The 57,671-nt window shown below is 60.2% G+C and carries 54 protein-coding genes (1 of these 54 running past the window's edge); 19 read left to right on the forward strand and 35 right to left on the reverse strand.

Features of this window, described 5'->3' with window-relative positions; translation table 11 throughout:
- The 8 genes from OPU96_RS18795 to pdeM form a co-directional block, all read left to right on the forward strand.
- Positions 1 to 269: hypothetical protein (locus OPU96_RS18795; RefSeq protein ID WP_498559506.1), on the forward strand; the 269-nt coding region annotated here is incomplete at its 5' end.
- 50 nt (positions 270 to 319) lie between these two features.
- Complete coding sequence (locus tag OPU96_RS18800; RefSeq protein WP_017739082.1) at positions 320 to 1,099, forward strand: transporter substrate-binding domain-containing protein; 780 nt, start codon at positions 320 to 322, stop codon at positions 1,097 to 1,099.
- A 59-nt stretch (positions 1,100 to 1,158) separates the two neighbouring features.
- A complete protein-coding gene (locus tag OPU96_RS18805; RefSeq protein WP_498559507.1) occupies positions 1,159 to 1,887 on the forward strand; it encodes an ABC transporter permease in 729 nt (242 codons plus the stop codon).
- Positions 1,884 to 2,594, forward strand: coding sequence for an ABC transporter permease (locus OPU96_RS18810; RefSeq protein WP_192299326.1), 711 nt, complete (start codon positions 1,884 to 1,886; stop codon positions 2,592 to 2,594). Before OPU96_RS18805 ends, OPU96_RS18810 begins: the two co-directional genes overlap by 4 nt.
- A 9-nt stretch (positions 2,595 to 2,603) precedes the next feature.
- Entirely contained in the window at positions 2,604 to 3,722 is a 1,119-nt protein-coding gene (locus OPU96_RS18815; protein ID WP_305392196.1) for a succinylglutamate desuccinylase/aspartoacylase family protein, read from the forward strand.
- Between the two features lie 13 nt (positions 3,723 to 3,735).
- Complete coding sequence (locus OPU96_RS18820) at positions 3,736 to 4,500, forward strand: ABC transporter ATP-binding protein (protein WP_192299328.1); 765 nt, start codon at positions 3,736 to 3,738, stop codon at positions 4,498 to 4,500.
- 57 nt (positions 4,501 to 4,557) lie between these two features.
- Entirely contained in the window at positions 4,558 to 7,038 is a 2,481-nt protein-coding gene (locus OPU96_RS18825; RefSeq protein WP_305392195.1) for a ligase-associated DNA damage response DEXH box helicase, read from the forward strand.
- The gene (pdeM, locus tag OPU96_RS18830) at positions 7,038 to 7,688 is read left to right on the forward strand and encodes a ligase-associated DNA damage response endonuclease PdeM (RefSeq protein WP_226455859.1); all 651 of its coding nucleotides are present in this window, start codon (positions 7,038 to 7,040) and stop codon (positions 7,686 to 7,688) included. The genes OPU96_RS18825 and pdeM overlap by 1 nt, the downstream gene beginning before the upstream one ends.
- Positions 7,689 to 7,691: 3 nt before the next feature.
- Here the strand turns inward: pdeM and OPU96_RS18835 are convergent, their stop codons facing one another.
- Together OPU96_RS18835 and dcd are read right to left on the reverse strand one after the other, a co-directional pair.
- Positions 7,692 to 7,904, reverse strand: a complete 213-nt coding sequence (locus OPU96_RS18835) for a hypothetical protein (RefSeq protein ID WP_226455860.1) — start codon at positions 7,902 to 7,904, stop codon at positions 7,692 to 7,694.
- Positions 7,905 to 8,011: 107 nt separating this feature from the next.
- Positions 8,012 to 8,578, reverse strand: coding sequence for a dCTP deaminase (dcd, locus tag OPU96_RS18840; protein ID WP_010212421.1), 567 nt, complete (start codon positions 8,576 to 8,578; stop codon positions 8,012 to 8,014).
- A gap of 389 nt (positions 8,579 to 8,967) precedes the next feature.
- Here dcd and OPU96_RS18845 point away from each other — a divergent pair, with 389 nt between their 5' ends.
- The gene (locus OPU96_RS18845; RefSeq protein ID WP_002554837.1) at positions 8,968 to 9,177 is read left to right on the forward strand and encodes a cold-shock protein; all 210 of its coding nucleotides are present in this window, start codon (positions 8,968 to 8,970) and stop codon (positions 9,175 to 9,177) included.
- Between the two features lie 236 nt (positions 9,178 to 9,413).
- Here OPU96_RS18845 and rpoS read toward each other — a convergent pair whose 3' ends face one another.
- The 8 genes from rpoS to OPU96_RS18885 form a co-directional block, all read right to left on the reverse strand.
- On the reverse strand, positions 9,414 to 10,418 hold the full coding sequence (gene rpoS / locus OPU96_RS18850) for an RNA polymerase sigma factor RpoS (protein ID WP_192299332.1): 1,005 nt from the start codon (positions 10,416 to 10,418) through the stop codon (positions 9,414 to 9,416).
- A gap of 105 nt (positions 10,419 to 10,523) precedes the next feature.
- A complete protein-coding gene (locus tag OPU96_RS18855) occupies positions 10,524 to 11,360 on the reverse strand; it encodes a peptidoglycan DD-metalloendopeptidase family protein (RefSeq protein ID WP_192299333.1) in 837 nt (278 codons plus the stop codon).
- A 209-nt stretch (positions 11,361 to 11,569) separates the two neighbouring features.
- Positions 11,570 to 12,205, reverse strand: coding sequence for a protein-L-isoaspartate(D-aspartate) O-methyltransferase (locus tag OPU96_RS18860; protein WP_177325361.1), 636 nt, complete (start codon positions 12,203 to 12,205; stop codon positions 11,570 to 11,572).
- A 41-nt stretch (positions 12,206 to 12,246) separates the two neighbouring features.
- Complete coding sequence (gene surE, locus OPU96_RS18865; RefSeq protein WP_192299334.1) at positions 12,247 to 12,996, reverse strand: 5'/3'-nucleotidase SurE; 750 nt, start codon at positions 12,994 to 12,996, stop codon at positions 12,247 to 12,249.
- On the reverse strand, positions 12,984 to 14,042 hold the full coding sequence (truD, locus tag OPU96_RS18870) for a tRNA pseudouridine(13) synthase TruD (protein WP_192299335.1): 1,059 nt from the start codon (positions 14,040 to 14,042) through the stop codon (positions 12,984 to 12,986). The genes surE and truD overlap by 13 nt, the downstream gene beginning before the upstream one ends.
- Complete coding sequence (gene ispF, locus OPU96_RS18875; protein WP_058412401.1) at positions 14,039 to 14,512, reverse strand: 2-C-methyl-D-erythritol 2,4-cyclodiphosphate synthase; 474 nt, start codon at positions 14,510 to 14,512, stop codon at positions 14,039 to 14,041. Before ispF ends, truD begins: the two co-directional genes overlap by 4 nt.
- 54 nt (positions 14,513 to 14,566) lie before the next feature.
- Positions 14,567 to 15,412 (reverse strand): S-formylglutathione hydrolase, encoded by an 846-nt coding sequence (fghA, locus tag OPU96_RS18880; RefSeq protein ID WP_305392192.1) that lies wholly within the window; start codon positions 15,410 to 15,412, stop codon positions 14,567 to 14,569.
- Positions 15,413 to 15,420: 8 nt separating this feature from the next.
- Entirely contained in the window at positions 15,421 to 16,533 is a 1,113-nt protein-coding gene (locus OPU96_RS18885) for an S-(hydroxymethyl)glutathione dehydrogenase/class III alcohol dehydrogenase (protein WP_017137160.1), read from the reverse strand.
- A 109-nt stretch (positions 16,534 to 16,642) separates the two neighbouring features.
- On the opposite strand from OPU96_RS18885, the gene OPU96_RS18890 reads away from it, so the two are divergent.
- Positions 16,643 to 17,539 (forward strand): LysR substrate-binding domain-containing protein, encoded by an 897-nt coding sequence (locus OPU96_RS18890; protein ID WP_305392190.1) that lies wholly within the window; start codon positions 16,643 to 16,645, stop codon positions 17,537 to 17,539.
- 119 nt (positions 17,540 to 17,658) lie between these two features.
- Here OPU96_RS18890 and ispD read toward each other — a convergent pair whose 3' ends face one another.
- The 23 genes from ispD to rpsB all read right to left on the reverse strand — a co-directional run bounded on the left by ispD (position 17,659) and on the right by rpsB (position 43,798).
- Positions 17,659 to 18,366 (reverse strand): 2-C-methyl-D-erythritol 4-phosphate cytidylyltransferase, encoded by a 708-nt coding sequence (gene ispD, locus OPU96_RS18895; RefSeq protein WP_498559508.1) that lies wholly within the window; start codon positions 18,364 to 18,366, stop codon positions 17,659 to 17,661.
- Entirely contained in the window at positions 18,363 to 18,641 is a 279-nt protein-coding gene (gene ftsB / locus OPU96_RS18900) for a cell division protein FtsB (RefSeq protein ID WP_192299339.1), read from the reverse strand. The genes ispD and ftsB overlap by 4 nt, the downstream gene beginning before the upstream one ends.
- A gap of 170 nt (positions 18,642 to 18,811) precedes the next feature.
- The gene (gene eno, locus OPU96_RS18905; protein WP_003189193.1) at positions 18,812 to 20,101 is read right to left on the reverse strand and encodes a phosphopyruvate hydratase; all 1,290 of its coding nucleotides are present in this window, start codon (positions 20,099 to 20,101) and stop codon (positions 18,812 to 18,814) included.
- Positions 20,102 to 20,258: 157 nt separating this feature from the next.
- Positions 20,259 to 21,104: a 3-deoxy-8-phosphooctulonate synthase gene (gene kdsA, locus OPU96_RS18910; protein WP_010212442.1), complete on the reverse strand. Its 846-nt coding sequence runs from the start codon at positions 21,102 to 21,104 to the stop codon at positions 20,259 to 20,261.
- Between the two features lie 5 nt (positions 21,105 to 21,109).
- Entirely contained in the window at positions 21,110 to 22,741 is a 1,632-nt protein-coding gene (gene pyrG / locus OPU96_RS18915) for a CTP synthase (protein ID WP_498559509.1), read from the reverse strand.
- 273 nt (positions 22,742 to 23,014) lie between these two features.
- Positions 23,015 to 24,325, reverse strand: coding sequence for a tRNA lysidine(34) synthetase TilS (tilS, locus tag OPU96_RS18920; RefSeq protein ID WP_498559510.1), 1,311 nt, complete (start codon positions 24,323 to 24,325; stop codon positions 23,015 to 23,017).
- A gap of 161 nt (positions 24,326 to 24,486) precedes the next feature.
- Complete coding sequence (locus OPU96_RS18925) at positions 24,487 to 25,434, reverse strand: acetyl-CoA carboxylase carboxyltransferase subunit alpha (protein WP_192299342.1); 948 nt, start codon at positions 25,432 to 25,434, stop codon at positions 24,487 to 24,489.
- Between the two features lie 129 nt (positions 25,435 to 25,563).
- Positions 25,564 to 29,085: a DNA polymerase III subunit alpha gene (gene dnaE / locus OPU96_RS18930; protein ID WP_192299343.1), complete on the reverse strand. Its 3,522-nt coding sequence runs from the start codon at positions 29,083 to 29,085 to the stop codon at positions 25,564 to 25,566.
- A gap of 72 nt (positions 29,086 to 29,157) precedes the next feature.
- Positions 29,158 to 29,790, reverse strand: coding sequence for a ribonuclease HII (rnhB, locus tag OPU96_RS18935; RefSeq protein ID WP_226455868.1), 633 nt, complete (start codon positions 29,788 to 29,790; stop codon positions 29,158 to 29,160).
- Positions 29,787 to 30,926: a lipid-A-disaccharide synthase gene (gene lpxB / locus OPU96_RS18940; RefSeq protein ID WP_226455869.1), complete on the reverse strand. Its 1,140-nt coding sequence runs from the start codon at positions 30,924 to 30,926 to the stop codon at positions 29,787 to 29,789. Before lpxB ends, rnhB begins: the two co-directional genes overlap by 4 nt.
- Positions 30,927 to 30,928: 2 nt before the next feature.
- Positions 30,929 to 31,705, reverse strand: a complete 777-nt coding sequence (lpxA, locus tag OPU96_RS18945) for an acyl-ACP--UDP-N-acetylglucosamine O-acyltransferase (RefSeq protein WP_192299346.1) — start codon at positions 31,703 to 31,705, stop codon at positions 30,929 to 30,931.
- The gene (fabZ, locus tag OPU96_RS18950) at positions 31,702 to 32,142 is read right to left on the reverse strand and encodes a 3-hydroxyacyl-ACP dehydratase FabZ (protein ID WP_003172281.1); all 441 of its coding nucleotides are present in this window, start codon (positions 32,140 to 32,142) and stop codon (positions 31,702 to 31,704) included. The genes lpxA and fabZ overlap by 4 nt, the downstream gene beginning before the upstream one ends.
- Before the next feature lie 112 nt (positions 32,143 to 32,254).
- Positions 32,255 to 33,310: a UDP-3-O-(3-hydroxymyristoyl)glucosamine N-acyltransferase gene (lpxD, locus tag OPU96_RS18955; RefSeq protein WP_498559511.1), complete on the reverse strand. Its 1,056-nt coding sequence runs from the start codon at positions 33,308 to 33,310 to the stop codon at positions 32,255 to 32,257.
- A gap of 3 nt (positions 33,311 to 33,313) precedes the next feature.
- Positions 33,314 to 33,817 (reverse strand): OmpH/Skp family outer membrane protein, encoded by a 504-nt coding sequence (locus tag OPU96_RS18960; RefSeq protein ID WP_003172279.1) that lies wholly within the window; start codon positions 33,815 to 33,817, stop codon positions 33,314 to 33,316.
- Positions 33,818 to 33,862: 45 nt separating this feature from the next.
- Complete coding sequence (gene bamA / locus OPU96_RS18965; protein ID WP_226455871.1) at positions 33,863 to 36,250, reverse strand: outer membrane protein assembly factor BamA; 2,388 nt, start codon at positions 36,248 to 36,250, stop codon at positions 33,863 to 33,865.
- A 74-nt stretch (positions 36,251 to 36,324) separates the two neighbouring features.
- A complete protein-coding gene (gene rseP / locus OPU96_RS18970) occupies positions 36,325 to 37,677 on the reverse strand; it encodes a sigma E protease regulator RseP (protein ID WP_226455872.1) in 1,353 nt (450 codons plus the stop codon).
- Between the two features lie 53 nt (positions 37,678 to 37,730).
- Complete coding sequence (gene ispC, locus OPU96_RS18975) at positions 37,731 to 38,921, reverse strand: 1-deoxy-D-xylulose-5-phosphate reductoisomerase (protein ID WP_305392186.1); 1,191 nt, start codon at positions 38,919 to 38,921, stop codon at positions 37,731 to 37,733.
- The gene (locus tag OPU96_RS18980; RefSeq protein WP_226455874.1) at positions 38,918 to 39,724 is read right to left on the reverse strand and encodes a phosphatidate cytidylyltransferase; all 807 of its coding nucleotides are present in this window, start codon (positions 39,722 to 39,724) and stop codon (positions 38,918 to 38,920) included. Before OPU96_RS18980 ends, ispC begins: the two co-directional genes overlap by 4 nt.
- Positions 39,725 to 40,480, reverse strand: coding sequence for a polyprenyl diphosphate synthase (gene uppS / locus OPU96_RS18985; protein ID WP_226455875.1), 756 nt, complete (start codon positions 40,478 to 40,480; stop codon positions 39,725 to 39,727).
- 17 nt (positions 40,481 to 40,497) lie between these two features.
- Positions 40,498 to 41,055, reverse strand: a complete 558-nt coding sequence (frr, locus tag OPU96_RS18990; protein ID WP_192299353.1) for a ribosome recycling factor — start codon at positions 41,053 to 41,055, stop codon at positions 40,498 to 40,500.
- Entirely contained in the window at positions 41,052 to 41,795 is a 744-nt protein-coding gene (gene pyrH / locus OPU96_RS18995; RefSeq protein WP_003189161.1) for a UMP kinase, read from the reverse strand. The genes frr and pyrH overlap by 4 nt, the downstream gene beginning before the upstream one ends.
- 209 nt (positions 41,796 to 42,004) lie before the next feature.
- On the reverse strand, positions 42,005 to 42,868 hold the full coding sequence (gene tsf, locus OPU96_RS19000) for a translation elongation factor Ts (RefSeq protein ID WP_017739118.1): 864 nt from the start codon (positions 42,866 to 42,868) through the stop codon (positions 42,005 to 42,007).
- Between the two features lie 192 nt (positions 42,869 to 43,060).
- Positions 43,061 to 43,798, reverse strand: a complete 738-nt coding sequence (gene rpsB, locus OPU96_RS19005) for a 30S ribosomal protein S2 (protein ID WP_003189158.1) — start codon at positions 43,796 to 43,798, stop codon at positions 43,061 to 43,063.
- Between the two features lie 387 nt (positions 43,799 to 44,185).
- On the opposite strand from rpsB, the gene map reads away from it, so the two are divergent.
- The 4 genes from map to OPU96_RS19025 all read left to right on the forward strand — a co-directional run bounded on the left by map (position 44,186) and on the right by OPU96_RS19025 (position 49,995).
- Positions 44,186 to 44,974: a type I methionyl aminopeptidase gene (gene map / locus OPU96_RS19010; RefSeq protein ID WP_135287993.1), complete on the forward strand. Its 789-nt coding sequence runs from the start codon at positions 44,186 to 44,188 to the stop codon at positions 44,972 to 44,974.
- Between the two features lie 74 nt (positions 44,975 to 45,048).
- Positions 45,049 to 47,751 (forward strand): [protein-PII] uridylyltransferase, encoded by a 2,703-nt coding sequence (locus OPU96_RS19015; RefSeq protein WP_192299354.1) that lies wholly within the window; start codon positions 45,049 to 45,051, stop codon positions 47,749 to 47,751.
- Positions 47,752 to 47,894: 143 nt separating this feature from the next.
- On the forward strand, positions 47,895 to 49,094 hold the full coding sequence (gene dapC, locus OPU96_RS19020; protein ID WP_226455877.1) for a succinyldiaminopimelate transaminase: 1,200 nt from the start codon (positions 47,895 to 47,897) through the stop codon (positions 49,092 to 49,094).
- Between the two features lie 169 nt (positions 49,095 to 49,263).
- The gene (locus OPU96_RS19025) at positions 49,264 to 49,995 is read left to right on the forward strand and encodes a M12 family metallopeptidase (protein ID WP_305392185.1); all 732 of its coding nucleotides are present in this window, start codon (positions 49,264 to 49,266) and stop codon (positions 49,993 to 49,995) included.
- Between the two features lie 69 nt (positions 49,996 to 50,064).
- Here OPU96_RS19025 and OPU96_RS19030 read toward each other — a convergent pair whose 3' ends face one another.
- Entirely contained in the window at positions 50,065 to 51,708 is a 1,644-nt protein-coding gene (locus tag OPU96_RS19030) for a Na+/H+ antiporter (protein ID WP_305392184.1), read from the reverse strand.
- A gap of 215 nt (positions 51,709 to 51,923) precedes the next feature.
- On the opposite strand from OPU96_RS19030, the gene OPU96_RS19035 reads away from it, so the two are divergent.
- The 4 genes from OPU96_RS19035 (at position 51,924) to OPU96_RS19050 (ending at position 55,034) form a co-directional block, all read left to right on the forward strand.
- On the forward strand, positions 51,924 to 52,286 hold the full coding sequence (locus OPU96_RS19035; protein WP_065903097.1) for an ArsC family reductase: 363 nt from the start codon (positions 51,924 to 51,926) through the stop codon (positions 52,284 to 52,286).
- 33 nt (positions 52,287 to 52,319) lie between these two features.
- A complete protein-coding gene (gene dapD, locus OPU96_RS19040) occupies positions 52,320 to 53,354 on the forward strand; it encodes a 2,3,4,5-tetrahydropyridine-2,6-dicarboxylate N-succinyltransferase (protein ID WP_192299357.1) in 1,035 nt (344 codons plus the stop codon).
- Between the two features lie 64 nt (positions 53,355 to 53,418).
- Positions 53,419 to 54,624, forward strand: a complete 1,206-nt coding sequence (locus OPU96_RS19045; RefSeq protein WP_226455881.1) for an aminotransferase class V-fold PLP-dependent enzyme — start codon at positions 53,419 to 53,421, stop codon at positions 54,622 to 54,624.
- A complete protein-coding gene (locus OPU96_RS19050) occupies positions 54,621 to 55,034 on the forward strand; it encodes a SufE family protein (protein ID WP_305392182.1) in 414 nt (137 codons plus the stop codon). Before OPU96_RS19045 ends, OPU96_RS19050 begins: the two co-directional genes overlap by 4 nt.
- Positions 55,035 to 55,150: 116 nt before the next feature.
- On the opposite strand, the gene tcdA is transcribed toward OPU96_RS19050, so the two are convergent.
- The gene (gene tcdA, locus OPU96_RS19055) at positions 55,151 to 55,960 is read right to left on the reverse strand and encodes a tRNA cyclic N6-threonylcarbamoyladenosine(37) synthase TcdA (protein WP_498559512.1); all 810 of its coding nucleotides are present in this window, start codon (positions 55,958 to 55,960) and stop codon (positions 55,151 to 55,153) included.
- Between the two features lie 217 nt (positions 55,961 to 56,177).
- Here tcdA and OPU96_RS19060 point away from each other — a divergent pair, with 217 nt between their 5' ends.
- Positions 56,178 to 57,671, forward strand: the 5' portion of a protein-coding gene (locus OPU96_RS19060; protein WP_192299361.1) for a glycosyltransferase. Its footprint extends 1,098 nt past the window's final position; the window shows 1,494 of its 2,592 coding nt (coding positions 1-1,494); it begins with the start codon at positions 56,178 to 56,180; the stop codon falls past the right edge of the window.

Consider the following 57,671-nt stretch of genomic DNA (forward strand, 5'->3'; position numbering starts at 1 on the left):
GCCCCAAACGGTCCGCCGCGGTGTTTCAGGAAAACCGAGGCGCCTGGATTTGGGGCGGCTTCGCCACCCAGCGCGGGGCAAGCCCGCTCACTACAACAGCCCTCCGACATTTTCAGGTGCGCCCGACCCAAGACGGTGCGCTGATTTTCCAATGCCCAATTTCGGGCATCTCCTACACTCAGAAGTATTCCTTCGTACCTTTTAAAACGACTATTCGGAACTATGGTTCAGAAATTGCTACGGGTGTTGGGTCTGACACCGTTCAGTAACAGTCCTAAACGCGCCACAAGCGCTTATCTTGGTTTCAAGGGATTACATAATGAAAAAAGCATTGCTGACCCTTTCTGCACTGGCTCTGTGCATGGCCGCAGGTTCCGCCTTGGCCAAGGAATACAAGGAATTGCGTTTTGGTGTCGATCCGTCCTACGCGCCGTTCGAATCCAAAGCCGCCGACGGCAGCCTGGTGGGCTTCGACATCGACCTGGGCAATGCGATCTGCGCGGAGCTGAAGGTCAAGTGCAAGTGGGTCGAAAGTGATTTTGACGGCATGATTCCGGGCCTCAACGCCAACAAATTCGACGGTGTGATTTCGTCGATGACCGTGACCACCGCCCGTGAAAAGGCGATCGACTTCTCCAGCGAGCTGTTCTCCGGCCCGACATCCCTGGTGTTCAAGAAAGGCGCCGGCTTCTCCACCCCGGAGTCGCTCAAGGGCAAATCCGTGGGCTATGAGCAAGGCACCATCCAGGAGGCCTACGCCAAGGCCGTGCTGGACAAGGCCGGTGTTACCACCAAGGCCTACGCCAACCAGGACCAGGTGTACGCGGACCTGACCTCCGGCCGCCTCGACGCCTCGGTGCAGGACATGCTGCAAGCCGAACTGGGCTTCCTGAAGTCGCCGGCCGGTGCCGGTTATGAAGTCAGCGCGGCCATCGATGACCCACTGCTGCCGTCCAAAACTGCGATCGGTATCAAAAAAGGTAACAAAGACCTCAAGGCCTTGCTCGATAAAGGTATCAAAGCGTTACACGATGATGGCACCTACGCCACCATCCAGAAGAAACACTTCGGCGACCTGAACCTGTACAGCGGTAAATAACACCCTGGCGCCCACCCCTTTGCGGTGGGCGCTTTTTTATCGCCATAGGTCCTGAAGTCATGTTTGAAGATCTTTTACAAACCCTGGGGCTGGGTGCCTTCAGCTTGAAGGGGTTCGGCCCGCTGTTGCTGCAAGGCACATGGATGACCGTGAAGTTGTCGGTCGCTTCCCTGGCCGTCAGCGTCCTGCTTGGCCTGCTCGGCGCCAGCGCGAAGCTGTCCAGCCTGCGCCTGCTGCGTATCCCCGCCCAGCTCTACACCACCTTGATCCGCGGCGTACCCGACCTGGTGCTGATGCTGCTGATTTTCTACAGCCTGCAAATCTGGCTGACCGGTTTTACCGACTTTATGGAATGGGACTACATCGAGATCGACCCATTCAGCGCCGGGGTCATCACCCTGGGCTTTATCTACGGTGCTTACTTCACCGAAACCTTTCGCGGCGCGATCCTCGCCGTGCCCCGCGGCCAGCTGGAGGCGGCGACGGCCTACGGGCTAAAGCGCGGGCAGCGGTTCCGCTATGTCACCTTTCCGCAGATGATGCGCTTTGCCCTGCCGGGCATCGGCAACAACTGGATGGTGATGCTCAAGGCCACCGCGCTGGTGTCGATCATCGGCCTGGCAGACCTGGTCAAGGCGGCCCAGGATGCGGGCAAGAGCACCTATCAACTGTTCTATTTCCTGGTGGTCGCCGCGCTGATCTACCTGTTGATTACCAGCGTCTCCAACTTCGTGTTGCGCAGGCTTGAGCGGCGCTACTCCGCCGGGGCCCGGGAGGCCGTGCGATGATCGAACTCCTGCAGCAATACTGGCGGCCGTTCCTGTACAGCGACGGCCAGCACATCACCGGCCTGGCAATGACCATGTGGTTGCTCAGCGCCTCGCTGGTGATTGGTTTCCTCGTGTCGATCCCGCTGTCCATAGCACGCGTCTCGCGCAAGCGCCTGGTGCGCTGGCCGGTGCAGTTCTACACCTACCTGTTTCGTGGCACGCCGCTCTATATTCAGTTGCTGATCTGCTACACCGGCATCTACAGCATCGCCGCAGTGCGCGAACAACCGTTGCTGGATGCGTTCTTTCGCGATGCGATGAACTGCACCATCCTCGCCTTCGCCCTCAACACCTGTGCCTACACCACCGAGATCTTTGCCGGGGCGATCCGCAGCATGGCCCACGGCGAAGTCGAAGCGGCCAAGGCCTACGGTCTGAGCGGTTGGAAGCTTTATGCCTACGTGATCATGCCCTCGGCCCTACGCCGTTCGCTGCCGTACTACAGCAACGAAGTGATCCTGATGCTGCATTCGACCACGGTGGCATTTACCGCGACGGTGCCGGACATTCTCAAGGTGGCCCGGGACGCCAATTCGGCTACCTACATGACCTTTCAATCATTCGGCATCGCTGCGCTGATCTACCTTACCGTGACCTTCGCCCTGGTTGGTCTGTTTCGCCTGGCAGAGCGCCGCTGGCTGGCCTTTCTCGGGCCGAGCCACTAAGGAGTCGCAATGCGTCATCAGATTCATCAACTGATTGCGCCGGTGCCAGGTACGGCGCGGCAGATTCACAGTTTCCACTTCGGGCCCGCAGAGGCCGAGGGCAAAATCTATATCCAGGCGTCGCTGCATGCCGACGAACTGCCGGGCATGCTGGTGGCCTGGCACCTGAAGGTGCGCCTGGCCGAGTTGGCCGCGGCCGGGCGTCTGCGCAGTGAGATTGTGCTGGTGCCGGTGGCCAATCCGGTGGGCCTGGAACAGGTGCTGATGGATATTCCATTGGGCCGCTACGAGCTGGAGAGCGGGCAGAACTTCAATCGCCTGTTCGTCGACCTCAGTGAAGCCGTCGGTACTCAGGTCGAGGCGTTGCTCAGCGACGACCCGCAGCACAACGTGCGGGTGATCCGTGCTGCCCTGTGCGACGCGTTGGCGGCGCAGACTGCTGCGACCCAGTTGCAATCCCAACGCCTGGCATTGCAGCGCCTGGCTTGCGATGCCGACATAGTGCTGGACCTGCATTGCGACTTCGAAGCCGTGGCGCACCTGTACACCACGCCCGAAGCGTGGCCGCAAGTGGAGCCGTTGGCGCGCTATATCGGCTCGGAGGCCAACTTGCTCGCCACCGACTCCGGTGGGCAATCCTTCGATGAATGTTTCACCCTGGTCTGGTGGCAGTTGCAGCAACGCTTCGGCGAGCGCTTCCCGATACCCATGGGCAGCTTTTCGGTGACCGTCGAACTGCGCGGCCAGGGCGATGTGAACCACGGCCTGGCCAGCCTCGACTGCCAGGCGATCATCGACTACCTGATCCACTTCGGCGCCATTGCCGGCGATGTCGCCCCGCTGCCCGACCTGCCCTACCCGGCCACGCCGCTGGCCGGTGTCGAGCCGGTGGCTACGCCGGTTGGCGGCCTGCTGGTGTTCAGCGCCCTGCCCGGCGAATACCTGGAGGCCGGGCAACTGATCGCCGAAATCATCGACCCTATTACCGACCGCGTAACGCCCGTGCACTGCCAGAAGGCCGGCCTGCTTTACGCCCGCTCGCTACGCCGCATGGCCACTGCCGGGATGGTCATCGGCCATGTCGCAGGCACCGAGGCCTACCGCAGCGGCTATCTACTTTCGCCTTGAGGATGCACGCCCCATGTACAAATTGACCGTTGAAGGCCTGCATAAAAGCTATGGCGACAATGAGGTGCTCAAAGGTGTTTCGCTCAAGGCCAAGACCGGTGACGTGATCAGCCTGATCGGCGCCAGCGGCTCGGGTAAGAGTACCTTTCTGCGCTGCATCAACTTCCTGGAGACCCCCAACGACGGCGCCATGACCCTGGATGGCAAGCCCATCCGCATGGTCAGCGACCGCCACGGCATGCGCGTGGCCGACGACGCCGAGTTGCAGCGCCTGCGCACGCGCCTGGCGATGGTGTTCCAGCACTTCAACCTGTGGAGCCACATGAGCGTGCTGGAAAACATCACCATGGCCCCGCGCCGGGTTCTGGGCTGCAGCAAGAAGGACGCCGAGGAGCGCGCCCGTCGTTATCTGGACAAGGTCGGCCTGCCGGCACGGGTGGCCGATCAATACCCGGCGTTTCTCTCCGGCGGCCAGCAGCAACGGGTCGCCATCGCCCGCGCCCTGGCGATGGAACCTGAGGTGATGCTGTTCGACGAACCCACTTCGGCCCTCGACCCGGAGCTGGTGGGCGAAGTGTTGAAAGTGATCCAGGGCCTGGCCGAGGAAGGCCGCACCATGATCATGGTGACCCACGAGATGAGCTTTGCACGCAAGGTGTCGAGCCAGGTGCTGTTCCTGCACAAGGGCCTGGTGGAAGAGCAAGGCGCGCCGGCGGATGTGCTGGGCAATCCGCAGAGCGAGCGCTTGCAGCAGTTCTTGAGTGGCAACTTGAAGTAAACCTTTGCGCGCCCTGGAAGGTCTGTGCAATAGACCTTCCAGGGTGTCAGCGCGCCCATGGCAAAACCTACCGACTACGCCAAGCATTGGTTTGCCGCCAAGGGTTGGAAGCCGTTCGCTTTTCAAAAAGATGTGTGGGCGGCGGTCAGGAGCGGCCAGTCGGGGCTGCTGCACGCCAGCACTGGCGCCGGTAAGACCTACGCCCTGTGGTTTGCTGCCCTCAACCGCTTTGCCATCTCGCGCCCGCCCGCGACCGGCAAGCGTAAACCCCTTGCCGAACCGCTGAGCGTGCTGTGGATCACGCCGATGCGCGCCCTGGCCGCCGACACAGCCCGTGCCCTCGAAGCGCCGCTGGAGTCACTACAGATTCCGTGGAGCGTCGGCCTGCGCACCGGCGACACCAGCAGCAGCGAACGCGCACGCCAGACCCGGCGCCCGCCCACCGCACTGGTCACCACCCCGGAAAGCCTGACCCTGATGCTCGCCCGTGCCGACAGCGAAACGAGCCTGGCGCACCTGCGCATGGTCATAGTGGATGAATGGCATGAATTGATCGGCAACAAGCGCGGCGTCCAGTTGCAACTGGCGCTGGCACGGCTGCGACGCTGGCATCCCGAACTGATGGTGTGGGGGATTTCCGCCACGCTAGGCAATCAATCCCACGCCTTGGAAGTGTTGGTCCCACAGGGCGGCGGGATCAATGTGCAGGGGCAAACAGCCAAGCAGCTGAAGGTCGACACCTTGCTGCCAGCGCACGCCGAACGCTTTCCCTGGGCCGGGCATATCGGCCTGAAGATGTTGCCCCAGGTGCTGGCGGAAATAGACGCCAGCAGCAGTTGCCTGGTGTTTACCAATACGCGGGCGCAGTCGGAAATCTGGTTCCAGGCATTGCTGGATGCGCGTCCCGATTGGGCCGGGGTGATTGCACTGCACCATGGTTCACTGTCGCGGGAAACCCGAGACTGGGTAGAGCGGGCGTTGAAAGACGGCCAGCTCAAGGCGGTGGTCTGCACCTCCAGCCTGGACCTGGGGGTGGATTTTTTGCCGGTAGAGCGTGTGCTGCAGATTGGCTCGGCCAAAGGCGTCGCACGCCTGATGCAGCGCGCTGGGCGCTCGGGGCATGCGCCGGGTCGGCCGTCGCGAGTGACGCTGGTGCCGACCCACAGCCTGGAACTGGTGGAAGCGGCGGCGGCCCAGGATGCAATTGCCCAGCGGCGTATTGAAGCGCGGGAGTCGCCCTACAAGCCATTGGACGTGCTCGTACAACATTTGGTGAGCATGGCGTTGGGCGGCGGCTTCACGCCGGATGCGCTGCTGGAAGAGGTACGCGGCACCTGGGCTTATCGCGACCTCGGTAAAGAGGATTGGGGCTGGGCGCTGGGATTTGTGCGGCATGGCGGTCTGTCCCTGACCGCCTATCCCGATTACCGCCGGGTGGAACCCGATGAACAGGGCATCTGGCGTGTCCCTGATGCACGACTGGCGCGGCGTCACCGCATGAGTGTGGGCACAATCGTCAGCGACGCCAGCATCCAGCTGAAGTTCTGGAGCAAAGGCGGCGGGGGCAAGAACCTGGGCAGTGTCGAGGAAGGTTTTATTGCGCGGCTCAAGCCAGGTGATGGCTTCCTGTTTGCCGGACGCTTGCTCGAGCTGGTCCGCGTGGAAAACATGACCGCCTATGTACGCCGCAGCAGCGCGAAAAAAGCCGCCGTACCGCGCTGGAACGGCGGGCGCATGCCACTCTCCAACGAGCTGGCACAGGCCGTGGTGGCACGCTTTGACGCGGCGGCCCAGGGGCACTTTGACGGCCCTGAAATGCGCGCGGTGCAACCTTTGCTACAGACGCAGTTGCACTGGTCCGGCCTGCCGACGCGCACATGCTTACTGGCCGAAGCACTCAAATCCCGCGAGGGCTGGCACCTGTTCCTCTACCCGTTCGGCGGGCGCCAGGTGCACCAGGGGTTGGCCGGTTTACTGGCGTGGCGGGTCAGCCAGGGGCAACCCGTGACCTTCTCGATTGCGGTGAACGACTACGGGTTGGAGCTACTGAGTGCTACCGAGGTGGATTGGCCTGCATTGTTGAACAGCGCATTGCTGAGCCCCGAGAACCTGCGCCACGACGTGGCCGCCAGCCTGAATGCCGGTGAGTTGGCCTTGCGCCGCTTTCGTGAGATCGCGCGCATCGCCGGGCTGGTGTTTGCCGGTTACCCCGGCGCACCGAAAAGCACGCGGCAGGTGCAGGCGTCCAGCGGGCTGTTCTTCGAGGTGTTCAAGCAATATGACCCACAGAACCTGTTGCTGACCCAGGCGGGGGAAGAAGTCCTGCGTGACGAGCTGGATATGCGGCGGCTGGAAGAGACCTTGTGCCATCTGTCGACACTGAAGCTGGATTTGCACTTGATCGAACGCCCGACGCCACTGGCGTTCCCATTGCTGGTGGAGCGAATGCGCGAAAGCATGAGCTCGGAAAAGCTCTCGGCGCGCATCGCACGGATGGTCAAGGACCTGGAAAAGGTCGCGGATAACAGGAAGCGTTGATGGTTTGCAAGGTGCTGCTGGAAGGTGAATGGCTATGGTTGCTGGCGGACAAGGCGGTTTACTGGCCCGCGCGGCGGTGCCTGTTGATTGCCGATGCACATTTTGGCAAAGCCTCGGCCTATCGCAGCCTGGGGCAGCCAGTGCCCCAGGGGACGACAACAGCCAATCTGGCACGCCTGGATCGACTGTTGTCGGCGTATGCCTGTGAGCAGTTGATCTTTCTTGGCGACTTCTTGCACGGCCCTGGGTCACAGGCCAGTGGCACCCTGAACGCAATGAGGGCCTGGCGTGAGCGCAATGCTGCCCTGGAGATGACCTTGATTCGTGGCAATCACGATAAACGCGCAGGCGACCCACCCGCCGACTTGAGGATCGACGTGGTGACTGAGCCACTGCTGATGGGGCCTTTCGCCTTGCAACACGAACCGCACGCCCACCCCGTTCACCACGTGCTGGCAGGGCATGTGCATCCGGTGTATCGGCTGCGTGGCAAAGGGCGCCAGAGCCTGCGGCTGCCCTGCTTCCAGATCGGGGGGCGGATCAGTCTGTTGCCAGCGTTCGGCGCATTCACCGGGGGGCATGGGGTGGAGCAGGACAATGATCGCCGAATCTATGTGATTGGCGATCATGAAGTCTGGCCACTGGGCTAGATGTCAGACAACGGGAGCGGGAGGCGGCTCGTCCGGCAGGGTTGGAACACCGTTTTCATCGGGCTGCTCGGGTTGACCTGGGGCGGGGTCAGGATCCGGCTGCCCCGGCACTCCCCCATCGAAGGCTGGGTTTGCCATCAGGGACCAGGCCATGACACCAATCTGGTTGGGTTCAAGCCGGGCAAGTTCGGCGCTGATTCGCGGGTCGATCTTCATAAGGTACTCCTCAAGCGTGGCCCGGCGCGTTGTGCACGCGCCGAGGCAGTACACCCAATAGAGTGCCTACCCGCTGACAAATTCCCTTTACGTGTAAGACCTTTCGATCAAGCGCGTGGGAGGGTAACGCCGCGCTGGCCCTGGTACTTGCCTGCACGGTCTTTATAGGACACTTCACAAGCCTCGTCGGACTGCAGGAACAGCATCTGTGCCACACCTTCGTTGGCATAGATCTTCGCCGGCAACGTGGTGGTGTTGGAGAACTCCAGGGTCACGTGACCTTCCCACTCGGGCTCAAGCGGCGTCACGTTGACGATGATGCCGCAGCGCGCGTAGGTGCTCTTGCCCAGGCAGATGGTCAGCACGTCGCGGGGAATGCGGAAGAACTCCACGGTGCGCGCCAGGGCGAAGGAGTTTGGCGGAATGATGCACACGTCGCTCTTGACGTCGACGAAGCTCTTTTCGTCAAAGTTCTTCGGATCGACAATCGCCGAGTTGATGTTGGTGAACACCTTGAACTCATCGGCGCAGCGCACATCGTAGCCGTAGCTGGAAACACCGTAGGAAATCACCGGGGCATCGCCTTGACCACGGATCTGGCGCTCGACGAACGGTTCGATCATGCCGTGCTCTTGCGCCATGCGGCGAATCCACTTGTCCGATTTGATGCTCATGGCGGGTGTCCTGAATAGCGAGGTGGAAAAATTCTGTTGGGCATCTTACCGGGGCCGGCGTTGGGGTTCAAAGGGCGCCGGACTTTTCTTGACGATAGGCCTGCCTGCCGGAGGCCGCAGCCAGCGGGGCCGGGACCCGGCTCAGGGTGACCGATGGCAGTAAATACCACCGCCAGTCACGAAATTAGAGAAACCTTCGGAAATACCATTGGCACGTTCCGGAAAAAGGGTTAAGGTGGCGCCACTGTGCTGCTTGTGTCACTGAGAATCTCTACACGATATGTTGAATTTCGATCCAACCATCTCCAAGAATTTTTCCTGCTCTTTGCACTCAGTCTCGGCCAGGGCTTTTCCTGAGTCGCAGTTAACTTTGTCCAAGGAGATACACCATGTCTAATCGCCAAACTGGTACCGTTAAGTGGTTCAACGATGAAAAAGGCTTCGGCTTCATCACTCCACAATCCGGTGACGACCTGTTCGTTCACTTCAAAGCTATCCAATCCGACGGCTTCAAAAGCCTGAAAGAAGGCCAACAGGTTTCTTTCATCGCTACCCGCGGTCAGAAAGGCATGCAAGCTGAAGAAGTTCAAGTTATCTAACTTGTACTGACTTAGTCGAAAAGACCCCGCCCTTAAAAGCGGGGTTTTTTTATGCCTGGGATTTGGCATTGTCGCCGATGTAATGGCCAGGCAAAAAAATGTGGGAGCCAAACCTATGTGGGAGCTGGCTTGCCTGCAATAGCATCACCTTGGTGTCACTGACAAACCGAGGTACTGCTATCGCAGGCAAGCCAGCTCCCACACAAGCCTGGCTCCCACACTTTCAACGTGCGCCGTTATTGGAACAACGACTCACTCGACAAGCCATTCTTCTCCAGGATCTCACGCAAGCGCTTGAGGCCCTCCACCTGGATCTGACGCACCCGCTCACGGGTCAAGCCGATTTCCAGGCCGACATCCTCCAGGGTACTGCTCTCATGGCCGCGCAGGCCGAAGCGGCGAATCACCACCTCACGCTGCTTGTCCGTAAGCTCGGATAACCACTGGTCAATGCTTTGCGACAGATCATCGTCCTGCAACAGCTCGCAAGGATCTGTGGGACGATCATCGGTCAAGGTATCCAGCAGGGTTTTATCCGAATCCGGACCCAGCGAGACGTCGACCGAAGACACGCGCTCGTTCAAGCCGAGCATGCGCTTGACCTCACCCACCGGCTTCTCCAGCAGGTTGGCGATCTCTTCAGGCGACGGTTCGTGATCGAGTTTTTGCGTAAGCTCACGTGCCGCCCGCAGGTAGACGTTGAGCTCCTTGACCACATGGATCGGCAACCGGATCGTGCGGGTCTGATTCATGATCGCCCGTTCGATGGTCTGGCGAATCCACCAGGTAGCGTAGGTCGAAAAGCGGAAGCCCCGCTCCGGGTCAAACTTCTCCACCGCCCGGATCAAGCCGAGGTTGCCCTCCTCGATCAGGTCCAACAGGGATAGCCCACGATTGACATAGCGTCGGGCGATTTTCACCACCAGCCGCAGGTTGCTTTCAATCATGCGCTTGCGCCCAGCCGGATCGCCTTTTTGCGACAAGCGCGCAAAATGGACTTCTTCTTCGGGAGTGAGCAGAGGGGAAAAGCCGATTTCATTGAGGTACAACTGGGTCGCGTCGAGCGCCCGGGTGTAGTCAATGTACTTGTGTTGCTTTAACGCAGTGGAGTTCTTGGATTTGGTGCGAACTGAAGGTGTTGCAGGTCCCTCATTCGACATCGAATCCTCAGCGATACCGGTCTCCATAAGGAGGACCTCATCGTCGATGTCAAACTCCGGCGCTTCTTTACTGAGAGCCATTGTTATAGTCCTTTGGTGAGTTCGACCTCAAGCTCAAGCATCGCCTTTATCCTTGGCAACGCTGGAGCCTGTTCCTTCTACGTGAGGGAACAGGCTGGCAACACATCAACGACGGGGTAGGAATTGCAGTGGATCTACAGGCTTCCCTTGGCGGCGAATCTCAAAGTGCAGTTTCACCCGGTCTGTACCAGTTGACCCCATTTCGGCAATTGTTTGTCCGACTTTGACTTGCTGCCCCTCCCGAACCAACAGCCTGCGGTTGTGACCGTAAGCACTGACGTAGGTATCGCTGTGTTTGATGATGACCAGCTCGCCGTAGCCCCGTAAACCACTCCCGGCGTACACCACTGTCCCATCAGACGCAGCTAAAACAGGCTGTCCCAAATCCCCGGCAATATCAATGCCTTTATTCAAACTGCCGTTTGAAGAGAATTTTCCAATAAGCACTCCGTTTGAGGGCCATCCCCAACCGGTCGGTGCAGGCCCTGCCGGAGGCAGCGGCGCAGAGGTCGGCTTGCTCGCAACCGCAGGCGCAGCGGTGCCTGCAGGCCGGGTGATGATCGTGGTTTTGCTCGAAGACGACGGCGACGAAGTGCTGTTTGTGACAACCGCAGCAGGCGTTGAGCCGGTGCGCCCGTCAAAGCGAATCGTCTGACCCGGATGTATCGTGTAGGGCACCGGAATATTGTTACGTGCTGCAAGCGCCTTGTAATCCCAGCCATAACGGAAGGCGATCGAGAACATCGTGTCGCCCTTGCGTACCACATATTGCCCGGTGGTCACCGTCGGCTTTTGCGGAGCCGCGCTATTGCGGTCGACCACCCGTGCGCCGCTGCTTGGCGAGCTGGAGCACGCCACCAGGGAGGAACTCAAGACAAGGCCAAGCACCAGTCGCTGAAAGCTTGTTTTACTCATACGCTGCGCAAGACCTGTGAGACTCACCCGCCGCTCCCTTTGTGGTGGCTGAACATGAACGCCTGTATCAGGCTTGAAATATGACGCAAGTATAACTGGGCATTGGCTTTTTTCCGGCACACGACTGAAACGAAACATTCATCATGTTTAACCCGGACGGCCAATCATGTTGACTCAACAGGCCCCGGCGTAAGACACATCCCGGCCAACAGAATTCACTGCCGGTAGACAAATGATCAGGCCAGCGGACCATTGAGCAACGGGACGAAGCGTACGGCGCCCAGCACATGCCGTGAAAACCCTTCGTCCTCACGGATAATGAGCATCAATTGTTGCACTTCGCCGGAGCCCACCGGGATGACCAACCGCCCACCAGGGGCCAATTGATCAAGCAAGGCTTGCGGCACATCGGTGGCCACGGCGGTGACGATGATGCCGTTGTAAGGCGCCAACGCCGGCCAGCCTTCCCAGCCGTCGCCCCAGCGGAACACCACGTTGCGCAGGTTCAACTCTGCCAGGCGCTCCTTGGCGCGGTCCTGCAGGACCTTGATGCGCTCCACCGAAAACACCCGTTCCACCAACTGCGACAGCACCGCGGTCTGGTAGCCCGAGCCGGTGCCGATCTCCAGCACCTTGTCCAACGGCCCGGCCGCCAGCAGCAGCTCGCTCATGCGCGCGACCATGTACGGCTGGGAGATGGTCTGGTTGTGGCCGATGGGCAGCGCGGTGTCTTCATAGGCACGGTGCGCCAGGGCTTCATCGACAAACAGATGCCGTGGTGTACGGCGGATCACTTCCAGCACCTGGGCGTTGGACAAGCCCTCCTCGTACAGGCGCTGGATCAAACGCTCACGTGTGCGTTGGGAGGTCATCCCGATGCCGCGGCGCAGTAGGTCGTCTTGTTCACGGCCCATCAGTTCAGCGCCTCCAGCCAGCCATCGAGACTACTGAAGGCATCACTGAAGGTGCGATCAAGTTGCAACGGGGTAATCGATACATAACCTTGCATCACCGCGTGAAAGTCCGTGCCCGGGCCGCCATCTTCGGCATCGCCGGCGGCGGCGATCCAATAACCTTCCTTGCCGCGCGGATCGACCACCTTCAACGGCGCCGCCGCACGGGCACGATGGCCCAGGCGCGTCAGCTGGATGCCGCGGATATGGTCGAGGGGCAAATTGGGGATATTGACGTTGAGCACCGTTCGCGGCGGCAGGTCCAGGGAACCATGGGCCTCCACCAGCTTGCGCGCGAAATAGGCGGCAGTAGGCAGGTTGTCCAATTGGCGCGAAGCCAACGAGAAGGCAAACGAGGTCCGCCCCAGGAAGCGCCCTTCAAGGGCCGCCGCCACCGTGCCGGAATACAGCACGTCGTCACCCAGGTTGGCGCCGAGGTTGATGCCCGAAACCACCAGGTCCGGCTCGTGCTCCAAGAGGCTGTTGATCGCCAGGTGGACACAGTCGGTGGGGGTGCCGTTCACGCTGATAAAGCCGTTGGCCAGAACCTGCGGGTGCAGCGGACGGTCGAGCGTCAGCGAACTGCTGGCGCCGCTCTTGTCCTGGTCGGGGGCAACCACCATGCACTCGGCATAATCTTCCAGCGCAGCATAGAGCGCGGCAAGACCGGGTGCGGTGGCACCGTCATCGTTTGATATCAGAATACGCATGGGCTGTCCGTCTGCCCCACCGGCACCAGATCAACAAGCTCGCGCACCAAGACAGTGGCGAAGCATCCGGCCGGCAGGACGAATTCCAATTGCAGAATGTCAGGACCGGGATAATGCCACGTCAACCCGCCAATGGGCAGTCGCAGAATGCGACGCTCCTGGCTCATGCCGGCATTCACCAGCCAATCGCGCAGGTCGGCTTCGCCGGCGGCAATGGCCTGTTCCAGCGCATGGGTTGCGCCTGAGGCGGGCGAGTCGCCCTCGCCCCACTGCGGCCCGGTGGGGTGCAGGTCCAGAATTGCCAGGCGCGGGTCGCTGCATTCAGCTTCGCCCGCCGGGAAAAAGCTGCGGCTGTCGGTAAACGCCAACAGGTCGCCGACTTGGGCGCGCTGCCAGGAGCCGTCGGCAACACGCGCCGCCAGCACCTTGTTGAACAGGAAACTGCGGGCGGTGGACAACAGCCGCGAACGCACATTGCGCTGCTCCGGCAGGGCCTTGCGCGCAGCCCACTCGCGGGCGTCGACGACATTGCCGCCGTTGTGGCCAAAGCGCTGGGCGCCAAAATAATTGGGAATGCCGTGCTGGGCGATCAATTGCAAGCGCGCATCGATGGCGGCGGTGTCGCCAGCCAACTGGGTCAGGCGCAAGGTGAAGCCATTGGCCGAATGCGCACCGCGCTGCAGTTTGCGCTTGTGCCGTGCAGTCTTGAGGATCTTGAGGGTGTCGTTTTCTGCCGCGCTCATGTCCGGGTCGGCCTTGCCTGGCAGCTGCACGCTGAACCATTGGCGGGTCAGCGCCTGGCGATCCTTGAGCCCGGCATAACTGACGGTGCGCAACGGCACACCGGCGGCCTTGGCGATACGCCGCGCCGCTTCCTCAGTGTTCAGGCCGCGCTTTTCCACCCACAACCACAGGTGTTCGCCCTCGCCGGTCAGCGGGATGTCGAGTACCTCATCGACTTGAAAATCTTCCGCCGTCGCCTTCAGTACCGCGCTGCCCAAAGCCTCGCCATAGGCCCGCGGGCCCAACAGTTGCAGGTCGTTCATGCGCGCAGCAACAAGGCGACGGAGTGCACGGCGATGCCCTCTTCACGACCGGTAAACCCGAGCTTTTCGGTGGTGGTGGCTTTCACGTTCACTTGATCCAATTCTATTTGCAGATCCGCGGCGATCAGCGCGCGCATCGATTCGATATGGGGGGCCATTTTCGGCGCCTGGGCCACGATGGTGTTGTCGACGTTGGCGACCTTCCAGCCCTTGGCGTGGATCAGGCCGACCACATGCCGCAGCAGCACGCGACTGTCCGCACCCTTGAAGGTCGGGTCGGTGTCTGGAAAGTGTTTGCCGATGTCACCCAATGCCGCCGCGCCGAGCAAGGCATCGCTCAAGGCATGCAGCACGACATCGCCGTCGGAATGAGCCAGCAACCCGTGGTGATGCGCAATGCGCACGCCGCCCAGGGTGATGAAATCGCCTTCAGCGAAACGGTGCACATCGTAGCCGTGGCCAATACGCATAAAAAAACGCCCCGATTTAATTCAGGGCGTGATTCTACCTACTTTTGCCTCACATTAACCGAGCAAAGCACGGCCATGATGTCGCAAATGCTCTTCGATGAAGCTGGCGATAAAGAAGTAGCTGTGATCGTAGCCAGGCTGCAGGCGCAGTTCGAGCGGATGGTTGGCCGCTTTCGCAGCTTGCTGCAAGGCTTCGGGCTTGAGCTGCACCGCGAGGAAGTCGTCACGATCCCCCTGATCCACCAGCAACGGCAGCTTTTCCGAGGCTTCGCCGAGCAACACGCAGGCATCCCATTCGCGCCATTTGGAACGTTCTTCGCCGAGGTAGCGGGAGAAGGCTTTCTGGCCCCACGGGCAATCCATCGGGTTGTTGATCGGCGAAAACGCCGACACCGACAGATAACGCCCAGGGTTGCGCAAAGCACACACCAGCGCACCGTGGCCGCCCATGGAGTGGCCGCTGATACCGCGTTTATCCGAAGCCGGGAAATGCGCTTCGACCAAAGCCGGCAACTCCTGCACCACGTAGTCATGCATCCGATAGTGCTTGGCCCAGGGTTCCTGGGTAGCGTTCAGGTAAAAGCCCGCACCGAGGCCGAAATCCCACGCGTTATCCGGATCACCCGGCACACCTGGGCCGCGTGGACTGGTGTCCGGCGCGACGATGATCAGCCCCAGCTCGGCGGCCATGCGCTGGGCACCGGCCTTCTGCATGAAGTTCTCATCGGTGCAGGTCAAGCCGGACAGCCAGTACAGCACAGGCAACTTGCCGCCCTGCTCCGCTTGCGGCGGCAGGTAGACGGCGAAGGTCATGTCGCAACCGAGCACATCGGAATGATGCTTGTAGCGTTTATGCCAGCCGCCGAAGCTCTTCTGGCACGACAGGTTTTCCAGACTCATGGCCGACCTCAGAAGTGGATGACGGTGCGGATGCTCTTGCCTTCATGCATCAGGTCAAACGCTTTGTTGATGTCTTCCAGACCCATGGTGTGGGTGATGAAGGTGTCCAACGGGATCTCGCCGGTCTGGGCCATTTCCACGTAGCTTGGCAACTCGGTCCGACCGCGCACGCCGCCGAATGCCGAACCGCGCCAGACGCGACCGGTCACCAACTGGAATGGACGGGTGGAAATTTCCTGGCCGGCGCCGGCAACACCAATGATCACCGACTCGCCCCAGCCTTTGTGGCAGCACTCAAGGGCGGCGCGCATCAGTTGCACGTTGCCGATGCATTCGAAGGAAAAGTCCACACCGCCGTCGGTCAAATCGACAATCACGTCCTGAATTGGGCGGTCGTAGTCTTTCGGGTTGATGCAGTCGGTAGCCCCCAGTTGCTTGGCGATCTCGAACTTGGCCGGGTTGATGTCGATGGCAATGATGCGCCCGGCCTTGGCCTTGACCGCACCGATCACCGCCGACAGGCCGATACCGCCGAGGCCGAAGATGGCCACGGTATCGCCCGGCTTGACCTTGGCGGTGTTGATGACCGCGCCGATGCCGGTGGTGACGCCGCAACCCAGCAGGCAGACTTTCTCCAGCGGGGCTTCTTTGGGAATCTTGGCCACGGAAATTTCCGGCAGCACGGTGTACTCGGAGAAGGTCGAGGTCCCCATGTAGTGGAAAATCGGCTGGCCTTTGTAAGAGAAGCGCGTGGTGCCGTCCGGCATCAGGCCCTTGCCCTGGGTCGAGCGGATGGCTTGGCACAGGTTGGTCTTGCCCGACAGGCAGAATTTGCACTTGCCGCATTCCGGGGTGTACAGCGGGATCACGTGGTCGCCAACCGCCACCGACGTCACGCCCTCGCCAATCGCTTCAACCACCGCACCGCCTTCGTGGCCGAGGATCGACGGGAAGATGCCTTCCGGATCGGCACCGGACAGGGTGTACGCGTCGGTGTGGCAAACGCCGGACGCAACTACGCGCAACAGCACTTCACCCGCCTTGGGCATGGCGACATCCACTTCAACGATCTCAAGAGGCTTCTTGGCTTCGAAGGCTACGGCGGCGCGGGACTTGATCATCCGGGTTTCTCCATCGGGTTAAAAACTAAGGCACAGAGTGTAAAACATGGCTGACTGATGAATAATCCAGCCAAAAGCAAAACTTTATTGCTGTACAGGGATAATCATCATGTTGGAAAACCGCTGGGAAGGCATTGATGAATTCGTCGCGGTAGCCGAATGCAGCCAATTCACCGCGGCAGCCGAGCGCCTGGGCGTGTCCTCATCCCACATCAGCCGGCAGGTGGCACGCCTGGAAGAACGCTTGCAGACGCGCTTGCTCTATCGCAGTACGCGCAAGGTCACGCTGACCGAGGCCGGCCAGACCTTTCTGCAACATTGCCAACGTTTGCAGGACGGGCGCGAAGAAGCCCTGCGCGCGGTCGGCGACCTCACCAGCGAACCCAAGGGCATGTTGCGCATGACCTGCGCCGTGGCGTACGGCGAGCGATTCATCGTGCCGCTGGTGACGCGGTTCATGGCGTTGTACCCGCAGTTGCGCGTGGATATTGAGCTGAGCAACCGTCAACTGGACTTGGTGCACGAAGGCCTCGACCTGGCGATTCGCCTCGGGCGCCTGCAGGATTCGCGCATGGTCGCCAGCCGCCTGGCGCCGCGGCGCATGTACTTGTGTGCGTCGCCGTCCTACCTGGCACGGTATGGTCGGCCACACAGTTTGTCGGAATTGAGTCGGCACAACTGCCTGATCGGTAGCTCGGACATTTGGCAACTGGCCCAGGATGGGCGGGAATTTTCCCAGCGTGTACAGGGAAACTGGCGTTGTAACAGTGGGCAGGCGGTGCTGGATGCAGCGCTGCAAGGCGTCGGGCTGTGCCAGTTGCCGGATTATTACGTGCTGGAGCATCTGCACAGTGGTGCGCTGGTGTCGTTGCTGGAGGCGCATCAGCCGCCAAATACAGCGGTGTGGGCGTTGTATCCGCAGCAGCGGCATTTGTCGCCGAAGGTCAGGAAGTTGGTGGATTTCTTGAAGGCGGGGTTGGCTGAAAGGCCGGAGTACAGCAGCTGATTGTGGGGGTGTTTGTAATGGCCTCTTCGCGAGCAAGCCCGCTCCCACACTTGACTGCATTCACAAATCAAAATGTGGGAGCGGGCTTGCTCGCAAAGGGGTCGATGCGGTCTATCTGACTACCTACGGTTAGCCCACCGCAACCGCAACCACTCCAGATCTTCGGGCCGGGTCACCTTGATATTGTCCGAGCGCCCTTCAATCAAGCGCGGCGCCTGGCCGGACCATTCCATCGCCGAGGCTTCGTCAGTGATGACAGCATCCGCCACCAAGCTGTCGGCCAACGCACGATGCAAGCCCCCCAGGCGGAACATCTGCGGCGTATACGCCTGCCAGATCAGGCTACGGTCGACGGTCTCGACCACACGCCCGTGTTTGTCGACACGCTTGAGCGTATCGCGGGCCGGCACGGCCAGCAGGCCGCCGACCGGGTCATCCGCCAGTTCGCTTAATAACTTGTCGAGATCATCACGACTCAGGTTCGGCCGCGCAGCATCGTGCACCAGCACCCAATCGTCATCGCTGGCGCCGAGGGCATTCAGATGCAGCAGCGCATTGAGCACCGAGCCCGAACGCTCCGAACCACCGTCCGCACGCTGAATGCGCGGGTCGGCAGCACAAGCCAGGCTGGGCCAATAAGGATCATCGACAGCAAGACTGACCACCAACCCGTTGAGGCAAGGATGGTCGAGAAAACAGCCGAGGCTGTGTTCGAGAATTGTGCGCCCGCCCAACTGCAAATATTGCTTGGGACGGTCCGCAGCCATACGAGCACCAACGCCCGCGGCAGGAATCACGGCCCAGAAGGCCGGCAAACCATTACTCATTGGGCCAACTGGTAGAGGGTTTCGCCCTCCTTGACCATACCCAACTCATGGCGAGCCCGTTCTTCAACGGTCTCCGTACCTTTTTTCAGCTCAAGCACTTCGGCGTCGAGGACGCGGTTTCGCTCCAGCAGGCGTTCGTTTTCGGCGTGCTGGTCGGCAATTTGCTGGGTCAGATCCTTTACCTGCGCAAAGCTGCCATTACCCACCCATAGGCGGTACTGCAGGCCAGCCAGCAACAGGAGCAAGATGAGGAACAACCAATTGGGACTGCGCATCGAAATCCGGGTATCCAGTGAAAAAAGACAGCCATGTAAAACTTTTGCAGCAACTGATAGCACGAAGCCTGGAAGAACCAGGCTTGTGCTCGGTAGCCATGAGATTAGCGTCGAAATTCACTTCATCGTGAAATTTGCGACGCTATCAGACGACTTTTACCATTTAACCATCAGCCGCGAAACTCGCCGCGACCGTTGTACTTGGCCTTGCCTGCCAGTTGCTCTTCGATACGCAGCAATTGGTTGTACTTGGAAACGCGGTCCGAACGGCACAGGGAGCCGGTCTTGATCTGGCCAGCCGAAGTGCCCACGGCCAGGTCGGCAATGGTCGAATCTTCGGTTTCGCCGGAGCGGTGCGAGATCACGGCGGTGTAGCCCGCAGCCTTGGCCATCTGGATGGCTTCCAGGGTTTCGGTCAGGGTGCCGATCTGGTTGAACTTGATCAGGATCGAGTTGGCGATCTTTTTATCGATGCCTTCTTTCAGGATCTTGGTGTTGGTCACGAACAGGTCGTCGCCCACCAGTTGGATCTTCTCGCCGATCTTGTCGGTGAGGATTTTCCAACCGTCCCAGTCGGACTCGTCCAGGCCGTCTTCGATCGAGATGATCGGGTAGCGCTGGGTCAGGCCCTTCAGGTATTCAGCGAAACCTTCGGAGTTGAACACCTGGCCTTCGCCGGACAGGTTGTACTTGCCATCTTCGTAGAACTCGCTGGCCGCGCAGTCCAGTGCCAGGGTCACGTCGGTGCCCAGCTTGTAGCCAGCGTTGGCCACGGCTTCGGAGATCACTTTGAGTGCATCTTCGTTGGACGCCAGGTTCGGTGCGAAACCACCTTCGTCACCCACCGCAGTGCTCAGGCCACGGGCCTTCAGCACAGCCTTGAGGTGGTGGAAAATCTCGGTGCCCATGCGCAGGCCTTCGGAGAAGGACTTGGCGCCAACCGGCTGCACCATGAATTCCTGGATGTCGACGTTGTTATCAGCGTGCTCGCCACCGTTGATGATGTTCATCATCGGTACTGGCATCGAGTAGACACCCGGGGTGCCGTTCAGGTTGGCAATGTGCGCGTACAACGGCAGGTCCTGGTCCTGTGCAGCAGCCTTGGCGGCAGCCAGGGACACGGCGAGGATGGCGTTGGCGCCCAGGCTGCCTTTGTTTTCGGTGCCGTCGAGCTTGATCATCGCGTGGTCCAGGGCTTTCTGGTCCAGCGGGTCCTTGCCCAGCAACAGGTCACGGATCGGGCCGTTGATGTTGGCAACAGCTTTCAGTACACCCTTGCCCAGGTAACGGCTCTTGTCGCCATCACGCAGTTCCAGCGCTTCGCGCGAACCGGTAGAAGCACCGGACGGCGCGCAGGCGCTGCCGATGATGCCGTTATCGAGAAGCACGTCGGCTTCGACGGTGGGGTTGCCACGGGAGTCGAGAACTTCACGACCTTTGATGTCGACGATTTTTGCCATTGTTGTAAACACTCCAAAGTTGACGAAAACGACGCAGCTGAAGGAAAACTTTTGACCGACCGCAAGGGTGGAACAACGGGGCAGGCTTGCAGGCGACAAGGCTCAGGCCCGGGGGCCTGAGCTTTTAGCGTGGGATACTTTACCGGAGAAACGCGGCTTACGCGGTCTCTACCGTCGGAAAACTCTTGACCAGTTCGTCCAACTGCTTGAGCTGGGCCAGGAACGGCTCCAGCTTGTCCAGGCGCAGGGCGCATGGGCCGTCGCATTTGGCGTTATCCGGGTCCGGGTGGGCTTCCAGGAACAGGCCAGCCAGGGACTGGCTGATGCCGGCCTTGGCCAGGTCCAGCACCTGGGCACGGCGCCCACCGGCGGAATCGGCACGACCACCGGGCATTTGCAGCGCGTGGGTCACGTCGAAGAACACCGGGTATTCGAACTGTTTCATGATGCCGAAACCGAGCATGTCCACCACGAGGTTGTTGTAGCCGAAGCTCGAACCGCGCTCGCAGAGGATCAACTGGTCGTTACCCGCTTCCACGCACTTGTTCAGGATGTGTTTCATCTCCTGGGGCGCGAGGAACTGGGCTTTCTTGATATTGATCACAGCGCCGGTCTTGGCCATCGCCACGACCAGGTCGGTCTGGCGCGACAGGAAGGCCGGCAACTGGATGATGTCGCACACCTCGGCGACCACGGCAGCCTGTTCAGGCTCGTGGACGTCGGTGATGATCGGCACGCCGAAGGCTTGCTTGATGTCCTGGAAGATCCGCATGCCTTCTTCAAGGCCCGGGCCGCGATAGGACGTCACGGACGAACGGTTGGCCTTGTCGAAGCTGGCCTTGAATACGTAAGGGATACCGAGTTTCTCGGTGACCTTCACGTACTCTTCACAGACCTGCATCGCCATGTCGCGGCTTTCCAGCACGTTCATGCCGCCAAACAGCACCATGGGCTTGTCGTTGGCAATCTCGATGTCGCCGACGCGAATGATCTTCTGGGCCATCAGGGTTACGCCTTCTTCTGGTGTTGCGTCAGTGCCGCCTTGACGAAACCGCTGAACAACGGGTGACCGTCGCGCGGCGTCGAGGTGAACTCCGGGTGGAACTGGCAAGCGACGAACCATGGGTGATCCGGTGCTTCAACCACTTCAACCAGTGCGCCATCACCGGAGCGACCGGAGATTTTCAGGCCGGCTTCTTTGATTTGCGGCAGCAGGTTGTTGTTCACTTCGTAGCGGTGACGGTGACGCTCGACGATCACGTCCTTGCCGTAGCAATCGTGAACCAGCGAGCCCACTTCCAGCAGGCAGTCTTGCGCGCCAAGGCGCATGGTGCCGCCCAGGTCGGAGGCTTCGGTACGGGTTTCGACCGCGCCGGTGGCATCTTCCCACTCGGTGATCAGGCCCACGACCGGGTGGCCGCTCTTGCTGTCGAACTCGGTGGAGTTGGCGTCTTTCCAACCCAGCACGTTACGGGCGAACTCGATAACGGCCACTTGCATGCCCAGGCAAATCCCCAGGTACGGCACCTTGTTCTCACGAGCGTACTGCACGGCAGTGATCTTGCCTTCCACGCCACGCAGGCCGAAGCCGCCTGGAACGAGGATCGCGTCCACACCTTCGAGCAAGGCGGTGCCTTGGTTCTCGATGTCTTCGGAATCGATATAGCGCAGGTTGACCTTGGTACGGTTGCTGATGCCCGCGTGGCTCATCGCTTCGATCAGCGACTTGTAGGCATCCAGCAATTCCATGTACTTGCCGACCATGGCGATGGTGACTTCGTGCTCTGGGTTGAGCTTGGCGTCAACCACGGCTTCCCACTCGGACAGGTCCGCACCGTTGCATTGCAGGCCGAAACGCTCGACCACAAAATCATCCAGGCCTTGCGAATGCAGGATGCCCGGGATCTTGTAGATGGTGTCGGCGTCTTCCAGCGCGATCACCGCACGTTCTTCAACGTTGGTGAATTGCGCGATCTTGCGACGCGAGGAAATGTCGATCGGGTGATCGGAGCGGCACACCAGCACGTCCGGCTGCAGGCCGATGGAACGCAGTTCCTTGACCGAGTGCTGGGTAGGCTTGGTTTTGGTTTCGCCAGCGGTGGCGATGTACGGCACCAGTGTCAGGTGCATCAACATCGCGCGCTTGGCGCCGACTTCGAAACGCAACTGGCGGATGGCTTCGAGGAACGGTTGGGATTCGATGTCACCCACGGTGCCACCGATCTCGACCATCGCCACGTCGGCATCGCCTGCACCCTTGATGATGCGGCGCTTGATTTCGTCGGTGATGTGCGGGATCACCTGGATGGTTGCACCCAGGTAGTCACCACGGCGCTCTTTGCGCAGCACGTGCTCGTAGACACGGCCTGTGGTGAAGTTGTTGTTCTGGGTCATGGTCGTGCGGATGAACCGCTCGTAGTGGCCCAGGTCCAGGTCGGTCTCGGCGCCGTCGTGGGTGACGAACACTTCACCGTGCTGGAACGGGCTCATGGTGCCCGGGTCAACGTTGATGTACGGGTCCAGCTTGAGCATGGTGACCTTAAGTCCCCGCGCCTCCAGGATGGCCGCCAATGAAGCCGATGCGATGCCTTTCCCCAATGAAGAAACAACACCGCCCGTGACGAATATGTAGCGCGTCATGAAAAACCCTAGAAGTCTGCGTTAAAGCGGTCCGAGCCGCCGGGGAAAGCGAAGAGAGGCCGAAGCCCCCGATCACCTGCATTAATCACAGTGCACCTTTCAAAAAAACCGCCGCGTTGTGACAGACCAGCAATGAAACACCGGTACGTTGATCGCTACACATTTTTTGGAATCGCCCAGCAAAGACTGCTTGGTAATCGGCAACTGCTGCGATTCAGGCGAATCCACAGAAGTTGTATCAAGAAGGGAGCGTAGTCTACCGGAAAGGCGCTATCAGCTCAAACCTTGATCGCAGTTCTGTGGCATCCAATGTAATTGCCAGTCGCTGGCCGAGTTGGGCCATAGCCCGGCGAGGGTTGGGATACCCAGCAATTGCTCACCCCGATACAGCAGCGGCAATCTGCCACGGACAAAGCCCGGCAAGCCGCATTCATTCAGCAGGCGCTTCACGTCACGCCGGCCACGGCCCGGCACTTCGATGGCTTCGCCGCCCTGGCGATAGCGGATCACCAGTGGGCCGTCAGGGGCCGTGCCGATCAGTCTCAGGCGACCATTGCCGGGTAACTCTAGTGGGATTTGTGGATCGGGCCAGCTCACCGATGCGTCGGAAAATTCCGACCAAGCGGTAGGCAGCCACCAGATGCGCTCGCCACAACGGTGCAACTCGCCATCGGCAAGGTGCCACAGGGGCTGCGCGTCGCCCTTGGCGTCCCGCAGGGAATGCCAGCTGGCCCAATGGTCACTGTCGGGTAACCGAGTCAGCGGCGTCAGCCAATGACGCAGGGTGTTGCGTTGGCGGGCATCGGAAAGTTCGCGCAACGGCGCAAGGGCCAATGACGGCAATGGCAACCAGGGAAAGGCGGAGGGCTGGTCAGCGGTACGCAGGTCCAGTTGCGCCAATTCGTCGAGCAACCCTTGCGCCTCCCCCAGGTGCTCGGCGGCGCGCGCCAGGCTGGAGACCGCTTGCGGCCAACGCTCCGTGAGTACCGGGAACACTCGGTGGCGCAGGTAGTTGCGCGAGAACCGCGGGTCGGTGTTGGACGGATCTTCAATCCACGTGAGTTGATGTTCGCTGGCATAGGCTTGTAACTCAGCCCGCGATACCTCCAGCAACGGTCGCACCAGATGACCGCCCGCCAAGGGGCGCTGCGCAGGCATTGCCGACAATCCCCGCACGCCTGCCCCGCGCAACAGGCGAAACAGCAGGGTTTCGGCCTGATCATCACGATGCTGGCCAGTGAGCAACACCTCCCCTGCCCCGGTCACCTCGGCAAACACCTGGTAGCGCGCATCACGGGCGGCACGCTCAAGGCTGGCGCCGGGCCGGACTTGCACGCGCATGACGCGCAGGGGCACGCCCAGAGCGTCACACATCGACTGACAATGCGCTGGCCAGGCGTCGGCGACAGCTTGCAGGCCGTGGTGGACATGGATGGCGCTGAGGGGAGGAAGATGCTCAGTGTTAGCGAGCAGGTGCAGCAGGACAGTGGAGTCGAGCCCGCCGGAGAAAGCGATATGCCAGGCCGGGGCGTTGCGCCAGGCAGAGAGGGCGTGAAGGAGCTTGGCGGACAAGGAGGATTTCATGAAAAACACCGCCACTGATCTGGCATACGATAACCCAGCATACACAAAGCAAATGTGGGAGCGGGCTTGCTCACGAATGCAGAGTGTCAGTCACTGAAAAGGTTGACTGATCCACCGCTTTCGCGAGCAAGCCCGCTCCCACATTTTAGGGCTATGTCGAATTACAGACCGTAGCTCATCAAGCGCTCGTAACGACGGGCCAGCAGCGCTTCGTTATCCAGCTTCTTGAGCATCGCCAGTTGCGAGCCCAATTCTGCGCGGATGGTCGCAGCCGCGGCAGCCGGGTCACGGTGGGCGCCGCCCAGTGGCTCGGCGATCACTTTGTCCACGATCCCCAGGCCCTTGAGACGATCGGCAGTGATGCCCATGGCTTCGGCAGCGTCCGGCGCCTTTTCTGCGGTTTTCCACAGGATCGAGGCGCAACCTTCCGGCGAGATCACCGCGTAGGTCGAATATTGCAGCATGTTCAGCTGATCGCAGACACCGATGGCCAGTGCACCGCCGGAACCACCTTCACCAATCACGGTGGCGATGATCGGGGTCTTCAGGCGGGACATGACGCGCAGGTTCCAGGCAATCGCTTCGCTCTGGTTGCGCTCTTCAGCGTCGATACCCGGGTACGCACCCGGAGTGTCGATGAAGGTCAGGATCGGCATCTTGAAGCGCTCAGCCATTTCCATCAGGCGGCACGCCTTGCGGTAGCCTTCCGGGCGCGGCATGCCGAAGTTGCGACGTACTTTCTCGCGCACTTCACGGCCTTTCTGGTGACCGATCACCATCACTGGCTGGTCGTCCAGGCGAGCGATACCGCCCACGATGGCCGCGTCGTCGGAGAAGTGGCGGTCGCCATGCAGCTCGTCGAACTCGGTGAAGATGTGGTCAATGTAGTCCAGGGTGTATGGACGGCGCGGGTGGCGGGCCAGGCGCGCGATCTGCCAGCTGGTCAGCTTGCCGAAGATGTCTTCGGTCAGCGTCTTGCTCTTGTCTTGCAGGCGCGAGATTTCATCGCCGATATTCAGCGAATTGTCATTGCCGACCAGGCGCAGCTCTTCGATCTTGGCTTGCAGGTCAGCGATCGGCTGTTCGAAATCAAGAAAATTCGGGTTCATAAGCGTCCGTCTTGGGTCGACGGCCAGGGAGTGCCTGGCCAGCCGGTTGTCTATTCGCGCCCTACCTTAAGGGAGAGGCGCGTTTAGGTCGAGATTAAATATTTAGTCGAGATCAGACATATCTGACCGTCAACGGTATTGGAGGAAGACGTTGTCACGGCCGAACTGGTCACGCAAAGCTTGAATCAAGCCATCCGCAGGATCAATTCGCCAGGTCTCGCCGAACTGCAACATCGCCTTGGCATCGCTGCCGGTGTACTCCATGGTCACCGGGCACGCGCCACGATGGCGTTTGAGCAATTCGCCCAACAGGCGTAGCTGATCGCCCTTGAGCGCCTCGGTCTTGACCCTCAGGCGCAGGCTTTCGGCAAGATTGGTGCGCGCATCTTCCATGCTCATCACCCGCTTGATCCGCAGGCGCAGGCCGCCGGAAAAGTCGTCATTGCTGACCTCCCCCTCCACGACGACCATGGCATCGGTCTGCAACAACGACTGGGCCGAGTGGAAGGCATCGGCAAACAGCGACGCTTCGATCCGCCCCGAGCGGTCATCGAGGGTGATAAAGCCCATCTTGTCGCCTTTCTTATTTTTCATCACCCGCAGGGCGATGATCATGCCGGCGACGGTCTGGGTGTCTCGCGCCGGCTTCAGGTCGATGATGCGTTGACGGGCGAAACGACGGATTTCGCCCTCGTATTCGTCAATCGGATGACCAGTGAGGTAAAGGCCCAGGGTGTCTTTTTCACCCTTGAGACGTTCCTTGAGGGTCAACTCCTTGGCCTTGCGGTGGTTAGCGTACACATCCGCATCTTCTTCGACGAACAAACCGCCAAACAAGTCGGCGTGGCCGCTGTCGTGGGTGCGGGCGGTCTGTTCGGCGGCCTTGATCGCCTCTTCCATGGCGGCGAGCAACACCGCGCGGTTACGGTCGATATTGGCTTGGTAAGCTTTCGGTTCATCGTGGAAATACGGGCCGAGACGGTCGAGTGCACCGCTGCGGATCAGGCCATCAAGGGTACGTTTGTTGATGCGCTTGAGGTCGACCCGCGCGCAGAAGTCGAACAGGTCCTTGAACGGCCCGTCCTGACGCGCTTCGACAATCGCTTCCACCGGGCCTTCGCCCACACCTTTGATCGCGCCCAGGCCGTAAATGATACGGCCTTCGTCGTTCACCGTGAACTTGAACTCCGAGGCGTTCACATCCGGCGCGTCGAGGCGCAGCTTCATGGTGCGCACTTCCTCGATCAAGGTCACGACCTTGTCGGTGTTGTGCATATCCGCCGAGAGTACCGCCGCCATGAATGGCGCCGGGTAGTGGGCCTTCAGCCAAGCGGTCTGGTACGACACCAGGCCGTAGGCGGCGGAGTGGGATTTGTTGAAACCGTAGCCGGCGAACTTTTCCACCAGGTCGAAGATGTTACCTGCAAGGTCGGCGTCGATATTGTTGGTCGCGCAACCTTCAATGAAGCCGCCGCGCTGCTTGGCCATCTCCTCGGGTTTTTTCTTACCCATGGCCCGACGCAGCATGTCCGCACCGCCAAGGGTGTAACCGGCCATGACCTGGGCGATCTGCATCACCTGTTCCTGATACAGGATGATGCCGTAGGTCGGTGCCAGTACGGGCTTGAGGCCTTCGTACTGATAGTCCGAGTGCGGGTAAGCCAGCTCGGCACGTCCGTGCTTACGGTTGATGAAGTCATCCACCATGCCCGATTGCAGCGGGCCCGGACGGAACAGCGCCACCAGTGCGATCAAGTCTTCCAGGCAGTCGGGCTTGAGCTTTTTGATCAGCTCTTTCATGCCGCGCGACTCAAGCTGGAACACCGCCGTGGTCTCGGCTTTTTGCAGCAACTGGTACGTTGGTTTGTCGTCCAGCGGGATAAAGGCAATATCCAGTGGCGCTTCGTTGACCTTGGCGCGGTCACGGTTGATGGTCTTGAGCGCCCAGTCGATGATCGTCAGGGTCCGCAGGCCGAGGAAGTCGAACTTCACCAGGCCGGCCGCCTCCACGTCGTCCTTGTCGAACTGGGTTACCAGGCCGTCACCGGCCTCGTCGCAATAGATCGGCGAAAAGTCGGTGAGCTTGGTAGGTGCAATTACCACACCACCGGCGTGTTTACCGACGTTACGCACTACACCTTCGAGCTTGCGCGCCATGTCCCAGATTTCGGCGGCCTCTTCATCGACCTTGATGAAGTCGCGCAGGATTTCTTCCTGCTCGTAAGCCTTTTCCAGGGTCATGCCGACTTCGAACGGAATCATCTTCGACAGACGATCCGCCAGGCCGTAGGACTTGCCCTGCACCCGCGCCACGTCGCGGATTACAGCCTTGGCAGCCATGGAGCCGAACGTGATGATCTGACTTACCGCATTGCGGCCATATTTCTCGGCCACGTATTCGATTACGCGGTCGCGGCCGTCCATGCAGAAGTCGACGTCGAAGTCGGGCATGGAAACCCGTTCCGGGTTGAGGAATCGCTCGAACAGCAGGTCATATTCCAGCGGGTCGAGGTCGGTGATCTTCTGTACATAGGCCACCAACGAACCGGCACCCGACCCCCGGCCGGGCCCAACGGGTACGCCATTGCTTTTGGCCCACTGGATAAAGTCCATCACGATCAGGAAGTAACCGGGGAACCCCATCTGGATGATGATATCCAGCTCGAAATTCAACCGATCCACGTAGACCTGGCGCTTGGCCTCGTAGTCCTCGGTGGTGTCCTTGGGCAGCAGAACGCTCAACCGCTCTTCCAGACCGTCGAACGAGACTTTGCGGAAATATTCGTCGATGGTCATGCCATCGGGAATCGGGAAGTTGGGCAAAAAGTGCTTGCCCAGCTTCACTTCGATATTGCAGCGCTTGGCGATCTCCACCGAGTTTTCCAGCGCTTCCGGCAGGTCGCTGAACAGCTCGGCCATCTCGTCGGCGCTTTTGAGGTATTGCTCCTCGCTGTAGTTCTTCGAGCGACGCGGGTCATCCAGGGCCCGGCCTTCGCCGATGCACACGCGGGTTTCGTGGGCCTCGAAATCTTCCTTCTTGATAAAGCGCACATCGTTGGTCGCCACCAACGGCGCGCCCAGCTTGTCGGCCAGGGCGACGGCGGCGTGCAGATGCTCTTCGTCGTTGGGGCGGTTGGTGCGTTGCACTTCCAGGTAGAAACGGTCGGGGAAGACCTGCATCCACTCGCGGGCCAGTACTTCGGCTTCCTGGGGGTTGCCGCCGAGCAGCGCGAGACCGATCTCACCCTCTTTGGCGGCCGACAGCATGATCAGGCCTTCACTGGCCTCGGCGACCCATTCGCGCTCGATAATGATCGAGCCATTGCGCTGGCCGTCGATGAAACCGCGGGAAATCAGTTCAGTGAGGTTGCGATAACCGACGCCGTTCATCGCCAGCAGGCTGATGCGGCTCAGGGCGTTGTCCGGATCTTTGTTGGACAACCACAGGTCGGCACCACAGATCGGCTTGATGCCGGCGCCCATGGCATTTTTGTAGAACTTGACCAGGGAACACATGTTGTTCTGATCGGTCACCGCCACCGCTGGCATGTTCATGCCCACCAGGGTTTTGACCAGCGGTTTGATCCGTACCAGGCCGTCGACCAGGGAGTATTCAGTGTGCAGGCGCAGGTGAACGAATGAAGCCGGCATAGTGATCTCTTATACGTGGAAACAACAAGGCCCGGATTGTACCGGGCCTTGGCAAAAACATCAGCCTCGCGACTACACCTCTGCGAGACGCTCCCGTGCCTCGTAAGCCAGGCGCACCGGGGCGAACGAGCGACGATGGATCGGCGTTGGACCCAGGCGGGCCAAGGCTTCCAGATGAACGGGCGTCGGGTAGCCTTTGTGACCACCGATGCCGTAGCCGGGGTAGGTCAATTCGAAAGCAGCCATTTCACGGTCACGGCTGACCTTGGCCAGGATCGACGCCGCGGCAATCGCCGGCACTTTGCTATCACCCTTGACCACGGCTTCAGAGGGCATCGCCAGTTTGGGGCAGCGGTTGCCGTCGATCATCGCCATTTTTGGCGTGATGTGCAGGCCTTCGACCGCGCGCTGCATGGCGAGCATGGTGGCGTGGAGAATGTTCAGCTCGTCGATTTCCTCGACTTCGGCACGGGCAATGTGCCAACTCAAGGCTTTTTCACAGATCTCGTCGAAGAGCTTTTCGCGGCGGGCTTCGGTGAGTTTTTTCGAGTCGTTGAGACCGAGGATCGGACGGTTCGGATCAAGGATCACCGCCGCCGTGACTACCGCGCCGCACAGCGGCCCGCGACCGACTTCGTCGACACCGGCCACCAGTTCGTGGGCTTCGGCAACCAGGCTGAAGTCCAGGCCCATTTGCGTGGTCATAGGGTTTCCTGTTTTTTACCGATCAAGGTCAGCACGGCGTCCGCCGCCTGGTTGGACGCATCACGGCGCAGGGTGCGGTGAATCTCATCAAAACCGCGGGTCTGCTCTTCGCCGCCATCGATCAAGGGGAGTACGGTTTGCGCCAGGGCTTCGGGCGTTGCGTCGTCCTGCAACAACTCCGGCACCAACAGGCGTTGAGCCAGCAGGTTCGGCAAGGAGATGTAGGGGCTTTTGACCATGCGCTTGAGAATCCAGAACGTCAGCGGCGCCAAGCGGTAGGCCACGACCATTGGGCGCTTGTACAGCAGCGCTTCCAGGGTCGCGGTGCCCGAGGCGATCAGTACCGCATCACAGGCCGCCAGGGCCAGGTGCGATTGGCCGTCGAGCAAGGTCAGCGGCAGGTTGCGCCCTTCAAGCAAGGTTTCGATCTGGGCCCGTCGTTGCGGGCTGGCGCACGGCAGCACGAAGCGTACGCCTGGCTTCAAGGCCAGCAGGCGTTCGGCCGCATCAAAAAACAACGCCCCCAGGCGCCCGACTTCGCCGCCACGGCTGCCCGGCATCAGCGCGACCAACGGCCCGTCAGCCAAACCCAGTTCGGTACGGGCTGCTGCGCGGTCGGCGTGCAGCGGAATGGTGTCGGCCAGGGTATGCCCGACAAACCGCACCGGCACGCCCTTCTCCTCGTAGAAACGGGCCTCGAACGGCAGCAGGGTCAGCATCAGGTCGCAGCCTTCCCGGATCTTCAACACGCGCTTCTGTCGCCACGCCCACACGGACGGGCTGACGTAGTGCACCGTCTTGATCCCGGCCTGACGCAATTTGAGTTCGATGTTGAGGGTGAAGTCCGGCGCATCGATTCCGATAAAGACGTCGGGTTTTTCTTCGATGAGGGTCTGAATCAGCAGTTTGCGCCGAGCCAGAAGCTCACGCAGACGCCCCAGCACTTCCACCAACCCCATGACCGACAAGCGCTCCATGGGGAAATAGGAAGTGAGGCCTTCGGCCTGCATCAGCGGACCACCCACACCGATAAACTCAACCGCAGGATGCTGGGCCTTGAGGGCTCGCATCAGGCCTGCGCCCAAGATGTCGCCGGAAGCTTCTCCGGCCACCAACGCAATACGCAGATTGGCCATGATCAGCGCGTGATGCCGCGGGTCGACGCCTGGATCGAGTCACGGAATACCGCGACTTCCGGGAACAACGCTGACGGCTCGGCCAGTTCGGTCAAGGCTTGGTCAACGGTGAGCCCCTGGCGGTAGACCACCTTGTAGGCGCGACGCAGGGCGTGGATCGCCTCTTCGCTGAAACCACGACGGCGCATGCCCTCGAAGTTCATGCTGCGGGCTTCGGCCGGGTTGCCGAACACGGTGACGAACGCCGGAACGTCCTTGCCGATGGCGGTCCCCATGCCGGAAAAGCTGTGGGCGCCGATGTGGCAATACTGATGCACCAGGGTGAAACCGGACAGGATCGCCCAATCATCAACGTGCACGTGGCCTGCCAACGCGGTGTTGTTGACCAGGATGCAGTGGTTGCCGATCACGCTGTCATGGCCGATATGGGCATAGGCCATGATCAGGTTGTGATCACCCAGCGTGGTCTCGGCACGATCCTGAACGGTGCCACGGTGAATGGTCACACCTTCACGAATGATGTTGTGGTCACCGATTACCAGGCGCGTTTCTTCACCCTTGTACTTCATGTCCGGGGTGTCTTCGCCTACCGAGGAAAACTGGTAGATGCGATTGTGTTTGCCAATGCGGGTCGGTCCCTTGAGGATCACGTGCGGCCCGATGACAGTCCCCTCGCCGATTTCAACACCTGCGCCGATGATCGACCAAGGGCCGACCTCAACGTCGGCGGCCAGAACGGCCGACGGATCGATGATTGCGCGAGGGTCAATCAAACTCATAGTTTGCGTTCCGCGCAGATGATCTCGGCGGAGCACACCGGCTTGCCATCTACCGACGCCTGACATTCAAACTTCCAGATCTGGCGCTTGCAACTGATGAACTTGGCTTCCAGGATCAACTGGTCACCCGGGGTGACCGGATTGCGGAAACGCAATTTGTCGGAACCGACAAAATAGTAAAGCGTGCCGTCGGCAGGCTTGAGGTCGAGCATTTTGAAACCAAGGATACCGGCAGCCTGGGCCATCGCTTCAATGATCAATACGCCCGGCATGATTGGATGCGCAGGAAAGTGACCGTTGAAGAACGGTTCGTTGATGCTGACATTCTTGTAGGCACGAATGCGCTTTTCCTCAACATTGAGGTCCACTACGCGGTCCACCAGCAGGAACGGGTAACGGTGAGGCAGGTATTCGCGAATCTCGTTGATGTCCATCATTTCGGGGGGAAGCCTGTAATAAAGATTGGGGGCGGGCGGACTAAAAGCACGCCCCGCTAGCAAATCAAGGAGGCAAGTCTAGCGGCTGTGCACACTTGATATGGAAATGGTATCAGCCTTCTGATGAAACATTACCGCCAGGGGTCACGTCACCAACACGCTTTTCCAGCTGTTTGAGGCGTCGTGCCATGTCGTCCAGATGCCTCAAGCGTGCTGCACTCTTGCGCCATTCAGCTGCGGGCTGCATGGCCGTACCGGAGGAATAGGCGCCTGGCTCGGTAATCGAGTGGGTCACCATGGTCATCCCGGTAATGAAGACGTTGTCGCAAATATCGATATGGCCCACCAGCCCAACGCCACCGGCGAGCATGCAATGCTTGCCGATCTTGGTGCTGCCGGAGATGCCGACACACGCCGCCATGGCGGTGTGATCACCGATCTGCACGTTGTGGGCGATCTGGATCTGGTTGTCGAGCTTCACGCCATTGCCGATCACGGTATCGGCCAAGGCCCCGCGATCGACAGCAGTGTTCACACCGATTTCCACATCGTCGCCGATCAATACACCACCGACCTGGGCAATCTTGTGCCAGACACCTTTGGAGTTGGCAAAACCGAAGCCTTCGCCACCGATCACGGCACCCGACTGAATGACTACACGCTCACCAATACGCACATCGTGGTACAGGGTCACGCGCGGGGCCAGCCAGCCACCGGCGCCGATTACGCAGCGCGCGCCGATAAAGCAATGGGCTCCGACCGTGACACCGGCAGCAATGCGCGCACCACTCTCGACCACCGCAAAGGCGCCAATGCTGGCCGCAGGGTCAACCTGGGCATCATCCGCAATTACCGCCGACGGATGAACACCGCCCGCCGCCTTGGGTTTTGGATCGAACAGGTGCGAAGCCTTGGCGTAGGCCAGGTACGGATCAGCCACCACCAGCGCGTCCCCGGCAAACCCTTCGGCATCGCCGGCTTTGAGCAACACGGCGGCGGCTCTGCTGTCGACCAGGTATTTACGGTATTGGGGATTTGCGAGGAAGCTCAACTGAGCTGGGCCAGCCTCCTGCAAGGTGGCTAGCCCAGTGATTTCTTTCTCCGGGGAGCCGCGCAAGGCGGCTCCCAGGAACTCGGCCAACTCGCCGAGCTTGATAGTCGCGGTCATGGCTTACTTCAGCTGGTTCATGCGCTCGATCACCTGGCGGGTGATGTCGTATTGAGGCTTGACGTCGATCACGGCGCCGCGTTCGAACACCAGGTCAAAGGCACCTTTCTTGATGACTTCTTCCACGGCGCTGTCGAGTTTCGGCTTCAACTGCTTGAGCATTTCACGGTCGGCAACGGCCTTGGCTTCGTTCAGCTCCTTGGATTGGAACTGGTAGTCACGGGCCTTTTGCTTGAATTCAAGCTCCAAACGCTCGCGCTCGCCTTGCTGCATCTTGTCGCCACCAGCCACCAGACGATCCTGGATGCCCTTGGCACTGCTTTCCAGGGTCTTGAGCTTGGTCAGTTGCGGACCGAATTTCTTCTCGGCATCCACGGCGTACTTCTTGGCCGCATCGGATTCCAGCAGAGCCATCTGATAGTTCAGGACGGCGATTTTCATTTCGGCGAAGGCCGGGGTGGTTACCAGCACGGTGGCCAGCAGAACCAATTGAGTCAACTTACGCACGATGTACTCCTACAGAATCCGTTGTCGTTATCTTGGGTCAGACGCTTAGAACGTCTGGCCGAGGGAGAATTGGAAAATCTGGGTTTCAGCGTTATCCGGTTTCTTGATCGGCATGGCCAGAGCAAAGCTCAATGGGCCAAGCGCAGTCACCCAAGTCACACCCACACCAACGGAGCTCGCCAGGTTGCTCAGGCTCACGTCGTTGCACTGGGTCTGAGATTTCACGCCGCTTGGGTTGGTGATCTGCTCACACTTGGAATCGAATACGTTACCCACGTCCCAGAATACCGAAGTACGCAACGAACGCTGGTCCTTGACGAACGGCAGCGGGAACAGAATCTCCGCACCACCCTGAATCAACACGTTACCACCGAACGGCAGAGGCTTGTTGTCGGAGTCGACCACAGTGCCCTGGTTACCGGTTACACCAACACCACGGCTCGGCGTACCACGCGGGCCCAGGGTGCTGTCCTTGAAACCACGTACGGAGTTGAAGCCACCCGCATAGTAGTTCTCGTAGAACGGCAGGCCATTGGTCGAACCATAACCGTCACCGTAGCCCAGCTCAGTGTGCAGGCGCATGGTGTAGTTGTCGCTCAACGGCTGGAACAGCTGGCCGCGGTAATCGAGTTTGAAGAACGACAGGTCGCTGCCCGGCGTGGTGGTTTCCAGGGTCAGGCTCTGGGAATGACCACGGGTCGCCAGTACACCTTTGTTCAGGGTCGACTCAGACCAGCCGGCGGACGCCTTGAAGTTCAGGAACTTGTCACCTTCACGACGGGTGAAGTCGAAGATTTCGTCCACGGTGTAGACACCGGTCTTGATCTCATCCTGTTGCGCGGTCAGGCCGAAGGTAAGACGCGAGGTCTCACTGATCGGGTAACCGATGTTCACGCCAGCACCCAGGCTGTCGATCGCATAGCTTGCAACGTCGACGTCGAGGTCTTTGTAGTCGGTGGTACGGTAGAAGGCGTTGTAGCCCAGGCTCACACCGTCAGCAGTCCAGTAGGGGTCGACATAACCGAAGTTATAGCGGCTCTGGTATTCGCTGCGGGTCAGGCCGATGGAGACCTTGTTACCGGTACCTAGGAAGTTGTTCTGGGTAATCGAACCACCAAGGATCAGACCGGCACTCTGTGCAAAGCCGACACTCGCGGTGATCGAACCCGAGGCTTGTTCTTCTACGGCGTAGTTCACGTCAACCTGGTCATCCACACCTGGCACGGCCGGGGTTTCGACGTTGACCTCTTTAAAGAAGCCCAGGCGCTCAAGACGGGTCTTGGACTGGTCGATCAGGTATGTCGACGCCCAGCCACCTTCCATCTGACGCATTTCACGACGCAGCACTTCGTCCGCAGACTTGGTGTTGCCACGGAAGTTGATGCGGTTCACGTAGGCACGCTTGCCCGGGTCGACGACAAAGGTGATGTCCACGGTGTGGTCATCATCATGTGGGGTCGGCACGCCGTTGACGTTGGCGAAGGTATAGCCTTCGTTGCCCAGGCGACGGGTGATCAGCTCGGAGGTCGTGGTCATCAGTTTGCGCGAGAACACCTGGTCCTTCTGCACCAGCAGCAAGGCCTTGACCTGATCTTCGGGAACTTTCAGATCACCGCTCAGCTTGACGTCACGAACCTTGTACTTCTCGCCTTCGTTGACGTTGACGGTGATGTAGACGTGTTTCTTGTCCGGGGTGATGGACACCTGGGTGGAGGCAATATCCATGTTGATATAGCCACGGTCCAGGTAGTAGGAACGCAGGCGCTCCAGGTCACCGGAGAGTTTTTCGCGGGCGTACTTGTCATCGTTCTTGAAGAACGACAGCCAGTTGGTGGTCTTCAGTTCGAACAGGTCGATCAGGTCTTCATCGGCGAACTTGGTGTTGCCCACCACGTTGATGTGCTGAATGGCCGCCACGGTGCCTTCGTTGATGTTGACCTTGAGGCCGACACGGTTACGAGGCTGCGGGATCACTTCGGTTTCCACGGACGCGGAGTAGCGGCCCTGGGCAACGTACTGGCGTTGCAGTTCGTTACGCACACCTTCAAGGGTGGCACGCTGGAAGATCTCGCCCTCGGCCAGGCCGGATTGCTTGAGGCCTTTCATCAGGTCTTCAGTGGAGATCGCCTTGTTGCCCTCGATCTCGATACTGGCGACGGAAGGTCGCTCGACCACGGTGATAACGAGGACGTTGCCTTCGCGACCCAGTTGGATATCTTGAAAGAAGCCGGTTTTGAACAGCGCACGAGTGGATTCCACCAGGCGACGGTCATCAGCCTGTTCCCCGACGTTCAACGGCAACGCACCAAAGACGCTACCTGCGGATACCCGCTGGAGGCCGTTGACGCGAATATCGGAGATGGTGAAGGACTCGGCGTGAACTTCGGCGATCATCAATACGGTGAGAACCGCAGTTAGCAGCAGACGTTTCATGAAGTCCTTTCTTATTCCAACTGGCAATAAACAAACTGCCGCAAAATGCGGCAGATTCGCAATTCAGCGAAGCGTTACAGACGTCCCAGATCGTTGACCAAGGCTAACAACATCACCCCGACCACCAAACTGATACCGATCTGTATCCCCCAACCTTGCACCCGATCCGACAAGGGGCGACCACGCACCCACTCGACCAGATAAAACAACAGATGCCCCCCATCCAATACTGGGATGGGCAGCAAATTCAGAACCCCCAGGCTAATACTCAGATAAGCCAGGAAATTCAGGAAATCCGCGACACCCGACTGGGCAGAAGCGCCCGCCACTTTAGCAATGGTTATCGGTCCACTCAAGTTTTTTACCGAGAGCTCGCCGAACAACATTTTCTTCAGGGATTCGAGGGTCAGCACACTCATGGTCCAGGTGCGTTTCGCAGCCTCGCCAATCGCCGCCACCGGCCCGTAACTGACCTCGCGCAGCATCGACGGCGGCCACTCCGGACTCTTCACCCCGGCGCCCAGGTAACCCCCGGCCGCCTTGGCTTCCCCACGCACCGACAGGGTCACGGGGACATCGATTTGAGCACCCTCGCGCTCAACTTTCAGCACAATTTTGGTATCAGGGCGTACACGCACCAGATCGACCACTTGCTGCCAATCGGCCAGCGCCTGACCATCAAGCGCCAACAAACGGTCGCCGGTTTTCAGGCCGGCCGCCTGGGCCGGACCTTTCGGGTCCAGCTCGGCGAGGACCGGCGGCAGGCTCGGACGCCACGGACGAATGCCCAGGGACTTGATCGGATCAGGCTCATCCGCGCCCTGGAGCCAACGGTCCAGCTTGAGCTCACGTGGCGATTCGGCCGTGGAGTCCTGCTCACGTACCACCACATTGATGGTGCCACTCTCCCCCAGGCGACGCACCAACTGCAGGTTGACCGCGCCCCAACCTGTGGTTGGCTCGCCATCAATCGCAACAATTTCCTGGCCGCTGGTCAAGCCAGCCCTGGCCGCAATACTGTCAGCCTCGACCGCACCGATGATCGGACGCAGTTGCTCGCTGCCCAGCATGGCCAAGACCCAGAAAAAAAACATCGCCAGCAGGAAGTTGGCGATCGGGCCGGCAGCAACGATGGCAATACGCTGACGAACGGTCTTGCGATTGAAGGATTGGTCCAGCTGATCGGCCGGCACTTCGCCTTCGCGCTCATCAAGCATCTTGACGTAGCCGCCCAGCGGAATCGCCGCGATCACGAACTCGGTGCCCTGGCGGTCATGCCAGCGCAGCAACGGCATGCCGAAACCGACGGAAAAGCGCAATACCTTGACGCCGCAACGACGCGCAACCCAGAAGTGGCCGAATTCGTGGAAGGTAACCAGCACGCCCAGAGCAACCAGGGTGCCGACAATCATGTAGAGCGCACTCATCTAATTTCTCCGCATTCCAATCCAGTGCCTGAAGGCTCAAACGCGCCCGCAGACTAACGCGCGTTGCGGTTCAACCATTGCTCGGCCAGGGCCCGCGCCTTTGCATCAGCCTCGAACACTGCCGCCAAATCATTTACAGCGACCACAGGCTCAAGACCCAGTACGTCCTCGATGATACTCGCGATCTGCGGAAAGCGGATGCGCCCATCAAGAAACGCCGCCACAGCCACTTCATTCGCCGCATTGAGCATCGCCGGCGCGCTGTTACCCGCCTCGGCCGCTTGCCGCGCCAGGCGCAGGCAAGGGAAACGCTGCTCGTCCGGTGCTTCGAAGTCCAGGCGGGCAATGGCAAACAGGTCCAACGGCGCCACGCCGGAATCGATCCGCTCAGGCCAGGCCAGGGCGTTGGCGATCGGCGTGCGCATATCGGGGTTACCCAGCTGCGCCAATACCGAACCGTCCACATAATCGACCAGGGAATGAATCACACTTTGTGGGTGAATCACCACCTCGACCTGATCAGGCCTGGCATCGAACAACCAGCACGCCTCGATCAACTCAAGGCCCTTGTTCATCATGCTCGCCGAGTCAACGGAGATCTTGCGCCCCATCGACCAGTTCGGATGGGCACACGCCTGGTCAGGCGAGACGTGCTCCAACTCGGCCAGCGGAGTCTGTCGGAACGGACCACCGGACGCAGTCAGCAGAATCCGGCGCACACCGACCTGGCTCAAGCCACGGGCAAAATCACCCGGCATGCACTGGAAGATTGCATTGTGCTCGCTGTCGAGCGGCAGCAACACAGCACCGCTCTTGCGCACCGCCTGCATAAAGAGTGTGCCGGACATCACCAGCGCCTCTTTATTGGCCAACAATATCTTCTTGCCGGCGTCGACAGCCGCCAAGGTTGGGCGCAGGCCCGCGGCACCCACGATGGCAGCCACAACGGTGTCTACCTCGGCATCCGCCGAGACCTGGCACAGCCCTTCCTCTGCGACCAACACCTCGGTCGCCAGGCCCGCGGCCCGCAGATCATCCTGCAAGCCTCGCGCGGCGACTGCCTCAGGCACCACGGCATAGCGAGGCGCATGGCGCACACACAGGGCCAGCAGCTCTGCCAAACGCGAGAAGCCGGTCAGGGCAAACACCTGGTAACGATCAGGATGACGAGCGATCACGTCCAGGGCGCTCAGCCCGACCGAGCCGGTGGCGCCCAGCACGGTCACCTGTTGCAGGCGGCTCACGAAGCGATCATCCACAACAGCACAGCAAAGATCGGAATAGCGGCGGTCAGGCTGTCAATACGATCCAGCACACCGCCGTGACCCGGCAGCAGGTTGCTGCTGTCCTTGATCCCAGCCTGGCGCTTGAACATGCTTTCAGTGAGATCACCCACCACCGAGATAAAGACGACGATGGCCGTACCCAGCAGGCCCAGGAAAATCTCCTTCACCGACCAGTCACGCACGAGGCCGACCACCAGCGTGATGACCAGCGTCAATGCCAGGCCGCCATACACGCCCTCCCAGCTTTTGCCGGGACTGACCGCCGGCGCCAGCTTGCGCTTGCCGAAAGCCCGACCGGAGAAGTAGGCACCAATATCGGCGCCCCACACCAATACCATTACCGCCAGAATCAGCCAATTACCGATGGGATAACGCTTGATCTCTACCAACCCCTGCCAGGCCGGCAGCAGGATCAGCAAACCGATCACCAGCTTGCAGGCAACGCTGGACCACTGGCTGCTGGTACGCGGATAGGTCAGCACCAGGAACGTCGCCAGTGCCCACCACAACACCGCTGCCCCCAGCACCCAGGGTGCGATGTCCGGCAGGATGTACATCAGGAACAGCAGAAGCGCCACGACAGCGGCGTACACCACCCGCGGCAGTTGAGCATTGAAACCCGCCAGGCGCGCCCATTCCCAGGCTCCCAGGGTCACGACCAGGCCGATAAACAGCGCAAAGCCGGAACCGTCGAGCAGGAAAAACCCACACAAGGCAATCGGCAGCAGGATCAGTGCTGTGATGATTCGTTGTTTAAGCATTTAAACCCGGGCTCCAGCTTCGATCTGCTCGCTCGTTTTACCAAAGCGACGCTGACGGGAAGCGAAATCGGCCAGCGCATTGCGCATGGCATCGTGTTTGAAGTCCGGCCAGAACAGGTCGGAGAAGTACAGCTCGGTGTAGGCCAATTGCCACAGGAGGAAATTGCTGATGCGGTGCTCGCCACCGGTACGGATGCACAAGTCCGGTAACGGCAGGTCGCCGGTCACCAGGCAGGTTTGCAACAGCTCGGGCGTGATGTCGTCCGGGCGCAGGTGACCGGCCTGTACTTCACGGGCCAAGCGTTGCGCGGCCTGGGCGATGTCCCACTGGCCGCCGTAATTGGCGGCGATCTGCAGCACAAACCGGCCGGAGCCGGCAGTAATGGCTTCAGCCTCGCGCATGGCCGCCTGCAACTCCGGATGGAACCGTGAGCGGTCACCAATGATTCGCAGGCTGATGTTGTTGTCGTTGAGGCGCTTGGCTTCGCGACGCAAAGCCTTGAAGAACAGGTCCATCAGGGCACTGACTTCATCGGCCGGGCGCTGCCAGTTTTCACTGGAGAAGGCAAAGAGGGTCAATACCTCGACCTTGGCCTCGGCGCACACCTCAATCACAGCCCGCACCGCATCGACACCCGCTTTATGCCCGGCAACACCCGGCATAAAGCGTTTTTTCGCCCAGCGATTATTCCCATCCATGATGATCGCGACGTGACGCGGCACCATAGAAGGTACAGTCTGCTTGGTCTTTTCCATGAAGGCGTCCTGACCCCTTATACGGCCATCAGGTCCTTTTCTTTTTCTTCCGTGGCCTTGGTGATCTGGGCCTCGGCATCTTTGGTCAGCTTGTCGATGTCAGCGACGGCACGACGCTCTTCGTCTTCGCTGATTTCCTTGTCCTTGACCAGCTTCTTCAGCTCACCCAGGGCATCGCGACGGATGTTACGCACCGCTACACGTGCATCTTCAGCGGCGCTGCGAGCCTGCTTGGTGAAGCCCTTACGGGTTTCTTCAGTCAGGGCCGGCATGGAGATCAACAGCAACTCGCCCAGGTTGGTCGGGTTGAGGTTCAGGCCGGCGCTCTGGATGGCCTTGTCGACAGCACCCAGCATGTTGCGCTCAAACGCTACGACCTGCAGGGTGCGCGAGTCTTTAACGGTAATGTTGGCGACGCTGCTGATCGGTGTATCGGAACCGTAGTAAGGCACCATCACGCTACCCAGGATGCTCGGGTGCGCCTTGCCGGTGCGAATCTGGCCGAATGCGTGGCTCAGGGATTCCAGGGATTTTTGCATACGCGCCTGGGCGTCTTTCTTGATTTCGTTGATCATTGTTGGCCTTCCTCGATCAGAGTCCCTTCAGCGCCGCCGTGTACGATATTCAGCAGGGCGCCGGGCTTGTTCATGTTAAATACGCGCAGCGGCATCTTGTGGTCGCGGCACAGGCAAATAGCCGTCAGGTCCATCACACCCAGCTTGCGATCCAGCACTTCATCGTAGGTCAGATGATCGAACTTCTCGGCATGCGGGTCTTTGAATGGATCTGCAGTGTATACGCCATCGACCTTGGTCGCCTTCAGCACGACGTCGGCGTCGATTTCGATCGCGCGCAGGCACGCAGCCGAATCGGTGGTGAAGAACGGGTTACCCGTGCCGGCGGCAAAGATCACCACTTCCTTGGAGTTCAGGTGGCGCATGGCTTTGCGGCGATCATAGTGATCAGTCACGCCAACCATGGAAATAGCCGACATCACGATAGCCGAGATATTGGCACGCTCCAGGGCGTCGCGCATGGCCAGGGCGTTCATCACAGTAGCCAGCATGCCCATGTGGTCGCCAGTGACCCGATCCATACCCGCCGCACTCAGTGCCGCGCCGCGGAACAGGTTACCGCCACCAATCACCAGGCCGACCTGCACACCGATGCCAACCAATTGGCCGACTTCCAGCGCCATGCGGTCGAGCACCTTGGGATCGATCCCGAACTCTTCCGAGCCCATCAGGGCCTCGCCGCTGAGCTTGAGTAGAATGCGTTTATAGCGAGCCTGATAACCACTGCCCTGCTGAGCCATTGCGAATCTCTCCTGCGGCGTATTTTAAAAATTCTTGGCGAGCCGTTTACGGCTTGCGTTCACTCTAGCTGGACGCTCTCACAGCGCCATCGGAACACGGCTTTGTAAGCCAGTTCCGAAGGGAATCCAAATAAAATTGGCCTTCCCATTTGAAAAGAGGCTGCGCGCGTGAGCGGGCAGCCTCTTTCGGGCGACAGTTGAAAACTGTCTTATTGCTTGGCGGCAGCCAGCTGGGCAGCAACTTCTTCAGCGAAGTTGTCGACCGGCTTCTCGATGCCTTCGCCTACTTTGAAGTAAGTGAAGGAAACGATTTCTGCACCGGCTTTCTTGGCCAGTTCGCCAACCTTGATTTCAGGGTTCTTGACGAACGCCTGCTCAACCAGGCTTGCTTCGGCCAGGAACTTGCTGATACGGCCTTTGACCATGTTCTCAACAATGTTTTCTGGCTTGCCTTTGATTTTTTCTTCGTTCAGCTGCAGGAACACAGCTTTTTCACGCTCGATCGCTTCGGCAGAAACTTCCGAAGGCAGCAGGAACTCAGGGTTGCTGGCTGCTACGTGCATGGCGATGTCTTTGGCCAGCTCGACGTTGCCGCCTTTCAGGACAACTGCAACACCGATCTTGTTGCCGTGCAGGTAACCACCAACAACATCACCTTCAACGCGAACCAGGCGACGGATGTTGACGTTTTCGCCAACCTTGCCGACCAGTACCAGGCGAGCAGCTTCTTGAGCTTCGATCAGAGGCTCAACGGTAGTCAGCTTGTCAGCGAATGCTTTTTCAACGCTGGCAGCAACGAATGCCTTGAAGTCATCTTGCAGAGCCAGGAAGTCGGTCTGCGAGTTCACTTCCAGCAGAACGGCGGACTTGCCGTCTTCTTTCAGAGCGATCGCGCCTTCAGCAGCTACGTTGCCTGCTTTCTTGGCAGCCTTGATGGCGCCGGAAGCACGCATGTCATCAATGGCTTTTTCGATGTCGCCGTCAGCCTTTTCCAGGGCTTTCTTGCAATCCATCATGCCTTCGCCGGTACGCTCACGCAGTTCTTTAACCAACGCTGCAGTAATTGCTGCCATTTTCAAATTCCTCTTGGATAGGTTTTCAACCATTCCACCCGATCGAACGGGGGATCAATTCTTCCCGAACCACCTTTGTAGGCCGCTGCACGTTACAGATGATGTAGCTGCGCTGCCGACAAATGGTTTTCGAGGTGGCAAAAAGGGGGCCAAGCCCCCTTTTTGCTTACTGAGTCAACGCCAGGGCGTCAATTACTCAGCTGCGGCTACCGGAGCTTCTTCAACGAACTGCTCGGTACCACCAGCAACGTGGTTGCGACCACGGATTACAGCGTCAGCCATCGAACCCATGTACAGCTGGATAGCGCGGATTGCGTCATCGTTGCCTGGGATGATGTAGTCAACGCCTTCCGGGCTGCTGTTGGTATCGACTACGCCGATAACAGGGATGCCCAGCTTGTTGGCTTCGGTGATCGCGATGCGCTCGTGATCAACGTCGATAACGAACAGTGCGTCAGGCAGACCGCCCATGTCCTTGATACCACCCAGGGAACGATCGAGCTTTTCCAGGTCACGGGAGCGCATCAGCGCTTCTTTCTTGGTCAGCTTGGCGAAAGTACCGTCTTCGGCTTGTACTTCAAGGTCACGCAGACGCTTGATGGAAGCACGGATGGTTTTGAAGTTGGTCAGCATGCCGCCCAACCAGCGGTGATCGACGTACGGCGAACCGCAACGTGCTGCTTCTTCAGCAACGATCTTGCCAGCGGAACGCTTGGTGCCGACGAACAGAATCTTGTTTTTGCCCTGGGCCAGGCGCTCTACGAAAGTCAGAGCTTCGTTGAACATTGGCAGGGTTTTTTCAAGGTTGATGATGTGGATCTTGTTACGTGCGCCGAAAATGTATTTACCCATTTTCGGGTTCCAGTAACGGGTCTGGTGACCGAAGTGCACACCGGCCTTCAGCATATCGCGCATGTTGACTTGGGACATGATAGTTCCTTAATAAGTCGGGTTTGGCCTCCACGTATCCCAATGACCAACCAGCGGCATCAAGGCCTCCGGCACCCAGGTCATCGTGTCGACACGTGTGTGGATTTAAGCTTTGCGGGGTATCCCCGGAAAGCGGCGCATTTTATACCACAGCATCGACGAAAACGAAACCCGCAATCACATTTGCCGCCCAGCGCATTTACCCAAGCCCTTGAATAGAGCCAACATCACCCTACCTTATAGAGAGAAGCGATCATCAGGGGCTCATGATTTGACGCCAGCGTCTGTTAGAATCGCGTTTTTTGGGGCTTGTGCGAATTCTGTAACCTTTTGTCGCACGCCCGTGAACCGTATTGATTTCAGCGCGTCGCGCTAGAGAGAGCCTGTATGACCGTTAGTTTGAAAACCGCCGAAGACATTGCTGGCATGCGCATCGCCGGCAAACTGGCTGCCGACGTACTGGAAATGATTGCAGAACACGTCAAGCCCGGCGTCACCACCGAAACCCTGAACCAGATCTGCCACGACTATATAGTCAACGTGCAGGGCGCCATCCCCGCGCCGTTGAACTACAAGGGTTTCCCCAAGTCGATCTGCACCTCGGTCAACCACGTGGTCTGCCACGGGATTCCGGGCGACAAGCCGTTGAAGGACGGCGACACCCTGAACATCGACGTCACCGTGATCAAGGACCGCTACTTCGGCGACACCAGCCGCATGTTCCACGTCGGCACCGTGCCGGTCTGGGCCGAGCGCCTGTCCCAGGTCACCCAGGAATGCATGTACAAGGCCATCGAAATCGTCAAGCCAGGCTGCCGCCTGGGCGACATCGGTGAAGTGATCCAGAAGCACGCGGAAAAGAACGGCTTCTCGGTGGTCCGCGAATTCTGTGGCCACGGCATCGGCACTGTGTTCCACGAAGAACCGCAGATCCTGCACTACGGCCGCGCCGGCACCGGCATGGAACTGAAGGCCGGCATGACCTTCACCATCGAACCGATGATCAACCAGGGCAAGGCCGACACCAAGGTACTGGGCGACGGCTGGACCGCCATTACCAAGGACCGCAAGCTCTCGGCCCAGTGGGAACACACCCTGCTGGTCACGGAAACCGGCTACGAGATCTTCACCCTGCGCGCCGACGACACGATCCCACGCGTTTCGGCTGCCGTTTAGGTATAAGCAGGGTTGCTCAGGTTTTCCCACAGCGTGTTGTGACTGACTGAATAGATAGAAAGGAAAGCCGATCGATGCCCCAGGTGGATCCCGAACTCTTCGACCGTGGCCAGTTCCAGGCCGAACTGGCCCTGAAGGCAAGCCCCATTGCCGCTTTCAAGAAGGCGATCCGCCAGGCCCGCGAGGTGCTCGATGAGCGCTTTCGCAACGGTCGCGATATTCGCAGGCTGATCGAAGATCGCGCCTGGTTCGTCGACAACATCCTGCAAAAGGCCTGGGAGCAGTTCAACTGGAGCGAGGACGCCGACATCGCCCTGGTGGCCGTCGGCGGCTATGGGCGTGGGGAGCTGCACCCCTACTCCGACATCGACCTGCTGATCCTGCTGGACAGCGCCGACCATGAGATCTTTCGCGATTCCATCGAGCGCTTTCTGACGCTGCTGTGGGACATCGGCCTGGAAGTCGGCCAGAGCGTGCGCTCCGTCGACGAATGCGCCGAAGAGGCCCGCGCCGACCTCACCGTCATCACCAACCTGATGGAAAGCCGCACCATCGCCGGCCCCGAGCGCTTGCGCCAACGCATGCTCGAAGTCACCAGCACTGCGCACATGTGGCCGAGCAAGGATTTTTTCCTCGCCAAGCGCGCCGAACAGAAAGCCCGCCACCACAAGTACAACGACACCGAATACAACCTGGAACCCAACGTCAAAGGCTCGCCCGGCGGGCTGCGGGACATCCAGACGATTCTGTGGGTGGCCCGTCGCCAGTACGGCACCCTGAACCTGCGCGCCCTGGCTGGCGAAGGCTTCCTGGTAGAGAGCGAAAACGCCCTGCTGGCCTCGTCCCAGGAATTCCTGTGGAAAGTGCGCTACGCCCTGCACATGCTCGCCGGGCGCTCCGAAGACCGCCTGTTGTTCGACCATCAACGCTCCATCGCCACCCTGCTGGGCTTTGAGGGCGAGGACGCGAAGACCAGCATCGAAAGCTTCATGCAGCAGTACTACCGGGTGGTCATGAGCATTGCCCAGCTCAGCGACCTGATCATCCAGCACTTCGAAGAGGTGATCCTGGCTCCCGAAGACGAAGCGCCGCCGCAGCCGATCAATGCGCGCTTCCAGCTGCACGATGGCTATATCGAGGCCCGCAACGACAACGTGTTCCGGCGCACGCCGTTCGCCATGCTGGAAATCTTCGTGCTGATGGCCCAGCAGCCGGAAATCAAAGGCGTGCGCGCCGACACCATCCGCCTGCTGCGGGAGAACCGTCACCTGATCGACGATGAGTTCCGCAACGACATCCGCAACACCAGCCTGTTTATCGAGCTGTTCAAGTGCAAGATCGGCATCCACCGCAACCTGCGCCGGATGAACCGTTACGGCATCCTCGGGCGCTACCTGCCGGAGTTCGGTTTTATCGTCGGGCAGATGCAGCACGACCTGTTCCACATCTACACCGTGGACGCCCACACTCTGAACCTGATCAAGCACCTGCGTAAGTTGCAGTACACCCAGGTATCAGAGAAATTCCCGCTGGCCAGTAAGCTGATGGCCAAGCTGCCCAAGCCCGAACTGATCTACCTGGCCGGCCTGTACCATGACATCGGCAAAGGTCGGCATGGCGATCACTCGGAAGTCGGCGCCGTCGACGCCGAGGCGTTCTGCCAGCGCCACCAGTTGCCGCTGTGGGACAGCCGCCTGATCGTCTGGCTGGTACAAAACCACCTGGTGATGTCGACCACCGCCCAGCGCAAGGACTTGTCCGACCCGCAGGTGATCCACGATTTCGCTGGCATCGTCGGCGACGAAACCCGCCTCGACTACCTGTACGTGCTGACCGTCTCCGACATCAACGCCACCAACCCGACCCTGTGGAACTCCTGGCGCGCCAGCCTGTTGCGCCAGCTCTACACCGAGACCAAGCGTGCCTTGCGCCGCGGCCTGGAAAACCCGGTCGACCGCGAAGAACAGATCCGTCGCACTCAAAGCGCGGCGCTGGACATCCTGGTACGTGGTGGCAATGACCCGGACGACGTCGAGCAACTGTGGTCGCAACTGGGCGACGATTACTTCCTGCGCCACACCGCCGGCGACGTGGCCTGGCACAGTGACGCGATCCTGCAGCAGCCGGCCGATGGCGGCCCACTGGTGTTGATCAAGGAAACCACCCAGCGCGAATTCGAAGGCGGTACGCAGATCTTCATCTACGCGCCGGACCAGCACGACTTCTTTGCCGTGACCGTGGCGGCCATGGACCAGCTCAACCTGAACATCCATGACGCGCGAGTGATCACCTCCAGCAGCCAGTTCACCCTCGACACCTACATCGTGCTCGACACCGAAGGCGAGTCAATCGGCGACAACCCGGCACGGGTGAAAAAAATCCGCGAAGGCCTGACCGAGGCCCTGCGCAACCCGGACGACTACCCGACCATCATCCAGCGCCGGGTGCCGCGCCAGCTCAAACACTTTGCGTTTGCGCCCCAGGTGACCATTTCCAACGACGCCCAGCGCCCGGTCACGGTGCTGGAGCTCAGCGCGCCGGACCGTCCAGGCCTGCTGGCACGCATCGGCGGGATATTCCTGGAGTTCGACCTGTCGCTGCAGAACGCCAAGATTGCGACCCTTGGTGAGCGCGTGGAAGACGTGTTCTTCATCACCGACGCCGACAACCAGCCGCTGTCCGACCCTGAGCTGTGCCTGCGCTTGCAGGAAGCCATCGTCCAGCAACTGAGCGTGCCCCAGGAGCCCGGCGTCGAACTGACGCGCCTGACCATTTGAATTGTTAACTTTGTGAACACGATCCCTGTGGGAGCTGGCTTGCCTGCGATGCGGGCGCCGCGGTGCAACAGATGACTGGCGGCGATGCGATCGCAGGCAAGCCAGCCCCCACAGGTTCGGTGCTCACCGTGATAGAGGCTTACATGAACAACGCCCTGAACCAGTTGCAACCCTACCCGTTCGAGAAACTGCGCGCCCTGCTCGGCAGCGTCACGCCGAACCCGGACAAGCGCCCGATTGCGCTGTCCATCGGCGAACCCAAGCACAAGTCCCCGGAATTCGTGGCCAAGGCCCTGGCCGACAACCTCGATCAGATGGCCGTCTACCCAACCACCCTGGGCATCCCGGCCCTGCGCGAGGCCATCGGCGCCTGGTGCGAACGCCGCTTCGACGTGCCCAAGGGCTGGCTCGACCCGGCACGCAATATCCTACCGGTCAACGGCACCCGTGAAGCGCTGTTCGCCTTCACCCAGACCGTGGTAAACCGTGGCGACGACGCGCTGGTGGTCAGCCCGAACCCGTTCTACCAGATCTACGAAGGTGCTGCGTTCCTGGCCGGGGCCAAGCCGCATTACCTGCCATGCCTGGATGCCAACGGCTTCAACCCGGACTTCGACGCCGTGACCCCGGACATCTGGAAACGCTGCCAGATCCTGTTCCTGTGCTCCCCCGGCAACCCGACCGGTGCGCTGATCCCGGTCGACACCCTGAAGAAGCTCATCGCCCTGGCCGACGAATACGACTTCGTGATCGCCGCCGACGAGTGCTACAGCGAGCTGTACTTCGACGAACAGACCCCGCCGCCGGGCCTGCTGAGCGCCTGCGTCGAACTCGGCCGCCAGGACTTCAAGCGTTGCGTGGTGTTCCACAGCCTGTCCAAGCGCTCCAACCTGCCGGGCCTGCGCTCGGGTTTCGTGGCCGGTGACGCCGACATCCTCAAGGCCTTCCTGCTGTACCGCACCTACCACGGTTGCGCGATGCCAGTGCAAACCCAACTGGCCAGCATTGCCGCCTGGCAGGACGAGGCCCACGTCTTGGCCAACCGTGACCTGTACCGCGAGAAGTTCGACGCGGTGCTGGCCATCCTCAAGCCAGTACTGGACGTACAAAGCCCGGACGGTGGTTTCTACCTGTGGCCGAATGTAAAGGGCGACGATGCCGCGTTCTGCCGTGACCTGTTCGTGGAAGAACACGTGACCGTGGTGCCAGGTTCTTACCTATCGCGGGAAGTGGACGGTTTCAACCCTGGCGCCGGGCGTGTGCGCCTAGCGCTGGTTGCACCGTTGGCGGAGTGTGTGGAAGCGGCGGAGCGGATTCGCGATTTCATTCAGCGTCGCAAGTAACCCTGTAATACCCGCACTGTGCAACGCAGTGCGGGGCATCCAGGCGCACGTCGAGACTGAGCACTTTGCTCACTGCACATGGAACCAGACTTCAGGACTTACCACCCAACGGACGGACTCATAAACTGAATGGATGCTCTTGCCGGCCGACGACGGTCCTGGAACATTAATGATCAATAATCTCTCGCGCTACTCTTACAACATCCCCGCACTCCCATCCCCCCAAACAGCCGCCCCCGTGCTGATCAGGCACGAACGTGGCATTGCCTCGACCCAACACTTATGGCCCCAAGGCTCAACGCTTAATATTTCATTGTTCGACATGCCGGATAAAGCAAAAGAATACATAAAGAAAAATATTAATCTTTGGCAGCCTTATACAAACTTGAAGTTCAACTTTATCAACACCAATGACGGTGACATTCGAATATCGGGCAAAAATGACGGTACAGGCAATTGGTCGGTCATTGGCACAGAGGCAAAACAAATGCCTCTGCACGAACCCACCCTGCACATCGACCTGGTGCAGACTGCCGATATGCTCAACCACTCAATACGGCACGAATTCGGGCACGCATTGGGGCTGTTGCATGAACACCAACATCCGGATAACGACATACAGTGGAACAAGGAAAAACTGTACTCGGAATCCGAAAGTCTTGGTCATACAAAAGAGGTCACCGACGAGAATTTTCTAAACCCTCCCGATTCGAGCACCACTCTCACATCAGCCTACGACTCAAAGTCAGTGATGCACTACAAAGTTCCGCCGCACGTAACAACCAATGGCGTCGGCGTGGATTTCAATGAGGATATATCGGAAGGCGATAAGCAATTTATCGCGCTCCTATACCCACCCGCTTCCGTCGACAAACCAGTGATCCATTTATTGGCCGATTGATATTCAGCCAGGTGAGGACACCACGCCTGCACGCTGCCAGTAAGGTGCGAGGTATAGGATACTGACGGGTCATTTCAGCGAGCCCAGGTTCGCCTCGCTCATATCCAACTCGGCCAACACCTCCCGCAACACGTCATCACCAATCTGGTGATGACGGCTCAAGCTATACAACTCCAGGCGCTGCGCCCGCAGGGCCTTGAGGCGTAACTTGCGCTCAAGCAGGTCCATCTGGCGAGCCAGCGCCTGGGCTTCGGCGGAGTCGTTGAACACGTCCAACTGGTGGCGATACTCCGACATCAGGCGTGCCTTCAACTCAGCAGCAAGCGCGGCCTGGGCGGCGTCCTGGTTGTCGCTTTCCACAGGCTCTTCGGCTTCCAGGGCATGGATCGCGGCCACGGCGGTTTTCTTCCAGGCCTCGCGAACCTCGTTGTGGCGCTTCTCATCGGGGCTCTTTTCGACGCCGCGCAACAACAGCGGCAAGGCGATGCAGGCGGCGACCAGCGACAGCAGGATCACGCCAGCGGCGATAAAGATCAGCAAGTCGCGCTCAGGGAAGGCCTGGCCCGGCGCCAGCAGCAACGGCACCGACATCACACCCGCCAGGGTCACCGCCCCCCGCACACCGCCGACCGTCAGAAGCCAGCATGAGCGCGCGGTCGGCACCAGGGTCAGCTCACTTTTCCCACGCAGCCTGCGCAACAAACCCGACAGCCGCCAGATGCTCTGCACCCAGATAAATCGCAGCACCAGCAACACCAGGAAGATCGCGATCACGTCCAGGCAGCGATACAACAACGTCGGCCACAGCGTCGGCTCATGACTGACCACCGCCTTGATGATGTCCGGCAGTTGCAAGCCCAGCAGCAGGAAGATCAAGCCGTTGAAAGCAAACTCCAACAGCGACCAGACGCTGCGATTGAGCAAGCGCGTACTGGTCTGGCGCGGCAACAGGTCGAGCCAGCTTTGCATCATGCCCGCTGCCACCGCCGAGAGAATCCCCGATGCCCCCAAACGCTCAGCCAGCACATACGCGGCGAAGGGCAGCAGCAACATGAACACCACGTGAGTCGCCGGGTCGTCCCAACCCCGCGCGATCATCCACGCACGCAAGCGACCGACCAGCCAGCTCAACGCCACGCCAACGGCCAAGCCGCCGGCGGCCACCAACACAAACGTGAGGCCGGCATCCGCCAGGGAAAACACTCCGGTCAACGCCGCAGCCAGGGCGAACTTGAACGTCACCAGGCCCGAAGCATCATTCATCAAGGCCTCCCCCTGAAGCATATGCATCAACGGCGTGGGCAAACGATTCTGGGAAATGGCCGACACTGCCACGGCATCCGTCGGCGACAGCACTGCCGCCAGGGCGAAGGCCACAGGCAGTGGGATCGTAGGCAAAAGCCAATGAATGAAGTAACCGGCGCCGACCACGGTAAACAGCACCAGCCCCACCGCCAACGTCAGGATCGGCCCGCGCAGCCGCCACAACTCACGCTTGGGCATGCGCCAGCCATCGGAAAACAACAGCGGCGGCAGGAACAGAAACAGGAACAACTCCGGGTCAAGCGCCACATGCAACCCCAGCGTCGGCCAGGCCAGCAAGGCGCCTGCGCCGATCTGCACCAAGGGCAACGGCAAAGGAATGACACGCCCGACCAGACGCGAAACGCTGACCAGCATCAGCATGATTAGAACGGTATAGGCGGTTTGCATAACGCGGGGTTCCCGGACAATCGACTTGCTATGAAACACATAAGGCAATGCCGCGCCTTTGAAGTGCCATATTAGCCAGCTATGTTACCTGCCTCGGCTGCCGCCCGGCATTTGCACATAAGTCGCACGCTGGCATGACGAGCGGCACCACAGGCCGCCGGTCGTGGCATAATCCGTGACCTTGCGTTTTCATTGGTCCAAAGGGGGGCAATTCCTTGACCGTTTCAAGCAAAACCTTGCACCTTTTCGGCATCAAAGCCTGCGACACCATGAAAAAGGCGCGCACCTGGCTCGATGAGCACGGGGTGAGCTACGAGTTCCACGACTACAAAACGGCCGGTATCGACCGCGAACACTTGACCCAATGGTGCAATGAGCACGGTTGGCAGGTGGTTTTGAACCGTGCGGGCACCACCTTTCGCAAACTCGAAGACGAACGCAAAGCCGATCTCGATCAGTCGAAAGCCATTGAATTGATGCTCGCACAACCCTCGATGATCAAGCGCCCGGTGCTCGATCTCGGTGACAGAACCCTGATTGGCTTCAAGCCAGATAGCTATTCGGCGGCCCTCAAGTAGGCCAGCCCTTTCCATTTTTGTAGAGGTAACAGCATGTCCAATTCCCTGTTCAGCCTGGGCTTCGGCGTCGGCACTCAGAACCGCCAAGGTGCTTGGCTGGAAGTGTTTTACGCACAACCGCTGCTCAACCCGTCGGCAGAGATCGTCGCCGCCATCGCGCCGATCCTCGGCTACACCGAAGGCAACCAGGCGATCACCTTCACCATCAGCCAGGCGCTGCAACTGGCCGATGCACTCAAGAACGTCGACGCCACCCAGGCTGCACTGCTCAATCGCCTGGCTGAAAGCCACACCCCGCTGGTCGCCACCCTGCTGGCCGAAGACGCCGCGCTGACCTCCACGCCTGAGGCCTACCTCAAGCTGCACCTGCTGTCCCATCGCCTGGTCAAGCCCCACGGCCTGAGCCTGGCCGGTGTGTTCCCGCAGCTGCCGAACGTGGCGTGGACCAGCCAGGGCGCGATCGATCTCGGCGAACTGCCAGAGCGCCAGCTGGAAGCCCGCCTGCGTGGCGAGCTGCTGGAAGTGTTCTCGGTGGACAAGTTCCCGAAAATGACCGACTACGTGGTCCCGACCGGCGTGCGTATCGCTGACGCCGCGCGGATCCGCCTCGGCGCCTACGTGGGCGAAGGCACCACCGTGATGCACGAAGGCTTCGTCAACTTCAACGCCGGCACCGAAGGCCCGGGCATGATCGAAGGCCGTGTGTCGGCTGGCGTGTTCGTCGGCAAGGGTTCCGACCTGGGCGGCGGTTGCTCCACCATGGGTACCCTGTCGGGCGGCGGCAACATCGTAATCAAGGTGGGCGAAGGCTGCCTGATCGGCGCGAACGCCGGTATCGGTATCCCGTTGGGCGACCGCAACACCGTGGAATCGGGCCTGTACGTCACCGCCGGGACCAAGGTCGCGCTGCTGGACGAGCAGAACCAACTGGTCAAGGTGGTCAAGGCACGTGATCTGGCCGGCCAGCCGGACCTGCTGTTCCGCCGCAACTCCGAGACCGGTGCCGTGGAGTGCAAAACCCACAAATCGGCCATCGAACTGAACGAAGCGCTGCACGCTCACAACTAAGCAGCCACTCGATGCCACTAGCGGGCCCCGACCCTGGGGCTCGCTTATACGAGTCTTGAACACCATGCTAGTGCCCTCTCCCTGGCGCGCCGATTTCCCGGCCATCGCCACCCTGCAACGGCAAGACCAGACCTACCTGGACAACGCCGCAACCACGCAAAAACCCCAGGCCTTGCTGGACGCCATCAGCCATTACTACGCCAATGGCGCAGCCAATGTGCACCGCGCCCAGCACCTGCCGGGGGCCCATGCGACCCAGGCATTCGAAGACAGCCGCAGCAAGGTCGCGCAGTGGCTGAACGCAGGCGACAGCGGGCAGATCGTCTTCACCCACGGCGCAACCTCTGCGCTGAACCTCTTGGCCTATGGCCTGGAGCATCTATTCAATGCGGGCGATGAGATTGTCATCAGCGCCCTGGAACACCACGCCAACCTGTTGCCCTGGCAGCAACTGGCCAAACGCCGCGCGCTGACGCTGGTGGTATTGCCACTGGGCGATGACGGCGTGATCGACCTCGCCGCCGCCAGTGAGTTGATCGGCCCGCGCACGCGCCTGCTGGCGGTGAGCCAGCTGTCCAACGTACTCGGCGCCTGGCAGCCGTTGGACGCCTTGCTCGCACTGGCCAAGGCCCATGGCGCCCTGAGCGTGGTGGACGGCGCCCAGGGCATCGTCCACGGCCGCCACGACGTGCAGGCCCTGGCTTGCGATTTCTACGTTTTCTCCAGCCACAAACTCTACGGCCCGGATGGCGTCGGCGTGTTGTTTGGCCGCAATGAAGCGCTGCATCACCTGCGCCACTGGCAGTTCGGCGGCGAGATGGTGCAACAGGCCGATTACCACAGCGCCAGCTTCCGTCCGGCGCCCCTGGGGTTTGAAGCCGGTACGCCGCCGATTGCAGGCGTGATCGGCCTGGGCGCCAGCCTGGATTACCTGAGTTCACTTCACGCCGACGCCGTGATCGCCCATGAAGCGGCCCTGCACGACTACCTGTTGCGCGGGCTCAAAGCACGCAACGGCGTACAGGTATTGGGATCGCCCCAGGTGGCCCTGGTCAGCTTCGTGGTCGAAGGCGTGCACAACGCTGATCTCGCCCACCTGCTGACTGAACAAGGTATTGCCGTGCGCGCCGGGCACCATTGCGCGATGCCGTTGCTCAAGGCGATGCATTTGTCGGGGGCAATCCGTGTATCGCTGGCGCTGTATAACGATTCCGACGATCTGGAGCGCTTTTTTGAAGCACTGGATCAGGCGCTGGATATGCTGCGATGAGCCTGCCGGTGGAGGCAGTCGCTGCACTGGAGGCCTTCCAGGCGGTAGGCAGTTGGGAACAGCGCGCGCGCATGCTGATGCAATGGGGCGAGCGTTTGCCGGCCCTGGCCGCGGAAGATAAAGTTGACGCCAACCTGGTGCAGGGCTGTGAAAGCCTGGTGTGGTTGGTGGGGCGCTTGCAAGACGGGCATTGGCAGTTTGCTGCCGCCAGTGATGCACGGATGATTCGGGGACTGGTGGCGTTGCTGCTGGCGCGGGTAAATGGGTTGTCGGCCGTTGAACTGCAAGCCGTCGATCTGCACGACTGGTTCAATCAATTAGGACTTTCCCGCCAATTATCATCGTCGCGCAGCAATGGCTTGAATGCAGTGCTGCAGCGCATGCGAGAACTAAGCCGTACACAAGGCTAACTGTGGGAGCGGGCTTGCTCGCGAAAGCAGTGTGCCAGTCGATACATCATTGCCTGAACCAGCGCATTCGCGAGCAAGCCCGCTCCCACATTTTGAATTGTGCAAGGTTCTGGAACCTAGGCGGGTTTAACACGCTCTGAAGGCCTGCGCACCCCGGCCACAATCTTGTCCACGGCCTTGGTCGCCGCCACCATGCCGAACGTGGCCGTCACCATCATCACCGCCCCAAACCCACCGGCACAGTCCAGCTTCACCCCATCGCCGACAAAACTCTTCTGCAAACAGATGCTGCCATCCGGCTTGGGATAGCGCAGCTGCTCGGTGGAGAACACGCACGGCACGCTGTAATGGCGCGTCACGGTGCGCGAGAAACCGTAGTCCCGACGCAAGGTCGAGCGCACTTTCGACGCCAGCGGGTCGTTGAACGTGCGGTTCAGGTCACACACCTGGATCAGCGTCGGGTCGATCTGCCCGCCGGCGCCGCCAGTGGTGATGATCTGGATCTTGCGGCGCTTGCACCAGGCGATCAGCGCCGCCTTGGCATTCACGGCATCGATGCAGTCGATCACGCAGTCGATGTTCGGCGTGATGTATTCGGCCATGGTGTCGCGGGTGACGAAGTCCGCCACCGCATGCACCACGCAATTCGGATTGATGCCGCGCAAGCGATCGGCCATCACCTCGACTTTGGGTTTGCCTACGGTGCTGTCCAGCGCATGCAACTGGCGGTTGCTGTTGCTGACGCACACGTCATCCAGGTCAAACAGCGAAATCTCGCCCACACCGCAACGGGCCATGGCTTCCGCCGCCCAGGAGCCCACGCCGCCGACGCCGACGATCGCCACATGGGCCGCTTTCAAGCGTTCCAGGCCTTCAATGCCATACAAGCGGGCGACGCCTGCAAACCGTGGATCTTCTGTACTCATGACCATTACCCCAAAAACCGGCGCGCATTATGGACTACAGAGCGACAAGTTCGAAGCGACAAGCTACAAGTAAAGAACTTAGATGGCCTTTCGCTGACTAACGTCCGGCTTTTCTCTGTCTGCTATACGCTCAGGGAAAGGCCGGTGTAGGATGCGCGCCGTTCGGCGCAGGCCGACACCTCTTTTCGTTCCACACCCTTTGGAACCCGACATAACCATGGCATCGCGTAAATTTGGACTCAATCTGGTGATCGTGCTGGCAATTGCCGCGCTGTTCACCGGCTTCTGGGCGCTGATCAACCGCCCGGTCACCGCTCCCAACTGGCCTGAACAGATCTCCGGTTTTTCCTACTCGCCGTTCCAGCAAGGCCAGTACCCACAGAAAAACCAGTTCCCAAGCGACGACGAGATGCGTCGTGACCTTGAGATCATGAGCAAGCTGACGGACAACATCCGTACCTACTCGGTGGACGGCACCCTGGGTGACATCCCCAAACTGGCCGAAGAGTTCGGCCTGCGGGTGACCCTGGGGATCTGGATCAGCCCCGACCTTGAACGCAACGAACGGGAAATCCAGCGCGCCATCGAAATCGCCAACAGCTCGCGCAGCGTGGTGCGGGTCGTGGTGGGTAACGAAGCCGTGTTCCGCAAGGACATCACTCCAGAAGCGCTGATCGTGCTGCTGGATCGGGTGCGCGCCGCCGTCAAAGTGCCGGTCACCACATCCGAGCAATGGGACATCTGGGAAAAGAACCCGCAACTGGCCAAGCACGTCGACCTGATCGCCGCGCACATCCTGCCGTTCTGGGAATACATTCCGATGGACAAGGCCGGCCAGTACGTACTCGACCGTGCCAAGGATCTGAAGAAGCTGTTCCCGAAAAAGCCGCTGCTGCTGTCGGAAGTTGGCTGGCCGAGTAACGGGCGCATGCGCGGTGGCAACGAAACGTCGCCGGCCGACCAGGCGATTTACCTGCGTACGCTGGTGAATAAGCTGAACCGCCAGGGCTATAACTACTTCGTGATCGAGGCCTTCGATCAGCCGTGGAAAGTCAGCGACGAAGGCTCGGCCGGTGCTTACTGGGGCGTATTCAACGGCGCGCGCCAGCAGAAATTCAACTTTGAAGGCCCGGTCGTCGCGATCCCGCAGTGGCGCGTACTCGCCATCGGTTCGGTGGTGCTCGCGCTGCTGTCCCTGACCCTGCTGATGATCGACGGCTCGGCGCTGCGCCAGCGGGGTCGGACCTTCCTGACCTTTATCGCGTTCCTGTGCGGTTCGGTGCTGGTGTGGATCGGTTACGACTACAGCCAGCAATACAGCACCTGGTTCAGTGTCACCGTTGGCATTCTCCTGGCCCTTGGCGCGCTGGGCGTGTTTATCGTGTTGCTGACCGAGGCCCACGAACTGGCGGAAGCGGTGTGGACCCACAAGCGCCGGCGTGAATTCCTGCCGGTTGAAGGGGATTCGGACTACCGCCCGAAAGTGTCGATCCACGTGCCCTGCTACAACGAGCCGCCGGAGATGGTCAAACAGACCCTCGACGCCCTGGCCGCCCTCGATTACCCGGACTACGAAGTCCTGATCATCGACAACAACACCAAGGACCCGGCCGTCTGGGAGCCGGTGCGCGACTACTGCGAAACCCTCGGCCCGCGCTTCAAGTTCTTCCACGTCGCGCCCCTGGCCGGTTTCAAGGGTGGCGCCTTGAAC

This window comes from Pseudomonas sp. RP-B7 (assembly GCF_059803535.1).

Coding starts and splice junctions, on each gene's coding strand:
- OPU96_RS18825 (WP_305392195.1), top strand. CDS start 4,558: ATGGCAAAACCTACCGACTACGCCAAGCATTGGTTTGCCGCCAAGGGT.
- OPU96_RS18980 (WP_226455874.1), bottom strand. CDS start 39,724: ATGCTTAAACAACGAATCATCACAGCACTGATCCTGCTGCCGATTGCC.
- OPU96_RS18805 (WP_498559507.1), top strand. CDS start 1,159: ATGTTTGAAGATCTTTTACAAACCCTGGGGCTGGGTGCCTTCAGCTTG.
- dcd (WP_010212421.1), bottom strand. CDS start 8,578: ATGAGCATCAAATCGGACAAGTGGATTCGCCGCATGGCGCAAGAGCAC.
- eno (WP_003189193.1), bottom strand. CDS start 20,101: ATGGCAAAAATCGTCGACATCAAAGGTCGTGAAGTTCTCGACTCCCGT.
- fghA (WP_305392192.1), bottom strand. CDS start 15,412: ATGAGTCTGGAAAACCTGTCGTGCCAGAAGAGCTTCGGCGGCTGGCAT.
- tsf (WP_017739118.1), bottom strand. CDS start 42,868: ATGGCAGCAATTACTGCAGCGTTGGTTAAAGAACTGCGTGAGCGTACC.
- pyrH (WP_003189161.1), bottom strand. CDS start 41,795: ATGGCTCAGCAGGGCAGTGGTTATCAGGCTCGCTATAAACGCATTCTA.
- lpxA (WP_192299346.1), bottom strand. CDS start 31,705: ATGAGTTTGATTGACCCTCGCGCAATCATCGATCCGTCGGCCGTTCTG.
- OPU96_RS18925 (WP_192299342.1), bottom strand. CDS start 25,434: ATGAACCCGAATTTTCTTGATTTCGAACAGCCGATCGCTGACCTGCAA.
- dapC (WP_226455877.1), top strand. CDS start 47,895: ATGAACAACGCCCTGAACCAGTTGCAACCCTACCCGTTCGAGAAACTG.
- OPU96_RS18810 (WP_192299326.1), top strand. CDS start 1,884: ATGATCGAACTCCTGCAGCAATACTGGCGGCCGTTCCTGTACAGCGAC.
- OPU96_RS19045 (WP_226455881.1), top strand. CDS start 53,419: ATGCTAGTGCCCTCTCCCTGGCGCGCCGATTTCCCGGCCATCGCCACC.
- OPU96_RS19015 (WP_192299354.1), top strand. CDS start 45,049: ATGCCCCAGGTGGATCCCGAACTCTTCGACCGTGGCCAGTTCCAGGCC.
- ispF (WP_058412401.1), bottom strand. CDS start 14,512: ATGCGTATTGGCCACGGCTACGATGTGCACCGTTTCGCTGAAGGCGAT.
- OPU96_RS18845 (WP_002554837.1), top strand. CDS start 8,968: ATGTCTAATCGCCAAACTGGTACCGTTAAGTGGTTCAACGATGAAAAA.
- rseP (WP_226455872.1), bottom strand. CDS start 37,677: ATGAGTGCGCTCTACATGATTGTCGGCACCCTGGTTGCTCTGGGCGTG.
- fabZ (WP_003172281.1), bottom strand. CDS start 32,142: ATGATGGACATCAACGAGATTCGCGAATACCTGCCTCACCGTTACCCG.
- uppS (WP_226455875.1), bottom strand. CDS start 40,480: ATGGAAAAGACCAAGCAGACTGTACCTTCTATGGTGCCGCGTCACGTC.
- tcdA (WP_498559512.1), bottom strand. CDS start 55,960: ATGAGTACAGAAGATCCACGGTTTGCAGGCGTCGCCCGCTTGTATGGC.
- surE (WP_192299334.1), bottom strand. CDS start 12,996: ATGCGTATTCTGATATCAAACGATGACGGTGCCACCGCACCCGGTCTT.
- OPU96_RS19050 (WP_305392182.1), top strand. CDS start 54,621: ATGAGCCTGCCGGTGGAGGCAGTCGCTGCACTGGAGGCCTTCCAGGCG.
- lpxD (WP_498559511.1), bottom strand. CDS start 33,310: ATGACCGCGACTATCAAGCTCGGCGAGTTGGCCGAGTTCCTGGGAGCC.
- pdeM (WP_226455859.1), top strand. CDS start 7,038: ATGGTTTGCAAGGTGCTGCTGGAAGGTGAATGGCTATGGTTGCTGGCG.
- kdsA (WP_010212442.1), bottom strand. CDS start 21,104: ATGGCCCAGAAGATCATTCGCGTCGGCGACATCGAGATTGCCAACGAC.
- OPU96_RS18890 (WP_305392190.1), top strand. CDS start 16,643: ATGTTGGAAAACCGCTGGGAAGGCATTGATGAATTCGTCGCGGTAGCC.
- dapD (WP_192299357.1), top strand. CDS start 52,320: ATGTCCAATTCCCTGTTCAGCCTGGGCTTCGGCGTCGGCACTCAGAAC.
- lpxB (WP_226455869.1), bottom strand. CDS start 30,926: ATGGCCAATCTGCGTATTGCGTTGGTGGCCGGAGAAGCTTCCGGCGAC.
- pyrG (WP_498559509.1), bottom strand. CDS start 22,741: ATGACGCGCTACATATTCGTCACGGGCGGTGTTGTTTCTTCATTGGGG.
- OPU96_RS19030 (WP_305392184.1), bottom strand. CDS start 51,708: ATGCAAACCGCCTATACCGTTCTAATCATGCTGATGCTGGTCAGCGTT.
- OPU96_RS18860 (WP_177325361.1), bottom strand. CDS start 12,205: ATGACCTCCCAACGCACACGTGAGCGTTTGATCCAGCGCCTGTACGAG.
- rpsB (WP_003189158.1), bottom strand. CDS start 43,798: ATGTCCCAAGTCAACATGCGCGATATGCTGAAGGCCGGTGTGCACTTC.
- tilS (WP_498559510.1), bottom strand. CDS start 24,325: ATGAAATCCTCCTTGTCCGCCAAGCTCCTTCACGCCCTCTCTGCCTGG.
- truD (WP_192299335.1), bottom strand. CDS start 14,042: ATGAACGACCTGCAACTGTTGGGCCCGCGGGCCTATGGCGAGGCTTTG.
- OPU96_RS18800 (WP_017739082.1), top strand. CDS start 320: ATGAAAAAAGCATTGCTGACCCTTTCTGCACTGGCTCTGTGCATGGCC.
- OPU96_RS18815 (WP_305392196.1), top strand. CDS start 2,604: ATGCGTCATCAGATTCATCAACTGATTGCGCCGGTGCCAGGTACGGCG.
- OPU96_RS18820 (WP_192299328.1), top strand. CDS start 3,736: ATGTACAAATTGACCGTTGAAGGCCTGCATAAAAGCTATGGCGACAAT.
- OPU96_RS18885 (WP_017137160.1), bottom strand. CDS start 16,533: ATGATCAAGTCCCGCGCCGCCGTAGCCTTCGAAGCCAAGAAGCCTCTT.
- rpoS (WP_192299332.1), bottom strand. CDS start 10,418: ATGGCTCTCAGTAAAGAAGCGCCGGAGTTTGACATCGACGATGAGGTC.
- frr (WP_192299353.1), bottom strand. CDS start 41,055: ATGATCAACGAAATCAAGAAAGACGCCCAGGCGCGTATGCAAAAATCC.
- dnaE (WP_192299343.1), bottom strand. CDS start 29,085: ATGCCGGCTTCATTCGTTCACCTGCGCCTGCACACTGAATACTCCCTG.
- rnhB (WP_226455868.1), bottom strand. CDS start 29,790: ATGACCACGCAAATGGGCCTGGACTTCAGCCTGGTTGCCGAAGCCCAC.
- ftsB (WP_192299339.1), bottom strand. CDS start 18,641: ATGCGCAGTCCCAATTGGTTGTTCCTCATCTTGCTCCTGTTGCTGGCT.
- OPU96_RS19025 (WP_305392185.1), top strand. CDS start 49,264: ATGATCAATAATCTCTCGCGCTACTCTTACAACATCCCCGCACTCCCA.
- bamA (WP_226455871.1), bottom strand. CDS start 36,250: ATGAAACGTCTGCTGCTAACTGCGGTTCTCACCGTATTGATGATCGCC.
- map (WP_135287993.1), top strand. CDS start 44,186: ATGACCGTTAGTTTGAAAACCGCCGAAGACATTGCTGGCATGCGCATC.
- ispD (WP_498559508.1), bottom strand. CDS start 18,366: ATGAGTAATGGTTTGCCGGCCTTCTGGGCCGTGATTCCTGCCGCGGGC.
- OPU96_RS18835 (WP_226455860.1), bottom strand. CDS start 7,904: ATGAAGATCGACCCGCGAATCAGCGCCGAACTTGCCCGGCTTGAACCC.